Genomic DNA, 55,067 nt, shown 5'->3' on the forward strand with positions numbered 1-55,067 from the left:
CGGCCACGCCCGGCGGCCCGGTCACGGTGCGGGAGCACGGCACCGCCTGGCGGGTCCTCACCGTCGCCGTCACCACCGCCGGCGGCGCGAACGGAGGCGACGCCGGCACGGCGGGCTCCGGCCTGCTCCGGGTGGTCACCCCCACCGGGCCGGCGGACCGCGAGGCGGCCGTGGTGCGGCGGCGCGTCCTGCTGGTCGCGCTGCTGTCGGCGCCGGTCTCCGCGCTCATCGGCTTCGCGCTCGCCGAGCGGGCCACCGCCCCGCTGCGCCGCCTCAGCCGCCGCGCCGCCGTCCTGGACCCGGCGGGACCGGCCCCGTCGGGCGGCGCCGGTCCCGCAGGCGGTCCCGCAGGCCGTCCCGCAGGCGGGTCGGGGGACGGCCCCGGCGGTCACGGCTTCGTGGCCGAGCGGACCGGGACCGCCGAGGTGGACGAGCTCTCCGCGGCCCTCGCCCTGTTGCTGACCCGCTACGACGAACAGGCCCGGCGCACCGCCCAGGCCCTGGACACGGCCCGCTCGTTCTCCGCCGACGCCTCGCACGAGCTGCGCACCCCGCTGATGAGCCTGCGCACCAACCTCGACGTGCTGGCCGCCCACCCCGACCTGCCTGCCGCCGAACGGGCGGAGATCGTCGCCGAGCTGCGGGAGGACCACACCCGGCTGCTCGACCTGCTCACCGCGCTGAGCACCCTGGCCCGGGGCGACCTCGTCCAGCTGGACGCGTTCCAGCCGGTCGACCTCGCCGAACTCGTCGACGCCGCAGCCGAGGAGGCCCGGCGCCGCCACCCGGGTGCCGGGTTCACCGTGGAGGCCCCGGAGGAGATGCGGGTGTTCGGTTGGGAGTCCGGCCTGCGGATCATGCTCGCCAACCTGCTCGGCAACGCCGCCGTGCACGGACGCACGGCCCAGGCACCGGCGCGCGTCACCGTGCGGCTCGCCGCCGCGGGCGGCCAGGCGCGGCTCACCGTGGACGACACCGGCCCGGGCGTCCGGCCCGAGGACCGGGAGGCCGTCTTCCATCGGTTCCAGCGCCGTCGCGACAGCCCCGGCTCGGGCCTCGGGCTCACCCTCGTCGCCCAGCAGGCCGCCCTGCACCGCGGCACGGTGGGCATCACCGTACCGCCCGGTGGCGCCGGCTGCCGGGTCGAGGTGACGCTGCCGCTCCCGCGCCCGGACGCGCCGACCGTCGAGCTGCCCGCCCGGCGGGACTGGATCGCCGCCCGGGTCCGCTGAGCACCCGTCGGCTGCGAAGGGGGGCCGTCCCCGTTCCACAGGGATTCCACAAGAAGCATCCCTACGCTCCTGGTCACCACCTCCGGTCGGCCGGGCCCGCAACCGGCCGACCGGGGGCCCTCGACGGAGAAAGGACGATGCCTCATGCCCGCTGCCAACCTCCTCCCCGCCGGCCGCCGGATCGCCGCGCTCGGCGCCCTCGCCCTGGCCGGCTCGCTGCTCGTCGCCGCGCCCGCCCAGGCCGACGGCGGCAACGGCTCGCCGTCGGGCGCCCCGGCTGCCGCGACGACCCCGAAGGGCGACGGGGCCAAGGGCATCTGCAAGCGGCTGCCCAGGACCGAGGAGCGTGTCACCAAGGCGCTGAACCGCCTCAACGGCGACGCCACCGTGGTCGGCTCGGTCGCCCGGCTGGAGCAGCGGGTCGCGAACGCCAAGGCTGCCGGCCACACCGAGATCCAGACCTACCTCAGCGACCGTCTGACGGCCCGCAAGGCCATGGTCACCACGCTGCAGACCCGGCAGAAGGACCTCAAGTCCGTGGCGACCTGGTGCGCCGCCCAGGGCGAAGGGTCCGGCAAGTGAGCCGCCGCCCCGCTGCGGCACTCGCCGCCGTCCTCCTGGCCGGGGCCGCCCTGCTCACCGCCTGTGGTCCCGCCGGCGGCGACGGGGACGCCAAGTCCGGCCGGGCCGACAGCTCCCAGGTCGACGACATGCAGCAGAAGCTGGACGCCGCCGAGAGCGCCGCCGCCCAGGCCGACGCCGACGCCACAGCCGACAACGGCTGACGCGGGGGCGCCCCTCGACAGGACAGCCCGGCCGAGGGGGCCGGGCTGTCCTGTCGGCGCCTTCAGCGTGGGTGGTTCCTGCGCCAGAACCGCCAGCCCCGCAGGCCGCCCGACCCCGGTCCGCCCGACATCACGGTGGCGTCGACCAGACTGGCTGACAGATCCTGCCTGCCCAGCCCCTCCAGGACCCGCCCGATCTCGGCCAGGTCCTCCCGGCGGGAAACAGTGGTCGCCGTGACCGCCCACCCGAGGTGCCCGTCGAGGCCGAGAAGACCGAGGTGGTGAAGGAAGAAGGCGACCTCCTCCGGCCGCCGGCGCCAGCAGTAGGACTCGATCAGGCGGTCGCGGATCGTGGGCGTCACCCTCGCTTCGACCAGGCTCAGGACCAGCTGCGCCATCACCGCGCCAGTTCGGTCCCGGGTCACGAGTCCGTCGACCAGCAACTCGACGCTGCGCCGGTGCCCGGCCTGCAGTAGCCTGCCGATCAGATCGGCCGTCGTCCCCTGCGCCAGCGCAGCGTCGGCGATCAACGTCGCCGCGCGACGCGCGTCCTCCTCCGCCGGGGCCTTGAGCAGCTCGACAATCCTGGTGACCGGCTCGTCGGAGATGATGTGGCCGACGATCTGTTGCGCCTCCCGGACCCGCGTCCTCCTGATCAGCCCTCGAAGGATCACCACCAGTTCGGTGGACGGCCGGGCTGCGGCGATGATCCTCCGAAGTTCCGCCTGCTGCGACCCCTCGGGCAGCTCGCTCCGCCGGGCCAGGTCCTCCGACCGGCCGGTCGGTGGCGGTGCCTCGCGCGCGGGCCGCCGGCCGGCGAGCGCGACCAACAGGTCGACGACGTCCTGGGACGACCGGTACAGGACCGCTGCGCCCAGAGCCGCCCGGGCGGTGCCCACCAGGGAGGCAAGTTCATGTATCGGGCGATCCGCTCCGGTCGCGCGCAGCAGCGCGGCACGGACGGCCGCCGGGAGCCTTCCGTGCAAGCCCCGGTACCAGTCGCTGACCTCTGTCTCCGGTGGGGCGTTGTCGAGGAGCACGGCGGCGTACCCGTGCCAGCCGAGGTCGTTCAAACGTATCCAGGTGGCGGGGGCGTCGGCTGTCCGTGCAAGCGCCCAGAGGACGGGGAAGGCGGCCTCCGCCGCCTCGCGGCGGTGCAGGTAGGTGAGGAGCTCCATCGCCCGGGAGGACGACAAGTTCGAGGCCAGGACGCCGAGCACTGCCCAGCGGACTCCCGCACCCTGCCCGTCCAGAACGATGAACAGCCGTCCGAGCGCCTCGACGGACCCGGTCCACGGCGCGGTCTTCAACACGACTTCGGCCAGCGGCTCCTGCCGTCCTGTGAACAGTTCGGCCAGCAGCGCCAGGCACCGCTCCAGGGATTCCCTCCGTGTGAAGCACTCGGCGAACCGTAGGTCCGCGGGCCCCACCGCGCGGAGCGTCCGCAGCACCTCGGCGACCTCCGCCACCGGCCGCTCTGCTGCCGCCTCGCAGACGGCGGCGAAGAGTTTCGGCAGCGCCGGGGCCGCCATGAACTCCGTGATCAGCTCCGCCACCGCCTCCGGCGGCCGAGAACGCGCTGCCTCGTCGAGAACGGCTGCGGCCTCCTGCTCACCGCCGATCCGATGGACCTCCGTCAGCAGTTCCCTCAACTCCGAGATTCGGATGGGCGGTTCGGCCTGGATCGTGCTCAGCACGTACCGGCTGCTCTGCCCGACGCCGCTGGTCCGGGCTGCGCGGAATAGCGCGGGAGCATGGGCCCGGACGGCCTCGGTGAGGCGCTCGCCGGGCCGGCGCTCAGGGTTACCGGCGTGCAACTCCTTGAGCAGCGATCCGGCCTCCTCGTCCGGTCTGGCCCGGAGGAACGCGCCTACCAAGGTGGTGACGGAGACCGGCACACGGGTGTTCGTCGGTCGAGTGTCGAGCGCGAGCAGGAGCTCCGCCACCCTCGCAGGTGAGGAGCGCTCGACCAGCCCGACGAGGAGTTCGGTGCCGGCGGCGGCCGACTGCTGGTTGCCCGTCCGATAGCCGTCCCCGACCAGCTTCGTGGCCAGTGCGACCAGCTCCGCCACCGGCCGCTCCTCGTGCGCGTCGGCCAGCAGGTGTCGGCTGAGGTTCGGCTTCGACGAGGCCAGCAGGGCTTCGGCCACGGAGCCGAGGCCTTCGGTGTCCCGCTCCCTGGACGCCCATCTGAGGAGCAGGGCCGCCCGCTGCTGCTGGCCCCGGGACTCCAGCCAGTTCACGACGCCCGCCAGCCGATCCGTATCCGGACTCTTGGCGAGGTGCTGGAGCAGCAGCTCCTCACCGCAGTTCCAGTGCCGCAAGATGAGTTCGGCGAGCACATCGAGCAACGTCCCGTCGTCGCACGTGGCGAGGACAGCCAGCGCCAGAGGGGCACCGATGAGCCTACGCAGCTCCTTTCGCCCGGACAGCTCCAGCAGCTCGCCGAGTCGAGCCGGAGGCCGCGGAACCGCGATGATCCGCTTCAGGAGCACGGACCGCTCCGTGTCGCCTGTCTCCGCCAGCATGCTCAGCAGATCCGCCGCGGGCCGCACACGGATCAGGGATTCCTGGAGGCTGTCAACAACGGCGGGGAGTTGGCGATGGTCGAGTGCCTCGAAGAGCGACGCGAGCTGCTGCTGCGGATACCCGTCGGCCAGCGCCGAAACGGCGGCGTCGACAGGGCGGGTGCCGTCCCCGTCGTGCCCGTCGAGCTCCGCGACCCCTCCGAGGAATTCCGCCACCTGTGGTGCGGAGGCCTGGCACACCGCCGCGAATAGCGGCGGCAGCAGTTCGGCCGGTCCACGGTTGCAGAGTGCGGCTGCGAGTTCCGCCGCCGTGGCCGGGCTGAAGGGGGTGACTGCGCAAACCGTGATGGCCACGGCGTCCACCTCTGCGCCGCGGTCGACCAGACCCTCCAGCACTTCGTGGCGTTGTGGCGGGTCGAGCCGGGCGCACTCCTCATGAGCCGTGCGAAGGTGCTGGACCTGACCGGCTTGCCGCAGGGCGATCAGCAAGTGGTGCCGGTTGGAGCGGTGGGCGACTGCGGCCCGGAGCACGATCGCGGCTTGCTCGTCGAAGCCGGGCCGTGATTCCCCGGAGGCCAACCACGGGACGAGCCGGTCGAGCGGACTCGTCGCGAGTGCCGTCAACGCCTCCTCGTACATTGCTGTCTGATCCGACCGGACCAGTAGCTCGATGAGGTCCTCCGTCCCTTGAGGCCCGTACCGGGCGGATGCCTCCAGTACCAGCTCGTTCGCCTCCGTCCGCAGGCCTTCGGCGGTCAGTGACGCCAGCAGTGCGGGCAGGTCCTCCAGCGGTCGAGGCTCCCTGAGTACCTCCGCCGCCTCGGCGGCGAGCTCGGCCCGGTTGAGGCGCACCACGCAGGCGACGAGGCCGGCTGCCGGCAGCCCGCCGAGCGCGCGGATCACCGCCGTGCGCAGTTGCTCCCTCGTCTCGGGCGGCAGTTCGGCCGCGGCGAGCGCGAGCAGCAGGTCGTCGGCAGGGCGCGTGAGGGCAGCCGACTCCAGCAACCGGCACGCGACCGCGGCCCGCCCGGTCCTGCACAGGGCCCCGGCCACGTCCATCATCGCCTCGACGGGTCGCCGCTCGGCCGCCGCGGCCCACATGGCCGCGACCGCGTCCGGGCTCAGCGTGGAGTTCTCGGAGCTCAGGGCGAGCAGGTCGGCGGTGCGGCCGACGGCCGCGAACTCCGCCAGGAGTTCGGTCCTTCCGGAGGACAGCACCTGACGGAGGGCACGCCCCAGAAGCTGCCCGAGGTCCGTGCGGAGCGGTGGTGCGGCCAGCGGCTGGAGAACCGGTGCCGGCTCGCTCCCGGCGGGAACCGGCGGGCGGTCGAGCGGACCGGCGATGTTGCGTAGCGGCGGGCCCGCGACCAGGAACTCCGTGTGGTCGACGTCGGTGAGCACCCGGATGCGCTGGGGCCTGCCGTCCTTCCCGTACCGGTGATGGAACTCGTCGATCCGCGCCTGGGTGTCCAGTCTCAGCTGCTCCAGATTCAGTGCGCCGTCGTGCGCGAGCAGCGCATCCAGGACGGCGCGTGAGAACAGGCTGAACGAGCCGTCGCCCGATCGCCGCCCGGGCCGCCCGGAGCCGACGAAGAGCGCGCTCTAGGCGGGCGAACAGGCGTACAGGTGGGCGACCTTCCGGCCCGCGACGATGAGGGCCTTCCGGCTGGCCCAGCCGACCGTGCCACCCATCGAGTCCTGCTGCACGCCCTCCCGGCAGGCGTCGATCAGGAACAGCACCTGGGCGGCCGGGGTGTTCTCGACCTCGTTCCTCCAGTCGATGGCGACGCAGCCGGACCAGAACGGCTCCATGTTGGGGTGCGCGTCCTCGGGGATCAGGTAGTCCGTCCCCTTGGCGTGCAGTCCGTGCCCGCTCAGGCAGATCAGCAGCGTCTCGCCCCGCCGGGCCGCCCGCAGGAAGTGGCCGACCTCGCCGTTGACGAAGTTGGTACTGACCTGGCGGCGTGCTTTGGGCAGGACGACCCGGAACCCGCGCGCCCGCAGGGCCTCGCCCAGTCGTTGGAGGTCCCGTGGGACGAAGGACAGGGGCGGGAGGCCTGCGGGCTCGTAGTCGCTGGCCCCGATCAGCAGCGCGGCGAACCCACCCACCGGCGTCAGTTTCCGAAGACGAAGGTGATCCCCCGCGTGCCCTGGACCTGGGAACTGCCCACCAGCTGGACGCCCCCGCCGGCGGAGACCTGGAAGCTCAACTGCACCTCCTTGAGCGGCATCGGGCCGCCGCGCTCGGCGATCTGCGCGAACAGCGCCTGCAGCGCGTCCACGGTCTCCGTGAGGTTCTTGCGCAGCACGCCGAGCGGGACCCGGCGCAGGACGGCCTCGCGGTCGCGCCCGAAGACGCCCATCGTCCCGCCGTCCTCCTCCTCGTCCTCGGTCACCCAGAACTCCAGGGAGTCCAGCTCCGGGGAGTCCAGCTCGGTGGTCTCCGGATTGTCCGCCATTTCCCCCACCCCAGCGATCAGGCCGTCAGGCCGACGTCGATGCGGCGTCGCGCCGCAGGCAGAGAATAGCCCTCGGGTACCGCGGACCGAAGTCGATCTAGCGAACGATCAAGAAAGTTGACGATCAGTCACGCCACCTGTAGGGCGCCGGCTGCGCCTCGCGGTGCACGGCGTGTCCCGGGCCGGACGGGGCGGGCTGAGGGGCGGATCGGGGACGGCCTGGCTCCGCGAGCGCCGGTTCCCCCTGCCGGTTCGTCATGTGCCCGCGGGGGCCCCGGCGTCGGCTTGAGTTCTACCGGTCGTTGCAACACCCCAGTTCAAGGGGTGCAATGTTCGAGATCCGGGAGAACCGGACGGTAGGTCAAGGGCCGAGGGCCTTGGTGCGGGAGCGGGAGGAATACTTCCGGCTTGTGGATCAAGGAATGGGGTTCGCCGAGGCCTGCGCGGTAGTCGGCATCAACGTCCGCACCGGCAAGCGATGGCGCAACGGCCGCAACGCGTCGGGCCGGAAGAAGGCGGCACCACCGATCTACGAGGTGGTGCCGCCTCCTGTCGCACCGGCCGAGCCCGCGGCGCCCGAGACCTCCCGCTACCTCAGCGAGACCGAGCGCATCCACATAGCCGACCGGCTGCGGGAGAAGGCCACGATCCGGGCCATCGCGGCGGAGCTGGGCCGCAGCCCCTCGACCGTCAGCCGTGAGATCAGGCGCAACCGCACGGTGCTGCCGAAGGGCGGCTGGTACTACCGCCCGCACGCCGCCCAGCGCCGTGCCGACCAGCGCCGGCCCCGCCCCAAGCCGAGCAAGATAGGCCAGAGCCCTGAACTGCGGGACTTCATCCAGGACCGGCTGGCAATCCAGTGGAGCCCCGAGCAGATCTGTCGCGCGCTCCGCGAAGGCTTCCCCGAGCATCCCGGGATGCACGTCAGCCACGAGACGGTCTACCAGGCCCTCTACACCCAGGGCCGGGGAGACCTGCACCGCGACCTGACTCGCAACCTGAGAACCGGGCGACGGCTCCGCCGCCCGCGCCGTCAGACGGACAGGCGCAGGTCCCGCCCCGTCAAGAACATGCTGATGATCAGCGAGCGACCCGTCGAGGCCGCCGACCGAGCCGTCGCCGGCCACTGGGAGGGCGACCTCATCGTGGGCCCCAAGTCGCGCTCCGCGATCGCCACCCTGGTCGAACGCAGCAGCCGCTACCTGGTCCTCGTCCACCTGCCTACCGGCCACACCTCCAACGCCGTGCGCCGCGCGCTCACCGACGTCTTCAAGACGCTTCCGGAGCAGTTGCAGCAGTCCCTGACCTGGGACCAGGGTTGCGAGATGGCCGCCCACCGAGGCTTCACCCGCGACACCGGCGTCCCGGTCTACTTCTGCGAGCCCGCCAGCCCTTGGCAGCGGGGCTCCAACGAGAACACCAACGGCCTGCTCCGCCAGTACTTCCCCAAGGGCACCGATCTGTCCGTCCACACCCCCGAGCACCTGGCCGCCGTCGCCGACCGACTCAACAGCCGCCCACGCAAAACGCTCGGCTGGGAAACCCCAGCCGAGCGTCTGCTTACACTGCTCGCGGCTTGATCAACTCACCACGTGTTGCAACGACCCCTCGAATTCGCCTCGGTGCCGGGGCCCCCGCGGGAGCTGTGATCACTTGTCGACGGCGTCGGTCACGTGGTTCCAGGTGTCCAGGTCCGCGGTGCGGGCTTCGAGGGCGGTGCGCATGCCCGCGGCGCTGGAGGTGCCGAGGGCCAGGCGCAGCGGGGGGTTGGGACTGTCGATCGCGGTCCGGATGCCTTCGGCGATCCGGGCTGCGGAGGAGAACGCGGATGCGGGCAGCTCTCCGATGCCCTTCTGGACCTCGCGGACGGTCCCGTCGTAGTCGTCGAGGCCGGCGGCGACGTCGAGGTTGGACAGGAAGGGGGTGGCGGTCATCCCGGGCTGGATGATCGTGACCTTGATGCCCAGCGGTGCGACCTCGGCCGCCAGTGCGTCCGACAGTCCCTCGACCGCGTACTTGGTCGCCGCCAGCAGTCCCACGCCGGGGTGGGCGGACTGTCCGTAGACGGACGAGCCCTGGAGGACGTGCCCGGACCGCTGGGAGCGGAGTACCGGCAGCGTCGCGCGGAGCACGTTGAGCACTCCGAAGACGTTGGTGTCGAACACGGCGCGGGCCTGCGCGTCCGAGGCCTCCTCGACGGCTCCGAAGAGTCCGTAGCCGGCGTTGTTCGCCACCACGTCGATGCGGCCGAACCGCGCGAGCGTGCGCTCCACCGCCTCCTGGACGGCCTGCTCGTCACGCACGTCGGCGGGGACGAGGAGCAGGCGGTCGCCGTGAGCTCCGGTCAGCTCCTCCAGGGGAGCGGTGTCGCGGGCGATCGCCGAGACGGCGTCGCCGTTCTCCAGGGCCTGGAGGGTCAGTTCACGGCCGATGCCGGAGGTCGCGCCGGTGATGAGCCAGGTGCGGGGGCTGGCCCCCTGGGGGAAGGTTCCATTCATGTTGCGACCATAAGCCGTTAGCTCGTAACGAGTCAAGCGGGCTCCGGCGACGCGTTGCTTGTTACACGGCTTAGTGCCTCTTTCGGCTGCTGTAGGATGGGGCGATGAGCAGTGCTGCAGCCGGATCTGCGAAACCCAGCCCGCGTACCGTCGTGCCGATGGTGGAGACCGTGCTCGCGTTCGTGAACACGCGCGCGGACGGAGGCGGCCGGCAGGAGCTGTTCGGGGACGGGCACGCGTTCGCGGCGTGGCTCGCGGAGCGCGACGAGTTCGGTGGCGAGACGGTGGCGACCGACGCCGATGCGGCGGCCGCCCGCGAACTGCGGGACGCCCTGGTGACCCTGCTGCTGGCGCACTCCGGGGACGAGGAGAGCCAGGGCGAGCCGCTCCGGCACGCCGAGCAGCACCTGCGGCGCGCAGGTGCGCTCTACCCGCTGGCGACGGTGGTCACGGCCGGTGGTGTCGAGCTGGCGTCGCCGCAGACCGGGGTGCCGCGTGTGTTCGGGACCGTGCTGGCCGCGGTGACGACCTTCGCGCAGACCGGTGACTGGGGGCGCATCAAGGCGTGCCGCAACCCCCCGTGCCATTTCGGCTTCTTCGACCGCACCCGCAACGGGTCGGGGCTCTACTGCAGTACCGGCTGCGGTTCACAGGTGTCCATGCGCAACTACCGCCGGCGGCAGCGCCGCGAGAGCGACGCACCCTCGGAGGCGTGAGGCCGCGGCGCCACGGGTGGCCGCTTCGTCGTCAATGCCACCCGCGCCCGCCGCCCCGGTCCGAGGCCGGCGACCCGCCGGAAGGGCTGCGTCCGGGGGTGGCTCAGCTCGTCGGGACGACGACGACGGGGCACTCGGCGTGCTGGACGACGGCCTGGCTGGTGGAGCCGAGGCGGCCGAGCGGGCCGCGGGGGCTGCCGTGACGGCCGACGACGAGAAGGGTGCGGCCGGACGAGGCGGACACCAGCTCCCTGGCCGGGCTGGAGCGGGCGAGGGTCGTGCTCACGGAGACGTCCGGGAAGCGCTCCCGCCAGCCCGCCAGCACCTCGGCGAGCATCCGTTTGTGCTCGGCCTCGATGTGCGACTCCTCGTACACCACGGGGACTTCGTGGCCGGGGCCCATCAGGAGCGGATAGGCCCAGGCGTGGACGACGTACAGCGGGAGCGCCAGCCGCCGGGCCGCCAGGAAGGCGTACGCGAGCACCGGTTCCTCGTGCTCCTCGCCCTCGACGCCGACCACGACGGCGGGATCGGCCGCCGGCTCGGCGGTGCGGACCACGACGACCGGGCAGCGTGCCTGGGCGGCCAGATGGAGGGTGGTCGAGCCGAGGAGGAGCTTGGGGAATCCGCCCGAGCCGCGGGCGCCGACGACCAGCAGCGTCGCCTGCTCGGCCGCCGCGGCCAGGACTTCGCGCGGCTTGCCGTCCACGAGGTCGGCGGTGACCAGGAGCCTCGGGTGCAGGGCGGCGACCCGGGCGCGCTCGACGGCCAGCAGGGCTCCGTCCTCCTCCCGGCCGGAGGGCAGTTCGGGGGCGCGCACCAGGCGCAGCGTGAGCTGCCGGCGCACTGCCTCCTCGGCGGCCCAGTCGAGGGCGGCCTCGCTCGGCTCCGATGCGTCGATCCCCACGGTGACGGGTCCGTTCAAGGCGCATCCTCCAGTTCGCGGCGCAGCGCCGGTCGGCCGGTGGGTCCAGGCTATGCCCGCTCCCGGTACGCCGCCGGTCGGCGGGCACGGGCCGACCCGCCGGGCGCGGCCCGCACCGGCGCCCCGGCGGCGTCGCCGGTGCGGCCGACCGGCCCGGCGCGGAGAATCGGTGGGGTGACCGGCCCGGCGACCCAGGGAGCAGAGATGGACGCGAGCGACCCGGCGACGGGGGACCGGCCGGTGCGGGTGTTCCTGCTGGACGACCACGAGGTGGTCCGGCGCGGGGTGCGGGACCTGCTGGAGGCGGAGCCCGACATCGAGGTCGCGGGTGAGGCGGCCACCTGCGCGCAGGCACTGGCCCGCGTCCCGGCGCTGCGGCCGGACGTCGCGATCCTCGACGTGCGGCTGCCGGACGGCGACGGGGTCACCGTCTGCCGGGAGCTCCGGGACCGGCTGCCCGGGCTGGCCTGCCTGATGCTGACCTCGTTCGACGACGACGACGCCCTGCTCGACGCGATCATGGCCGGTGCGGCCGGGTACGTGCTGAAGCAGGTCAAGGGCGCCGACCTGGTGAGCGCGGTACGCACCGTGGCGTCCGGGCAGTCCATGCTCGACCCGGCGACCACCCGCAAGCTGATGGAGAGCCTGCGCCACCACGAGGAGAGCGAGACGGAGGCCGCGCTCGCCCAGCTGACCCCGCGCGAGCGGGAGATCCTGGCCCTGGTGGGGGAGGGCAAGACCAACCGGCAGATCGGCCAGGAGCTCTACCTCGCCGAGAAGACGGTCAAGAACCACGTCTCGCGGCTGCTCGCCAAGCTCGGCGTGGAGCGCCGTCTCCAGGCGGCCGTCCTCGCCGCGCACGCCGACCCGGAGCAGCACCGCCACCACCCGCACTGAGCGGTGGTGCCCGTACGGAGCCCCGGGTGGACGGCGGAGCGGCACGGTACCCATCGGGCCGGTGGATTGAGCCGAACGGCCCATGCGGTGCCCCCGGCCCCGGCCGCACGGTGGTGGTGGGGGACACGCCCCGCAAGCCCGGCCGAGGAGACCGAGACGCCGCAGACGCCGCGGACGCCGATCCGCAGATCAGGAGACGGTCATGTCCACCCTCGCCCTCGACGCCGCCGCGTTGGAGAAGCTGGTCTCCGCGGCGGTCGCCGCCCCCTCGATCCACAACAGCCAGCCCTGGCACTTCAGGCTCCGGCCGGAGACCTCGACCCTGGAGGTCCGCGCCGCCCGCGAGCGGGCCGTCCCGGCCGCCGACCCGCAGGGGCGGGCCATGCACATCTCGGTCGGTGCGGCCGTGCTGAACCTGTGTGTCGCCGCCCGCCACCTCGGCTGGGCACCGCAGGTGCGGCTGCTTCCCGACCCGGCCGAACCGGACCTCTTCGCCGCCGTCGAGCTGGACGCCTCCGCCCCGGCCCGAGCCCCCGGTACCGACGACCTGTACGAGGCGATCTGGCACCGCCACAGCATCCGCACCCCGTTCACCGGAGAACCCGTCCCGGCGGCGGTCCTGGACGAGCTGGTGACCGCCGCCCGTACGGAGGACGCGGCACTGGTCCTTCCCGACCAGGAGGAGACCGCCCGGCTGCTGGAGATCACCGCCGAGGCCGAGCGGCGCAACACCACCGACGCCGCCGCGCTGGACGAGAGCCGCCGCTGGGTCCACGGCGGTGACCTGCCGCCCTACGGCATCCCGTCCCGCGCGCTGGGCCCGCAGGACCGCACCGGGCAGGTGCCGATGCGCGACTTCGCCGCGATCCGGGCCACCGAGCACCGGGCCCCCGCCACCTTCGAGCGCGAGCCCCGGATCGCCGTCCTCTCCACCGCGCACGACGGGCCCGTGGACTGGCTGCGTGCCGGGACCGCCCTGGAACACGTCCTGCTCGCCGCCACCGTCCACGGCGTCCGGGCCTCGCTGCTGCACCAGGCGATGGAGTGGCCGTACCTGCGCTGGGCCACCCGAGAGCCGCACCAGCGGCCGGGCCACGTCCAGATGCTGATGCGTCTCGGCTACGGCCCGGAGGGCGCCGCCACGCCCCGCCTCGCGCCCCGGGACGTGCTGGATCCGGAGGGATAACGAGCGCCGAGGGGTAGCGAGCGCCGAGGGGTAGGGAGCGCCGAGGGCCGGCGCGGCCTCGGCCGGCTCAGCCGGCCGGCAGCGGGACCCGCCACAGGAGGTCGGTGCCGCCCTCGGGACGGCGGCGGGCGGTGAAGGTGCCGCCGAGGGCGGCGGCCCGGTCGGCCAGGTTGGCGAGGCCGCTGCGCCGGCCGCCGGCGGGGAGGCCGACGCCGTCGTCCGTCACGGTGAGCGACAGCTCCGACCCCGCGGCGATCGTCACCGCGACCGAGCGGGCACGGGCGTGCCGGGCGGCGTTGGAGAGCGCCTCCTCCAGCACGGCGATCGCGGCGTCGGCGGTCTCGGCGGGCACGGTGGCGTCGAGCAGGCCGGACATCCGGAGGGAGGGGGTGAAGCCGAGCGTCCGCGAGGCCCGCTCGACCACCTCGACCACCCGGGTGCGCAGCCCCGTGGCGGCCGGGCCGGTCTCCCGCAGGCGCAGGCCGAAGATGGTGGCGCGGATCGTCTTGGCCGTGTCGTCCAGGTCGTCGATGGCCCGCAGCACCCGGTCGGAGGCCTCCGGGTGCTCGATGAAGCGGGTGGCGCCCTGGAGGGTCATGCCGGTGGCGAAGAGCCGCTGGATCGCCAGGTCGTGGAGGTCGCGGGCGATCCGGTCGCGCTCCTGCAGCAGTGCCACCCGCTCGGAGTCGCGGCGTCGTTCGGCGAGCTCCATGGCCACCGCCGCCTGGCCGGCGAAGCCCAGCAGGGGAGCCGACTCGTCCTCGCCGAACAGTGCGGCGCCGGCCGCCCGGGCCAGCATCAGCACGCCGCGTACCCCGTGCTCGGGGGTGCCGATGGGCACCGCGACGGCCGGGCCGAGGCCCTCCCAGCGGGGTGGACCGGCGGTGATCCTGGGATCCTTGCGGACATCGGTGCTGACCACGAGCCCGCCGGCGCGCACGGCGGCGCCGACGAAGGACCCGTCCACGGGGACGACCAGGCCGCGGTGCTGCTGCTCGCCGAGACCGGAGGCGATCCGCACCTCCAGCTCCTCGGTCTCCGGGAGCGGGAGGGCGACCACCGCCAGATCCGCGCCAGCGACCTCGGCCGCCCGAGCCACCAGCAGGTCGAGGACGTCCTGCTCCGCCTGCCCCGACAGCAGTCCGTTGGTGACCTCCGCGCTGGCCTGCAGCCACCGCTCGCGCAGCCGCGCCCGCGCGTACAGGCGGGCGTTGTCGATGGCGACCCCGGCGGCGACGGCGAGGGTGGCGAGCACCGCCTCGTCCTCGGCGTCGAACTCGCCGCCGCCCCGCTTCTCGGTGAGGTAGAGATTGCCGAACACCCTCTCCCGGACGCGGATCGGCACCCCCAGGAAGGAGCGCATCGGCGGGTGGTGGGCCGGGAAGCCGTAGGAGGCGGGGTGGTCGGAGATCCGCGCCAGCCGCAGCGGCTCCGGGCGGCGGATCAGCTCGCCCAGCACCCCGTGCCCGGACGGCAGGGACCCGATCATCCGGACCTGGTCCGCGGAGACCCCGACCGGGATGAACTGGGAGAGCCGCTGGTCATCGCCGATCACGCCGAGCGCGCCGAACTGGGCGTCCACCAGGGCCACCGCCGCCTCGACGATGTGGCGCAGCGCCTGTTCGAGCTCCAGGTCGCGCCCGACCGCCAGCACCGCCTCCAACAGGCTGTGCACCCGGTCGCGGGTGCCCCGGGCCGCGTCCAGCCGGGCCTGGAGCTCGTCCAGCAGTTCGTCGAGCCGCAGCTTCGGGACGGGGGCGGGGCTCTCCGGACCTTCCGGCCGCTCCGGCCGCTCCGGCTGCTCCGGACGCTGCGCTGTGCTGTCCAAGGGAACCCTCCGCGGCTCGCCCGACGCCACTGGACGGACCGCCGCCGACGCGTCCGGCCGGTCGTGGACCGGCCCGCCGAAGGACGTGCCTGCCACCGGCGTGCCCGCCACTGACCAGCCTAGGGACCAGCGGCCCGCGGCGCCGGGCGGGCGTCGGCGCCACGATGGGCCGACCGGCGCAGGCCGGGGGCCGCGCGGCCCTGGTGGGGCCCGCCACCCGGCGGAACGCTGGAAGGGCAGGTCGAACCGGACCTCCAGCTTCCGGTATCGCCGCCCGCCGCCCGGGAGGCGCGTCCGGGAGGCGCTCGCCGGATGTCCGGGAGAGGCTTGCGGGGCGTCTGCGACGCGCCGGAGCGGCACCCGCGTGACCGCCCCGCACCACCCACGCGGCCGGTGCCCGCACCACCCACGCGGCCGGTGCCCCCGAGGTGCCCGAGAGGAGTGAGCAGGTCATGAAGGCACTGACGTACCACGGACCGGCCCGCCGCGCCTGGGGCGAGGTCCCCGACCCGGCCGTCCGTGACCCGCAGGACGCCGTCGTCCGGGTGGACGCGGTGACCGTCTGCGGCACCGACCTGCACATCCTCAAGGGCGACGTCCCCGAGGTCGCCGAGGGCCGGATCCTCGGCCACGAGGCCGTCGGCACGGTCACCGGGACCGGACCGGGCGTCCGCACCGTCCGTACCGGCGACCGCGTCCTGACTGGCCGGCCGGCGACCGCGGGCACCGGCCATCCGAGGAGCAGAGGATGAACACCCCAGACCCCCAAGCCGTCGAGCGGGCCGATCCGGCCGCCGTCGCCCGCCGCGTCCGCGAGCGCCGCGACCAACTCGGTCTGACGGACGAGATGCTGGCCTACCAGGCCGCCATGGCACCCCGCTACCTGCGGCACCTCCTGGACGTCGGTCCGGTGTTCGACCCCGCCGGGTTCGTCCGGATCGCCGCCGCGCTCCGGATGACCTGGTCCGACCTGATCGAAGGCCGCGCCGACGCCCCACCGGGGCAGGGCGACCCCGGCCCGCGACCGCTGCTCCTGCACCTGACCGAGCCCGAGTGCTGGGATCTGATCGGTACCCACGGCATCGGCCGGGTCGGCCTGCCCGTCCAGCCCGCGCCGGCCGTCTTCCCGGTCAACTACGCGGTGGACGCCGGGACGATCGTCTACCGCACGTCCGCCCGCGGAGCCGCGGCGCCGCCCGACGGTTCGCCGGTCTCCTTCCAGGTGGACCACATCGACGACCGGATGAGCCAGGGCTGGAGCGTGCTGGTCCTCGGCGAGGCCCACCACGTCGAGGACCCCGACGAGCAGGAGCGGCTCTCGCTGCTGCCCGGCACCACCCCGTGGGCGGGCGGCGGCCGCGCCCAGTGGGTGCGGATCCGCCCGGACGAGGTCACCGGCCGCCGCATCGGCAGCGGATGAACCGGCCCGCGCCCCGCGGTGGTTCGCGGACCCGGGCGTTCAGGCCCGGCTCCGGCGGGTGCGCAGGCTCTGTCGTGCGCGGGTGATGCCGTAGCCGAGCAGCCAGGGCAGGAGCGTGAGCGCGCCGACATAGAAGCCGAGGTAGCCGAGGAAGTCGCCCCACCAGGTCGGCTCGTCCCAGGTGTCCGGGGGCAGGATCGCGTTGGTGGCCGAGACCGCGACCGGTTCCGCGGGGAGCAGCAGCGACCAGAGCCGCGGCCGCCACCCCGGCCGGCGGGCGCACCACGCACCCGTGGCGGCCATCGCGAAGGGGCCGAGCGGCACCCACAGCAACACCGGGACGAAGAGCAGCACCAGCCATTCGTCCGAGTACCCGAACATCATCGGCGTTCCCCCCAGCCTTCCCGACCGTTTCCGGCGTCCTCCCCGCGGCACGGCCGGTGCAACCGCCCGCCGCCGCCCGCGAACACCCTCCCACGAGCCGTCGACACCCGACCCGGCGGCCGCCTGCCAGGCCCGGCCGCGGGTCCGCCGGCCGGTGGCCGGGGGCCTCTCGGCCGCACTCCCGCGCAGCCTCTTGACGTAATTAGTAACGATCCTTAACTTGATCCCGCGTCCTTCCTCTCCGGCCTGTCCCCCACCTCTGGAGCCACCCGTGTCCTCAGGCTTCGCCCGAAGAATCGGCCTCTTCCAGGCCACCGCGATCAACATGAGCCAGATGTGCGGGATCGGCCCGTTCGTCACCATCCCGCTGATGGTCGGCGCCTTCGGCGGTCCGCAGGCCGTCATCGGCTGGATCGCCGGTGCGGTGCTCGCGCTCGTCGACGGCCTGGTCTGGGCCGAGCTCGGCGCCTCGCTCCCCGGCGCCGGCGGGACGTACGTCTACCTGCGCGAGGCCTTCCAGTACCGCAGCGGACGGCTGATGCCGTTCCTCTTCGTCTGGACGGCGATGCTCTTCATCCCGCTGATCATGTCCACGGGCGTCCAGGGCCTGGTGCAGTACCTCGCCTACCTGTGGCCGGACATGACCACCGGTCAGGGCGACGCCGTCGGCGTGGCGGTCCTCGCGCTGGTCGTGCTCCTGCTGTGGCGCAAGGTCGAGAACGTCGGGAGGATCACCGTCGCGATGTGGGGCGTGATGATCGTCTCGGTCACCGCCGTGATTCTCGCCTCCTTCACCGACTTCCACCCCTCGCTGGCCTTCACCTGGCCCGACCACGCGATCGAGCCGACCCACGGCCAGTTCTGGACCGGCTTCGCCGCCGGCCTGACCATCGGCATCTACGACTACCTCGGCTACAACACCGCCGCCTATCTCGGCGCCGAGGTCAGGAACCCGGGCCGGGTGATGCCGCGCGCCGTCATCTTCTCGATCATCGCCATCATGGCCGTCTACCTGCTGATGCAGATCGGCGTCCTCGGCGTGATCCCCTGGCAGGACATGCTCGACCCCGACAACACCGCAGCCAAGTCGGTCGCCTCCGCGGTGCTGGAGCAGACCTGGGGCAAGGAGGCCGCCCGGACGGTGACGGTCCTCATCCTGATCACCGCCTTCGCCTCCGTCTACGCCGGTCTGCTCGGCGGCTCCCGCGTCCCCTACGACGCGGCCCGGGACGGCATGTTCTTCCGCTCCTTCGGCAGGCTGCATCGCGAGCACGGGTTCCCCGTGGTCGGCCTGATCGCCATGGGTGCGATCACCGCCGCCGGCTTCCTGTTCGCCCGGCACATCGGCAGCGCCGCCGAGCACCCGCCGCTGACCGTCCTGATCACCCTGCTCACCAGCGTGATGGTGATCGTCCAGGCGCTCGCCCAGATCGTGGCCGTCACCGTGCTCCGCAAGCGCCAGCCCGGCCTCGCGCGCCCCTACCGGATGTGGCTCTACCCGCTGCCCGGCATCGTCGCCGCCATCGGCTGGCTGGTCATCTACGGCTACGCGGACAAGGCCAACCCGGGTGTCCACCCGATCGAGTGGTCGCTGGCCTGGGTCGCCCTCGGCTGCGCCGCCTACCTGATCTGGTCCAAGATCGAGGGCGCCTGGCCGTTCGGGCCGAAGGAGATCCGCGAGGCCTTCCTGGACGCCCGGCCCGCCGACAGCGCGAGCACGCCCGCCTCCGGATGACCGGGCGCTCGGCCGGAGATGCCGCCCGGCGGCCGGTCAGAGGCCGCGGGCGATGCTCGCGAGGACGGTGTCGGTGGCCCCGCGGATCCCGGCGGGGGGCAGGTCGTGCAGGGGCCCGTCGGTGAGCAGGTGGGCGAGCCCGTGGACGGCTGACCATGCGGCGTACTCCGCGCCGGGTCGCCGCTCGGGCGGGAGGGCGCCGGCGTCGACGAGTTCGTCGAGTCGGGCGGAGAGGAGCAGGTACGGGTCGGAGCCGGGCTCGGGACGGGTCGGGGGGTGGCGCTCGGGATCGGGGGCGGCGCCGCAGAAGGCGGTGCGGAACCAGCCGTGCTCGGTGAGGGCGAAGTCGACGTAGGCGCGCCCGATCGCTTCCAGCCGGGCCCAGGCGCGGGCCTCGGCTCCGGCGTCGGGCTCGGCGGCGGTGGCCTCGGCCGTGCGTGCGAGCATGAGCCGGCCGAGCTGCTCCATGCAGCGGGCGGCGACGGCGGCGAGCAGGTCCTCGTGGTTGGCGAAGTGCCGGTAGGCGGCGTTGTGGGAGACGCCCGCCTCGCGGCTCGCGGCGCGCAGCACGACTGCATCCGGTCCGCCCGTCCGGGCGAGGGTGACGCCGGCGGTGACCAGGGCCTCGCGGAGGCTGCCGTGGTGGTATGTCCGTTTCTCCAAGGTTCCACCGCATTTCCTGCCGTTGTGTTGACAGTGTCCACTTCGGGTGGAAGCGTGTCAATCAGAGCATGTTCCCACTGTCAACATGCCTGGCGGATGGAGCCCTCATGCCCGCCCTCACCCCTCGCCGGCGCCTTCTCGTCCTGGCCACGGTCTGCCTGGCGGCGTTCGCGATCAACCTGGACACGACGATCGTCAACGTCGCACTGCCCGACCTGAGCCGGCAGCTGGACGCCACCACCCGTGACCTGCAGTGGGTCGTCGACGGCTACAACCTGGCCTTCGCCGCGCTGGTGCTGACGGCGGGCTCGCTGGGCGACCGCTTCGGCCGCCGGCCGGCCCTGCTGCTGGGGCTCGCCGGTTTCGCCGCGACCAGCGCGCTGGGCGCCGCGGCCGGTTCGCCCGCCGCACTGGTGGCGGTGCGGTTCGTGATGGGAGCGTGTGCGGCGGCCATCTTCCCGACCACCCTGTCGGTGATCACCAACACCTTCCCCGACCGCCGCTCCCGCGCGAAGGCGGTGGGGGTGTGGGGCGCGGTCACCGGCCTCGGTGTCGCGGTGGGCCCGGTGGCCGGCGGCCTGCTGCTGGCCCACTTCGGCTGGCCCTCGGTCTTCCTGGCCCTGGTGCCGGTGACCCTGGTCGCCCTGGTGGCGGCCTGGGCCTGGGTGCCCGAGTCCAGCAGCCCGGCCTCCGCACGCCTGGACCTCCCCGGACTGGTGACGTCCTCGGCAGCCGTCGGCGTCCTGGTCTACACGATCATCGAGGCACCCAGCCGCGGCTGGGGCGCCCCGGCGACCGTGGCCGGCTTCGCCGCCGCGGTCGCGCTCACCGTCGCGTTCGTCGTCATCGAGCGGGGCCGGGCCCATCCGATGATCGACGTGACGCTCTTCCGCACCCCGGCCTTCTCGGCCGCCAGCAGCTCGGTCACCCTCGCCTTCTTCGCCCTCTTCGGCTTCATCTTCCTGGTGACCCAGTACTTCCAGTTCATCCGCGGCTACGGCACGCTCTCGACCGGCGTCCGCGTGCTGCCGGTCGCGCTGACCATCGCGCTCGGCTCGCTCGGCGGCGTCGCCCTGGCGACCAGGGTGGGCACCCGCGCCGTCGTCACGGCCGGCCTCGCGCTGCTCGGTACCTCGTTCGCGTGGATCGCCGCCTCGTCGACCTTCGCCCCCTACCCGCAGGTCGTCGGACAGATGGTGCTGCTGGGTCTCGGCCTCGGGCTCACCACCGCTCCGGCCACCGAGTCGATCCTGAGCGTGCTGCCGCCGGCCAAGGCCGGGGTCGGCTCGGCGGTCAACGACGCCACCCGTGAGGCCGGCGGCACGCTCGGCGTCGCGGTGCTCGGGTCCGTCTTCACCTCCCTCTACGCGAGCCGCCTCGCCGACGGTCCCTTCGCCGGCCTGCCGTCCCGGACGGCCGACGCGGCGCGGAGCTCGGTGGCCTCCGCGCTGGGCACGGCCGCCTCCCTCGGGCGCGAGGACCTGCTGACCGCCGTCCGGACCTCCTTCATGGACGCCTTCCACCTCGCCTGCCTGGTCGGCGCGGGTGTCTGCCTCATCGGTGCGGTCGTCGCCCGCCTGGCGCTGCCCGGCCGAGCCCCGGCCCTCACCCCGGCGGTCGTCCCGGCCCGTCCGGCGGCGCCGGGGCCGGTTCCGACGGCGCCGGTGGCCGCCGTCGCGTCCCGCAGCCTGCCGACCCGCCCCGCACCGGACGCCGGACCCGGCCCGGGCCGCGGGCCCGCGCCCTGAGGCCGCGAGGAACCTCCGGGCCTCTGGACGCGCGAACCCGCCCGCCGGCCGTGTCGGCCGGCGGGCGGGGGTGAGCGGGTCAGTGCTTGGTCGCGTCCTTGACCTTCTCGCCGGCCTGCTTCAGATCGCTCTTGATCTGCTTGCCCTTGCCGGCCGCGGTCACGAGCGGGTCGCCGACGGCCCGGCCGGTGGTCTCCTGGGCCTTGCCCTTGGCCCGCTCACCCATGTTGCGCATCTTCTTGCCGGTGCTCACTGCAGACTCCTCCCGGTCCGATCGGAACTGCTTCCTTCCGTCTGGGCGTCTGCCCCGGTCCGAGCGATCCACACGTCCCGGCTCAGCCCGGTTCCTCCGGCGCCAGCAGCGGGCCCAGGGGACCCAGATCGAGGTTGAGGTCACCGGGCTCCAGGCCGAAGTGGTCACGAAGCTCGGCCATCCGCTCCTCCAGCGCCATCAGGGTGAGCCCGATCGCCTCGACCTGCTCCTCGTCGAGCCCGCCCTCCTCCACCCGGCGGATCGCCTGCCGCTCCATCAGCTCACGGAGCAGCTCGACGACGGTGAGCACCAGGCAGGCGAGGTCCCGGCCGACGCCTTCGGGATCGACCGCCACCCGGCGGGCCACCGAACGGTCGCCTGGGGTGGTCGACGGCTCGCGGCCCCGGCGGCGCGGCGCGGTCACCACGGCTCCCGGTCCGGCTCCGCGGGGCGGGCGGCCGCCCGGACGGAGGAGATCAGGGCGCGCAGGCTGATCCGCACCAGGTCGACATCGGCGATCGAGAGGGTGATCTCACCGGCGATCACCACGCCGCCGGCCAGGACGCGGTCGAGCAGGTCGACCAGGGCGACGTTCTCGTTGCGCACCACAGACCCGCCGGCCGGGGGCGGCGGCGGGATCACGGCCGGCTCCAGGCCCCGGGCGGGCCGGCGAAGGAGTACGGCGGCCACGGGCCGCTGAGCTCCAGGCGGAGTCCGGGGAAGCGCTCGGCACAGTCCTCGAGTGCGGCCTCGAACGCGGCCTGCCGTTCCCGGTCGACGAGATAGGCGCCGTTGAGCAGCGCCGGTCCGCGTCCGGCGGACGCCTCCGCGGGCTGCGGCGGGTGGGAGACCGCCCCGTCCGCGGACGCGGCCAGCACGCGGTGCACGACCTCGGCGTCCTCGTACCCGCGCTGCAGCTCCGCCTCCCGCGTGCGCCGCCGGTCGCGGCGTCGCAGGAGGTAGGCGGTTCCGGGGCGCTCCTGGTCCGCGCCGCCGACCGCGGGCTCCTCCGGGGCCTCTGTGGTCCCGAGGTGGGCCTTGACCCCCCACTCGGCGCGGCCGGCGATCCGCCGCAGGGCGCCGAGCAGCTCGTCCCGGTGCTCGCGCAGCACCGCGGCGGTGCGCCGGTCGTCCCGGTGGAGGGTGGCGAAGCGCGCGGGCAGGGCCGGCGACGTGCTGCTCAGCACCTCGACGACGTGGTGGTGGCGCAGGACGGCCGATTCGAGCCAGGAGGCGTCGCCCAGGCGCGCCCGGAGGGGCTCCTCGTCGAAATCCGCGCGGGGGACGGCCCCGACGACCGCGGCGAGGCCGGGAACGGTGACGGTGTGCGGCGGCTCGCCCGCGACGCCGGTGAGGCCGGTCGGCACGGCGACGTCACCGGGAGCCACCGCGTACAGCCAGGTGGCGTCGGTGCTGGGGGTCGGGATCATGGCGGGTCGGCTTTCCGGGTGCGTTCCTCCGCAGGTCTCGCGGATGTGCCACGGCTTCGCCGCGGAGCGTCCGAAGCCGCTCGACGGGGCGCCTTCGTGCGTTCCCGGCGCTCTTCCGCCGGGCGCTCCTCGGCCGGAACGTCGCCGTCCGGGCCGTCGTCGGCCGGCCGGTCGTCGAGCGCCTGGAGTTCGCCGATCCGGCGGCGCAGCCGGCGGTTCTCGGCGGCCAGGTCCCGGTCCCCGGAGGAGAGGCTCGGGTCGTGTTCCCACCAGTCGATGCCCATCTCCCGGGCCCGGTCCACCGACGCCACCAGCAGGCGGATCCGGATGGTGAGCAGTTCGATGTCCAGCAGGTCCACCCGGATGTCCCCGGCGATCACGATGCCCTTGTCCAGGACGCGCTCCAGCAGATCGGCGAGGTTCGCCGGCTGCGGGGCGGCGGGGGCACGGCGTGCGGGCGGGTACGGCCCGCCCCACGAGGGCTCGGTCATGACGGCTCCCTGGGAATGTGAGTCGGTCCGGGGGCGCGGGGTGCGGCGAAGCGCGACGGAGCTCGACCGGTCAGCATCCTTCCGCCTCCGCGACCAGGGCTGCTGCGAACTCGTACGGCGCGAGCGGGCCCAGCAGCCGCAGGGACACCCGATCCGACCAGGACCGGGCCAACGCCTCGGCGGTCGACTCGAAGTCGGCCCAGTCGTCCGGGTGGACCAGGAAGGAGGCGCTGAACCCCGGGTCGGCCGACCCGTCGGGCGCCGTGGCGACCGCGGTGGCCAGCGGGCCGAGCCGGTCGACGAGGCCGTCGCGGTCGGTACCGCTGCGCGCGGCGACCGCATCGGCGACCAGCTCGCCCAGACGGACGCGCTGGACGTGGCCGGGATCCTCCGACGCGGCCAGGCTCTGCGCGCGCAACCGGGCGATGTCCTCCCGGCCGCCGACGATCTCCCGGAGCAGGCGGTCCTCGTGGTAGCTCGCGCGGAGCGTGTACTGGGCACGACCGTCCAAGGCGCTGAGGGCCCTGCGGAAGATCGGCTCCTGCGGACGGAGCAGGGCTCGGACGACCTGTTCGGCGGTGTCCGCCACCGTGCCGAACCGCAACGGCAGGACTCCGGCGCCGGCGGCGGTGAAGCCGTTCAGCAACGCGACGTGGGCCCGCAGGTCGGCGGCCGTACCCAAGGGCCGGTCTTCCGGCACCGGGCTGACCGGCGCGGCGACCCGGCCGTGGCGCACCAGCGTGACCCGCCCGGGAGGATCACCGACGCCGGTCGCTCCGGTCGGTTCGGCGGCGTCGGCCGGGACCACGCCGTAGACGTAGCAGACCGGGCCGGCCCGCACCGAGGGTGTGGTGTTCACTGGTCCTGCTCCCTCCGCTCGGTCGTGCTCCGTGGCGGCCTGCGCCCGGCTCGCTCCTGCGGTTCCCGCACCGCCTCGTCGCGGCTGCGGCCGCGGCCCGGACCGACCGTCGCCTTCACCGCTCCGAGTGCACGGCGGCCCTCGGGGCGGACACCTGCGTCGGTCGTGCCGTCCGTAGCCGGCGGCCCGGCCGCTCCCGTGCCGCCGTCCTGGGTGAGGTCCAGCCGGTTGACGGCCTCGGCGAAGCGCAGGTAGGTGTCCACGCTCGCGACGACGATGCGGGCGTCGACGGTGAGCAGTTCGAGGCCGAGCAGGGAGACCCGGACGAAGACGTCGATGACGAGGCCCCTGTCCAGGATCACGTCGATCACGTCGACCAGGCCTCCCGAGGACGGCCGGTCCGGCGGGAGGCCGGTGGGGCGGGGTGCGACGGTCATCACGACCACCTGGTCCGGCTACCTGCTCCGTGCGAGTTGCCGGCGGCGGCGGGCGGGCCGCTCGTCGGCCTCGTCCGATTCGTCCGCGTCCTGGTCGTCGGGCTCTTCGTCCTCCTCGGGCTCTTCGTCCTCTTCGTCCTCTTCATCCGCATAGTCCTCGTCGTCGTACTCCGGCTCCTCCTCGTCGGCCTCGTCCTCGTCGTACTCGTCCTCCGCGCGGTCCTCGTCGTCCTCGTCCTCGTCCTGCGCGCGGTCCTCGTCGTCGTCGTCTTCTTCTTCGTCCTCGTCCTGCGCGCGGTCCTCGTCCGCGTCCGCGTTCTCCTCGTCGTAGCCGGCGTCCTGCTGCTCGTCGTCGTAGCCCTCTTCGTCCGCTTCGTCCCCGGCCTCGCGGTCTTGGTCCTGGCCCTCCTCGGACTCCGACGACTCTTCGTCGCGCTCCTCTTCCTCCTTCATGGCGTCCTCGTGCGACTTCACGACGTCGCCGTCGCGGATCTCGCCGCGCCAGCCCTCCACACCGTCCTGATCGAGGATCGTGCGGGTCATCACGTGCCGCCGGAAGTGCTTGAGTTCCAGCCGCGTCCGGCGGCCCTGGGCACGCCACAGGTTGCCGGTCCGCTCGAACAGGCCCTGCGGGTGGTACTCCAGGCACACGAGGATCTTGGTGAGGTTGGGGGCCAGCTCGTGGAAGGTGACCGAGCCGTCGACGTGACCCTTGGCGCCCTTGGAACGCCAGACGATCAACTCGTCCGGGACCTGCTCGATGATGGTCGACTCCCAGGTGCGGTGCGACAGGAAGATGCCGGCCTTCCAGGAGATCTTCTGGTCGGACTCCTGCTCCACCTTCTCCAGCCGCTTCGTGAACTTGGGGAAGTCCTGGAACTGCGTCCACTGGTTGTAGGCGACCCGGACGGGGACGCCGACCTCGATCTCCTCCACGATGTTGGTGACCTTGAGCTTCCCGCCCTTGCCGCCACCCTTGCCGCCACCCTTGCCACCGCCGCCGGTGAGGCTGTTGCCGATCAGGTGGCGGGCGCCGGCGAGTCCGGCGCCGAGCATCGTCCGCATCGGCGTCCCCCCGCCGTTCCCGCCTCCGAGGAGACCGGATCCGCCGTTCTCGACGTAGTCGAGCAGCCGGTCGGTGAGGTCGCCGACCTTGTCGGTGGCGACGGCCATGGCCCGCTCGCCCGCGGCAACGGCGAGTTCGCGGGTCTGGTCCAGCAGTTGTTCGGTGGGGAGCTGTTCCAGGACATTCACCAGCGCGTTGCCGCGGCCTTCGTCCTGCTTGGCCATCGTCCTCACCTCCGTCCGCGTGTGGTGCCACGCGCTGTCGTCTTCTTCGCCGTACCGGCGGCGGTCTTCCGTGCGGACGACGCGGAGGAGGCGGTCTTCCGTGCGGACGACGCGGAGGAGGCGGCCTTCCGGGCCGGGGCCTTGGCAGCCGCGGTCTTGCGAGCCGGGGTGGCCGCCTTACGGGCGGGAGCCTTGGTCGTGCGCTTGGCGGCGCCGGCCTTGGTGGAGGCGGCGCTCTTCGCGGGCGTGGCCTTCTTGTCGGCGCCCGCCCGGGCGGACCTGGTGCCCGTCGACTTGGGCTTGGCCGCCCTGCTGGAGGAGGACGACCGCGTTCGCTTCTTCGGCGTCTCCTGCGCTTCCTCCTCGGGCTCCTCCTCGGGCTCCTCCTCGGGCTCCTCGTCCGGCTCGTCGCGTTCCTCGTCGCGTTCCTCGTCAGGCTCTTCCTCGGGCTCCTCTTCGGACCTCTCCTCGGGCTCCTCGTCGACCTCGTCCTCGGGCTCCTCGGGCTCTTCGGGCTCTTCGCCGCGGCGCTGGGTGCCCGCGCGCAGGTCCTTCGTGCGCTGCTTCAACCGGTCGGTCAGCGCGCCCACCTGATGGCTCGCGGCGGTGACGGCGGCCTTCTTGCCCGCCTCGGCGAGCTCCCCCTGGACGCTCCCGGCCAGCTCACGGAGCTGTGGGGAGGACTCGACGAGCTGGCCGAGGAGGACCCCCGGATTGGTGCTGAGTCGTTTGCCTGCGGCCAGTCCGGCCAGGGCCAGTGCCCAACGGGCCTTGTGCAAGCGCCCGAGGAGGTAGCCCCCGCCGACGGCTGCGGCGAGTTTGGCGTTGTTCATGGTCTTCACCCGTGGGTCGTCCCGGCCCTCCATTGCGGCGGGCCCCTGTGTGGCCATGCCGCCTACCCGACCGTGCTCGCAGCAAACGACGCCGCGTGGCGAAGGACGGGAGAGGAGGAAGGGCGGGAACGGCCACCGCTCCCGGGTGTACCGGACCGGCGCCGCAGCGTGAGAACCGGCAGCTCCCACACGAGGTTTGAACGCCTGCCGTCCGGTCACACGCACGGCTGCCCGTCCCCGTGGCGAGCCCGACAAGGAAGAGGGAGGACGGGTCCGGGCGTTCGACCACCGCCCGGACTCCCCGCGGGCGGCGCCCGCAGGCGACCGGTCGTCACCGACCCCGCCGCCGGCCCCGTCCGTCCCCCGGAGGCCCGGATGAATCCCTTCGAACGCGCCCTGCGGTCCCTCGACCGCGCCCAGCAGCGCCGCACCGCCCCGGCCTTCGTCATCGGTGTGATCAAGAAGTACGGAGACGACCGGGGCGGCCTGCTGGCCGCCCTGGTCACGTACTACGCCTTTCTCGCGCTGATCCCGCTGCTGCTCCTGCTGAGCACCGTCCTCGGCTTCGTCCTGCACGGCAACCCGGGCGCCCAGCGGGCGGTGGTGGACTCCGCGCTGGCCGACTTCCCGATCATCGGCAGTCAGCTCAGGCAGAACGTCCACTCCGTCGAGGGCAGCGGGATCGCCCTGTTCGTCGCCCTGTTCGGGCTGCTCTACGGCGTCCTCGGCGTCGCCCAGGTCCTCCAGCACACCATGGCCGAGGTGTGGAACGTGCCGGGCGCCCGCCGTCCCGGCTACTGGGGGCGCCTGGCCCGCGCCCTGCTCCTGTTCGCGACCCTCGGCACCGGCCTCGTCCTCGCCACGGGCGCGGCGACCCTCACCGGTACCACGCTCGGGGGGACGGCAGCCCGCGTCGGCTCCCTGCTGCTGTCGGTGCTGATCAACACGGCGCTCTGCTTCGCATGCTTCCGCATCCTCACGCCGGCCGAGGTCCGCAGCCGTGCACTGTGGCCCGGCTGCCTCGCCGCCGGGCCGGTCTTCACCCTGCTCCAGGCCTTCGGCGCCCTCCTGGTCAGCCACCAGCTGCGCCACGCCTCGCAGATCTACGGCTTCTTCGCGACGGTGATCGGCCTGCTGTTCTGGCTCTACCTCACCGCGCAGGTGACGGTCTACGCGGCCGAGACCAACGTAGTCGCCGCCCGTCGGCTGTGGCCCCGGAGCCTGCTCCAGCCTCCGCTCACCGGCCCCGACGAGGAGGTCCTGGAGGCGATCGCCCAGCAGGAGCAGCGGCGCCCCGAACAGCGGGTCGAGGTCGACTTCGTCGACGAGGACGAGCCCGCGGGCGACTCCACCGGCGGAGGCGACGGCGGCGGGGCCGGCGACGGCGGCAGGACCGGCCGCAAGGGCGGCCGTTGACCGGGCCCGCCGGCCGCCGGCTCCGCCGCCGTCGCCTGCGCAAGTGCGTCAGGCCGGATGGCCGGGCTCGAGGCCGCGGACGTCGCGGTAGGTGAGCGCCCTCGCGTGCGCCGGGTCGTTGCGGGCGGTGATCGGGTCGAGCAGGAACCCGGTGTGGTCGCCCCAGTCGGCGCGGTCGAGGACCTGGCCGACGAACCAGGCCGGCACACCGGACAGCACCGGTACGCCGCCCGGCCCCGGGACCCACGCGGCGGCGGCGAACTTGTCCACCTCGTCGCCGGTCGCGGAACCGAAGAGTTCGGCGAGTCCCTGCCCGGGCGGCACCAGGTGGACCGCGACGAACCGGGCCCGGGAGGCGATCCGGTGCGTGTGGTTGGCCTTGGAGATCCAGACCACGAAGCGGGCGGGGTCGATCGAGCACTGGCCGGCGAACCCGACCAGGCAGCCGGCCCGCTCACCGTCGACGGCGGTGGTGACGATGTGCACCGGATAGTCCAGGGCCTCGACGAACGACTGGAACCCACCCGGGTTCTCGCTCTCCGCGGCGTTGCTCATGGCGCTCGCTCCTTCTCCTCGACGTCGGTTCCCGGACTGCGCCCTCACCGGTCGAGCCCGGCCAGCCGGCGGTGGGCCGCACCGAGCGAGCGGGGGCGGGGCGCCGGGTTCCACGGGTCGCGCTCGGCGAGCTCGTCGGCGTCGGCGAGCGTCCAGCGCCGGGCGGTGAACTCCGGCTGCTCGACCTCGGCCCAGGCCAGCGGTGCCGCGACGGGCGCTCCCGGCAGTGCACGCACCGAGTACGGGGCGACGGCCGTCTGGGCGTAGGCGTTGCGTTGGGTGTCGAGGTAGAGCCGGCCCTGCCGGGCCTGCCTGCGCGCGGCGGTGGTGAGGCGGTCGGGGTGCCGGGCGGCGAGCAGGTCGGCGAGCTCGCGCGCGAACGCGCGGACGTCGTCGAACGGCGCCCGGCGGTCCAGCGGCACGACGACGTGCAGGCCGCGCGAGCCGGTGGTCATCGCGAGCGTGGGCAGGCCGAGCTCGTCCTCCAGGGCGGTGCGCAGCAGCAGCGCGGCGTCGCGGACGGGGGCGAAGCCGGCACCGGACGGCGGGTCGAGGTCGAACACCAGCCGGTCGGGGTGGTCGGGGCGGTCGGCCCGGGACAGGAAGCGGTGGAGCGTGGTGCAGGCCTGGTCGGCGAGGTAGACCAGGGTGGCCGTGTCCTCGCACAGGACGTAGTCCACGGTGCCGCCCTCCTTGGGCAGTTCGGCGCGGTGGATCCAGGAGGGGAAGTACTCGGGGGTGTCCTTCTGGACGAAGCCGCGGTCGCCGACGCCGTCCGGGTGCCGCTCCAGCATGAGCGGGCGGCCTCGCAGGTGCGGGAGCGCGGCGGCGGCGACGGTGCGGTAGTAGGCGACCAGGTCGGCTTTGGTGAGGCCGTCGTCGGGGAAGAGCACCTTCTCCGGCCGCCGGACCGTGACGGTGCGGCGGCCGGCCCGGACCGTGGTGGTGGTCATGGCGTCCTCACTCGGGGCGGGCGCCGGCGGCGACCTGGCGCAGGGTGTGGCCGGACCGGGCCGAGCGGGCCCGGTACGGGTCGGGCGTGCCGCCGGCCGCCGCCCGGGCGTCGGCGTGCTTGACCAGCAGCCAGGCCTCGCGATCCCCGCCGTCGGCGCCGGTGCGGATCCGGGTGAGCGAGTAGCCGCCGTGCAGCTTGTGGCCGTCGAGGCGGAACGAGGCGTGCCCGCGGGCGAGCGCCTCGGTGAACGGTACGGGCCGGCCGTCCCGATCGGTGGTCAGATTGCGGTAGGTGCCCTCGTCCCAGACGATCACGGTGCCTGCGCCGTACTCGCCGTGCGGGATGACGCCCTCGAAGGTGCGGTACTCCAACGGATGGTCCTCGGTCGGGGTGGCCAGTCGCTTGTCGTGCGGATCGGTGGAGGGGCCCTTGGGGACGGCCCAGGACTTCAGCACGCCGTCGGCCTCCAGCCGGAAGTCGAAGTGCATGGTGCGCGCGTCGTGGATCTGCACCACGAACCTGGGCGCGTCCCCGGACGGGGAGCCCCGCTCGCCGCGTGGCTCGGCGGTCCGGGAGAAGTCGCGTCGGCGGTGGTAGTGCTCCAGGACGTCCTCGGTGGCCATCGTCTCCTCCCGGGGTCGGGCCGGGCTTCTTCGACGCCGGGCGCCTACCCCGGTTACGCGTTCTCAGCCACCCGGCGGCGCTCCGTACACCGGCTCCACGGGCCGCCGGTCGGCCCGGTCGACCGCCGGCCGTCACAGCTGTGCGGCGAGGGCCGCCAGCAGGACGGCCATGCCCACGGCCAGCCAGGCCACGTAGTCCCCCAGGAGCCCCGAGTGCAGCCGGCGCAGGGGCAGGACGGCTGCCCGGTACGGCCCGCCGGTGCCGCGCCGGGGGTCGCGGCGGAGTGCGGCGGTGGCGAAGCCGGCGGCCAGGAGGGCGGAGACCAGGCCGAGCACGACGCCGGCCGTCGTCCACCCGGCCTCCGGAGCCTCGCCGGCCGGCGAGGCGGGCCGGCCGAGGACGGCGGCGAGGTAGCCGGCGCGGTCGCTGAAGGCCGCCGCGGCGGCGCCGAGTGCCCGGCCCACGCCCGGCAGGACGCCGACGGCCAGGCAGCCGGCCAGCAGCAGGGCGGGCACGACGGTCATCGGAGCGGGCATCCGCCGGCCCGGCTCGCGGATCTCCGGCTCCTCGCCCTCGCCGGTGGTCGCGGCCACCTCCGGGTGCTCGGACGGCGGGGCGCCGAACCCGCCGAAGACCCGCAGCCCGGCGCGCAGCACCGCACCGCCGGTGAGCGCCGACACCAGGACGAACACGGCCGGCAGCCAGCCGAGTTCGTGCCCGGCGGCCTCCTCGGTGACGGCCTTGCCGAGGCCGGTGCCGAACGGGGGCAGCCCGGCCAGGGCCAGCGCGCCCAGCAGGAACAGCACGCCGGGCAGCCGGAGCCCGCGGGCCCGGCCGTGCAGGCCGTGCTCGTCCACCGAGCCGAAGCGGTCCAGCAGGACGCCGGTGAGGCCGAACAGAGCGGCCTTCGCGCCGGCGTGGCCGGCCACGTAGACCGCGGTGCCGGCTACGCCCGCGGGGGTGAGCAGCGCGGTGCCGGCCAGGAACAGGCCGACGTGCCCGACCGTGGAGAACGCCAGCATCCGCTTCAGGTGCCGTTGCTGCCAGCACATGGTGGCGCCGACCAGCGCCGTCAGCACGCCGAACGCGAGCAGGGTGTCGCGGACGGCGGCGCCGGGCAGGCCGCCGGGGCCGGCGAAGACCACCTGGTGGATCCGGGCGAAGCCGTACACGCCGAGCTCGACCATCACCCCGGACAGCAGCATGCACACCGGGCTGGGCGCCACCGCGTGGGCGTCCGGGAGCCAGAAGTGGAAGGGCGCCGTCGCGGCCTTCACCAGCGGGCCGGCCATGACCAGGACGAACGCCACGACGATCAGCGCGTCCCGGCCCCGTCCGGCCGCGGCCCGCTCGTCCAGGGCGGCACCGATCTGGGCCAGGCCGAGCTCCCCGGTCCGGGCGTAGAGCAGGCCGATGCCGAGCAGCGAGAGGTACGCGGCGGCCGAGTTGACCAGGCCGAAGGCGAGGGCGCCGTGGAGCGGGCGCGGGTCCTCGATCCGGTAGCCGGTGAGCGCGTAGGCGACGGCGCCCATCAGTTCGAAGAAGACGAAGGCGTCGAAGAGGTCGCCGGTGAGCACGAAGCCGCACATCCCCGCCTCGAAGAGGAGGAGCAGGGCCGGGAACATACCCCCGTGCTCGCCGGAGGGCTCGTCGAAGTACCGCCAGGCGTAGCAGAGCACGGCCAGCACCAGGACGGCGGCGAGCAGGGCCAGGCCGGTGCCGAGGCGGTCGGCGACCAGGACGATGCCGACGCTCTGCCCGTCCTGCGGCAGGTACCCCCCGAGCCAGGAGACGACCCGGCCCTCGGGGCTCGTGCGGGACCAGAGCAGCGCCAGGCAGCCGACGCCGGCGGCGGCCCAGAGGGTGGCGAGCGCGTCCCGTCCGATCCTCGGCAGCCGTCTCCCGGCCACCGCCAGGACGGCCGCGCCCAGCAGCGGGATCGCGACGGCCAGCGGGAGGAGGTCGGCGGTGGTCACCGGGCGCTCAGCCCCGCAGCCCGGTGAGTTCCTCCGGGTCGACCGTGCCGTGCCGCTTGCGGAGTTGGATCACCAGGGCGAGCAGCAGGGCCGTGACGGTGGCGCCGACCACGATGTCGGTCAGCACCAGCGCCTGGACCACCGGGTCCACGACCGGGGCGTCGGTCGGCAGGTCGGAGAAGACGGGGGCGGTCGCGTCGCGGCGGTAGCCGATCGCGAGCAGCAGGACGTACGTCGAGGCCTGTGCGACGGCCAGGCAGCCGACCGCCTGCACCAGGTTGCGGCTGGTGACCAGGCCGTACAGCCCGGCGAGCAGGATCCACCCGGCGACGAGGTAGGGGAGCAGGCTCACCGGCCCCTCCCGCCCGGGGCGACCTCGACGGCCTGGTCCAGGAAGTGCGCCAGCAGCACCACGACGCCGGAGCCGACCTCCACGCCGACGACCGCGTTGAGCACCGGGACGAGGCCGCCGGAGGAGAGCTGGTCGAACGTCCCGAGCGGCAGGGTGTTGGCGAGGTACCCCGCGCCTGCCGCGAGGCCGATCAGGCCGAGGGCGGCGAAGGCCCCGGCGGCGAGGGCGTCGGCCACGTCCAGCACGGCCAGCGGCCGGATCCGTTTGAGTACCAGGTAGTCGGCGGCGACGTAGGCCAGGTGCAGGGCGGTGGCCAGCACCACGCCGCCCTGGAAGCCGCCGCCGGGGCTCAGCTGGCCGTGGGCGACGATGTAGCCGCCGGTCAGGACCGTGACCGGCAGCAGGGTGGCGCCGAACAGCCGCGTGGTGGGCAGGACGGGTCCGGGGGCCGGTCGGCGCTTGCGCTCGTCGCGGGCGAGTCGCAGCAACATGCCCGCGCCGAGGACCGAACCGAACAGGATCGACTCCTCGCCCAGGGTGTCGAAGGCCCGCTGGTCGAAGTTGACCGAGGAGACGATGTTGGCCGTCCGGTGGGCCAGCCCGGCCGACACCGCGCGGTCGCCGTAGGGGTGCCGGGACCCGCCGAAGGCCGGGAGTCCGGTGGCGGCGGCGATCAGCGCGGCGGCGAGGACGGCGGCGGCGGTCAGGAAGAGCCCGAGCCGGGCGGTGCGGCTCACTCGGTGCGGTCCGGTCGGTCGTCGGACCGCTCCTCGCGCCGTACCCGGCGGACGGTGAGCAGGATCAGCAGCGGGGTGACCGCGCTGCCCACGCCGAGCTGGGAGAGCGCGACGTCGGGCGCCTGGAGCACGGTGAACAGCACCGCGAGGCAGAGCCCGAGCAGCGCGAGGACGGCGGCCTGGCGGCCCGGGTCGCGGGTGAGCGCGGCGGCGGTCGCGGTGAGTCCCGTGAGCAGCAGGGCGATGACGATCAGGGCGTCGCTCACCGGCGTGCCTCCCGCGCGGCCTCGGTGCGGACGGTCGTCCGGGCCACGGCCATCGTGGTGACGGTGCCGCCCGCCGCCGTCAACAGGCCGATCACCAGCAGCTTGAGGGCGGCCCGGCCCGGTCCGGTGTCGACGGCGAGGGCGAGCGCGACCAACGGCGCGCCGAGGGTGGACGCGGGGGAGAGGGCGTGCAGCCGGAGGTAGGGACCCGGGAGCACGGCGAGCGCGACGGCGGAGAGCAGCAGGACGGCCGTTCCCGCGCACAGCAGGACCAGGGCCGCAGTGTGCCGGCCCATTCAGCGGTCCTCCCCGGTCAGGAGGCGGGTGAAGACCAGCGTCCCGGCGGGGGCGAGCACGGCCAGGTCGAGCGCCAGGTCGGTGTAGGAGGTACGACCGAAGCCCTGGGCGAGCAGCAGCAGGACGACCGACGTCAGCGTCGCGGCGAGGTTCAACCCAGCGAGACGGTGCTGTGGTTCGCCGCGCAGGGCGAGCGGCAGGCAGGCGCCGAGCCCCCCGACGGCGAGCACGGCCGCCGCCAGCAGCCAGGCGTTCACCGGCGGCCGCCGGTCAGTGCGCGCTCCAGCGCGGAGGGGCGGTCGTCGAGCGCGTGCACCGTCAGGGTGCGGTCCTCGCTCTCCACGACGTAGGCGCCGGGTGTCGCGGAGAGCAGACCGCCGGCCCAGGCGGGCCCGGTACCGCGGGCGAGCCGGACGGTGCGGAAGCCGGCGTCCGCACGGCGGCCGGGCGACAGCACGAGGACGGCCAGCCGCCCGGTGTCGGCGAGCAGGGTCCACGGGAAGGACCAGAGCGCCTGCGCCAGGTGGGCGGCGCCCCCGGGAGTGGCGCCCGAGGTGCGCCGGACGGCGACGGCACCCGTCGCGCCGAGGAGCGCGATGCAGCCGCCGACGGCGAGCTCCAGCGGCGTGACCGAGCTGATCAGTACGATGTTCAGCAGCAGCAACAGCCCCCACCAGAGCAGGAATTCGATCGCCGTCCGCACCGCACCACCTGTCCGCACCGCACCACCCCGGGTCGTCACCCGCCGCCGGAACCGGCGCCGGGACCCGCCGCCGTGGCGAGCGGCCCAGGTGTACCGCCCGGTGGGCGGCCCGGTCCCGTAGGCGCCGCCGCCACGCGCGGGATCACCGTGCCGGACCACCCGTTCGCCGGACGGCGGCACCGGAACGTCCGATGATCGGTTCGTCGGGGTCGGTCATTTCCGGACCGGTTCTCCGTCGTGCGGCGGCGGCTGTCCGAGGGTGAGGTACGTCTCGCGAGGAGGCCGCGTGCAGTGGCCGTTGTGTCGTCGCAGTTTCTGGACCGGCAGGATCAGCCAGCAGGTCGCGAACCAGAGCACGACGCCTCCCGCGATCCAGCCCGCGAGCGCCGACCCGGTCGCCACACGCAACAGGAGCAGCACGGCGGAGCCGATCGTCACGGCCAGCAGGACCAGGCCGATGGCGACCAACCTTGCAGCGGAGTCGACGAGTTGGGGCTTCAGCAGGTGCCCGGCGAAGATCCGGTGGTAGGCCACCGGCGCGGTCAGCGCACCCGTGGCGAGTGCACCGAGGACGACGGTGCTCACGTACAGTCCGCGGTCGAAGGCGTTCAGCTCGGTGAAACGGGGCATGAAGACGACGCTCAGCAGGAATCCGAAGAGGACCTGGGATCCGGTCTGGGCCACGCGGACCTCCTGGAGCAGATCGCCCCAGCGCCGGTCGGCCCGCTCGTCCGGAGATTCCCGGCGGCCGGTCCGGGGCCGGCGGCCGGGGGCGGTCCGGCCGGTGTCGGATGTCGTCATGGTGATCGCCTCCTCCTCCTCGGTGTCCGTAACCCTCCCCGGTGCCGCAGCCCCCGGTGTCCGTGGTCGGCGTCCGGCCGTGACGGTGCGTGTAGCCGTGACGGGGTCGGGCAAACGTCGGGCATGGAGGGCGAGCACGCGTCGTGGCCGGTTGCCCCGGGGGCGGCCGCCGCCCCGACGGACGCCGGGGTTCGCGCGCCCGGCCGTGCCGCGCGGCATCATGGTCGGGAAGGCACGTCTTCGTACCGACCGGACCGGGAGCCCGCCATGCCACGGCCAGCCGAGGAGCCCATCGGGGGCGAGGAAGTCCATGCCAGGCTGCAGGTGGCGGTGGGCAAGGAAGGGCCGGTACGGATCGTCACCGCGGCGGGCGAACTGGACCACGACACGGCGGACGAACTGCGGAGGGCGCTCGCCCTGCCCGTCGACAACGGGATCAGGCGGATCCTGGTCGACTTCGGCGACCTGCAGTTCTGTGACTCCACCGGCCTGAACCTCCTCCTGCGGGCCCGGCTGGACGCCGAGGCGGCCGGGCTGAGCCTGGAGGTGGCGGACCTGCAGCCGGCCGTCGCCAGGCTGTTCGCGATCACCGGGGTCGACACCGTGATGCGGATCCACCCCGACCGCGGGGCGGCGCTGAAGGTCCCGGACGCCGGGCCCGGGGACGAACAAGGGCCGCCCCCCGCGACCGCCGATGAGGCATGAGGGGGCCGGGGCATGACGAGACCCGGGAAGGACGCCCGGACGGCCGGTACGGAGCAGACCAGGCGGCTGGTCCTCGCCGGGAGCGAGGGCGCGGTGCAGCGCTGCCGGGACTTCAGCCGGGCGGCACTGCTCCTCTGGCAGTGGCTGCCGGCGGCCGACGACGAGCAGCTCGCCGTCACGGACGACGTCCTGCTGATGGTCTCCGAGCTGGTCACCAACGCCTGTCTGCACGCCCCGGGCGGCCCGCGGGAGCTACGCCTGTCCTGGGACGGCGTCCGGCTGCGGGTGGAGGTCGCGGATGCCAGCCCGGTGCCGCCGCGCCTGCTCGTGCACAGCGACCCGGCCCGGCCCGGCGGGCACGGCCTGCGGGTGGTCGACCGGCTCGCCCGGGCCTGGGGCTCGCTGCCGGAGGGTGACGGGAAGCTGGTCTGGCTGGAGGTTCCCGCCCCGCTCGACCACCAGCGGCTCGACCACCAGCGGCTCGACCGCCGGCCCCGCACCGACTGAGAGCGCCGGAGTCACAGCGCCCGAGCGGGGGCACGCCAGAGCAGCGCACAGCGCCCGGGCGGCTGAGCAGGCCCTGAGCCGCCGGTCACCGCTGACCCGGGTGCGGCTCCGGTGGCGGTGCCGGGTCGGGATCGGGGAACGGGGGGATCGGCGGCGGAACCGGATCCGGCCCTTCGCCGGGCCGCGGCGCGGGGTAGGGGTGGGGGATCGGCTCCGTGTCCGGATCGGGGGGTGTCGGGACGGTCATGGTGTCCTCCCTCCAGAGAGCCGCCACTGCCGACCGCGCGTCTTCCCGGCGGCCGTCGCCGGAAACCGTCGGAGCCGCCCTCCGGGCCGGGCGCTCGCGCCGGCGCGGTTAGGAGCGGGGACGTTCGGGTAGGCGAGCCCGAGTGAGTGGCCGGGACCGGTCCGAAGGGGATCTTCGGGGCCGGGGAACGGACCAGGCCACGAGGAGCACGAGCACCACGACACCGGACGGTGCGAGGGAGGTGCGGTCCTATGGCCCGGGCCCGGACGCCCGCTGTGCCGCGCTCCCTCGCGGGGCCGCGCGCCCGCTGGCTACCGCTGTCCGACCGGACGGGCATGGTGGCCGACGCCCGGTCCGTCACCCTGGACTTCCTCGCCGACGTCGCCGACCCGTCCGTGGTGGCCGACGCCGTGCTCCTGGTGTCCGAACTCATCGGCAACGCCATCCGCCACGCCGGGGAGCCGGGGTGGCTCCTGCTCGTCCGTCGTCCCGGCCTGCTGCGGATCGAGGTGAGCGACTCCAGCCCCAGACCACCGACGCCCCGTCGTCCGCGCGGCGGCGAGGCGCCGGGCGGTCTCGGCCTCTTCCTGCTCGGCTGCCTCGCCCTGCGGTGGGGCTGGCGCCCGCTGGGCCCGGGGAAGGCCGTCTGGTGCGAGCTCCGGCTGCCCCCGGCTGACGCGCCGGACCAGCCCTGACGCACCCGGACGTCCCGGGAGCGGCCCCGCCCGGCTCCGTTCCGCCGCCCGGCGGTGCTCCGAACGCGGCGGTGCGCCGAACGGCCGGCGGGAGGTGTTCCCCCACTCCGGGCGGGTAGGCGCCCCGGAGAGCCACCGATTCGGGAGGCCGCCATGGACCTCAGCTTCCTCACCCCGTTGCTCGACCGTCCCGGCCCCTGGGCCTCGGTCTACCTCGACACGTCGCACGCCACGGAGGACGCCGCCCAGCGCCGGGCCCTGATCGATCGCGCGGCCGTGCACCGGCTGAGCGGCGCCGGCGCGGACGAGAGCGCCTGCGCGGCCGTCCGCGACAAGCTCGCCGCCGAACCGGCCGCGGACTCCCCGCCGGGGCGGGCGCTGTTCGTCGCGGACGGCGACGTGGCGCTCGACGTCCCGCTCGCGGTGTCGCCGCCCGACGTGGCGGCCACCTGGGCGCCGCTCCCGCACACCGCCCCGCTGCTCGGCCTGCTGGACGACGCGATGCCGCGGTGCCTGGTCGCGGCCGTCGACCGGACCGGCGCGGAGCTGGAGCGGTGCGACCTCGGCCGGATGCAGCCGGTCGGCGCCGTGGACGGGAAGCAGTGGCAGGGCCGGGGGCACCGCGCGCCACCCACGGACCGCTACGAGTGGCACTACCGGCACCGCGTCGAGGACGCCTGGGACCGGACGGCCGCGATCATCGCCGACCACCTGACCCGGGTCTGGCCCGAGAGCGGCGCCGACCTGCTGGTCCTGGCCGGCGGCGCCCGCGAGCGCCGGGCCGTCCACGACCGCCTGCCGCAGCAGCTCCGGGCGACCACCGTCGAGGTGGACGGCGGAGGCCGGGCCGCGGGGATCGACCGCGCCGTCTTCGACGAGAGGATCCGGCAGGCCTGGGCCGACCACCGGGCCGGTCACCTCGACGAGGTCCTCGGCGCCTTCCGGGCGGGTCTGGGCCGCCCCGGCGAGCACGCCACCGACGGCGCGGGCATCGAGACCGCGCCCGGCGCCGCGGCCCAGGGCGTCCCGGCAGTGGTGAGCGCCGCACGGCAGCACCAGCTCGCGGCGCTGCTCGTCCAGGAGGGCGGCGGGGATCCGGAGCGACCGGTGTGGGTCGGCCCGAGCCCCGAGCACATCGGGGTCCAACGCGCCGACGTGCGCGCCATGGGCGTCGACCACCCCGAACAGGCGCCCGCCGCCGACGCGCTCCTGCGCGCCGCCGCGGCTGCGGGCGCGGAGGCCCTGCTGGTGCCCGAGGCCTCCGCCGGGCCGCCCGGCGGTGTCGGCGCCGTCCTGCGCTGGGCGGGGTGAGCCCCGCTCCGCAGCGCCCCCACGAGTGGGCCGCCCCGACCGGTGCTGGTCCGGGGCGGCCCTGGCACGCGGCCACGGGCATCGGTCACCATCGGTACCAGCGTCGGCCGTGGCCGGAGCCGCCCGAGGCGAAGAAGAAGCCGAGGATCCAGACCACCAGGACGGCCAGCGCGACCCACCAGAGGACGTGCATGGCGAATCCGGCGCCGCCCAGGATCAGCGCGAGCAGGAGGACGAGCACGAGGATCAGCATCGTCATCGCCTTTCCGTGAGGGGGAGGGGGACGTTCGGACCCTGCGTGTGCCCGGTTCACCCGGATCCATGCAGGTGCCCGTCCCTACGGGCCCGCCTCGCCTTCACCCGCGACCGGTGGACCGAGGAGGTCCTTCGGACCCGGACGGAGCAGCCGGCCGAGCCCGGACCCGGCGGGCGGCCCCGTCCTCACGGCACCGCGACGGTGAGTTCGGCGAGGTGGTCGACCACCGCCGCGAGGCGGCCGCCGTGGCGCTGCAGGGCCCGCCGCTGACGGGCTGCGCCGGTGCCGAGCCTGCGCAGGCGGGCGAGGGCGGACTCCACGGTGGCCAGGTCGCCGGCGGCGGCCAGCCCGGGGGCGGCCCGCTCCACGAGCCGGTCGACGAGCGCGGTCATCGGGGCGTGCCGGCCGGTGCACGGATCCACCCCTTCCCCGGAGAGGCCGGTCCGCGCGGCCTGCCAGTGCGCGGCGCCCACCACGCCGCCGGGCAGGGCGGGCGCCGGCCGGCCTGCCTCGATCTCGCCGAGCAGGACGGTGGCGAGGCCGCGCAGCAGCGCGGCGAGCAGCACGACCGTGTCGAGGTCGGCGTTGACGTCGGCGATCCGCACCTCCAGCGTCGGGACGTGTTCGGAGGGCCGTGCGTACCAGTAGATCATCCGGCGGTCGAGCAGCACCCCGCACTCCACCAGGGCGTCGGCCAACGCCTCGTACTGCGCCTCGTCCAGGACCGGAGCAGGTCCGACGGTGGGCCAGCGCGACCACTGCACGGTTCGCCAGCTGGCGAAGCCGCTGTCGCGGCCCACGGAGAAGGGTGAGTTGACCGCGAGCGCCTGGACCACGGGCAGCCACGGCCGCAGGTGGTTGCAGAGCGCCAGCGCCTGCCCGCGCCCCGCGGTGCCCAGGTGCACGTGGCAGCCGCACAGCGCGCCGTCGTAGCCCTGCAGGACGCCGGCGTAGCGGGCCGCCATCCGCCGGTAGCGCGGGTTGTCGGTGACCGGGCCGGGGCCCGGCCCGGAGAGCACCGGCGTGCCGGAGGCCACCAGCAGGCAGCCGGCGTCCGCCGCGGCTCCGGCGACCACCGAGCGCAGGTGGGCGAGGTCGGCGCGCAGGTCGTCGATCCGTTCGGCCGGGCGGCTGCACACCTCGACCTGGACGGGGAAGAACTCGTTCTGGACCTGGTCGCCCAGCACCCCGGTGGCGGCCTCGATCACCTGGGGAGCGCGCTCGACGGGCAGCCTGGTGCGCCGGTCGACCAGCAGGAACTCCTCCTCCACACCGACCGTCGGCACGGCCGGCGGCGCGCCGGTCCCGGTCACCGCGATCACCGCCCCCGGGCCAGCGCGCCTGCAGCGGCGCCGAGCAGGACGGCCGCGCCGCCGGCGGCCAGCACGCCGTGGTGCTGGGAGGCCCAGAGCTGTGCGCTGCGGTCCCGGGCCTCGGCGTCGAAGCGGCCGTGTGCTCCGTGGTCCTCGGCGCCGTCGACCGGAGCCCAGAGGTTGTCCGGGGCCTGCCTGCGGTGCGGCTGCTCGTCCTGCTGGGCGCGGATGCCCGTGCGGGCGAGGTAGCGGTCGAGCAGCCCGGGGGCGATCGCGTTGGCGATCAGAGTGGCGGCGGTGCTGGTGCCGACCCAGTACTCCCGGCGACCGGGGTGGTCGGCGGCGTACCGGACCGCACGGGCGGCCAGTTCCGGCTGGTGGACCGGCGGGACGGGTCGGGCCCGGCCGCGCATCCGGTTGCGCACCCAGTCGAACTGCGGAGTGTTCACGGCGGGCAGCTGCACCATCGTCACCCTCACCCCCGACCCGCTCGCCAGCAGCTCGCAGCGCAGCGCCTCGTGCCAGCCCTGGATGGCGTGCTTGGCGCCGCTGTAGGCGGTCTGCAACGGGATGCCCCGGTAGGCGATCGCCGAGCCGACCTGCACGACCGTGCCGTGGTCGCGCGGCAGCATCCGGCGCAGCGCGGCCCGGGTGGCGTTGACGTAGCCGAGGTAGGTCACCTCGGTCACCCGGCGGAAGTCGTCAGGCCCGATCTCGGTGAAGGGGGCGAAGACCGAGACGAAGGCGTCGTTCACCCAGACGTCGATCGGTCCGAACTCGGCCTCGGCGCGGGCCGCGGCGGCCTCGCAGGCCTCCGGGTCGGCGACGTCCGCCACGACGGTGCGCACCGGCGAGCCGGCCGCCTCGGCCTCCGCCGCGGCGGCGCGCAGCCCGGCGGCCCCGCGGGCCACCAGTACCAGGCGGTCGCCCCCGGTGGCGAAGGCGCGGACGCAGGCCCTGCCGATCCCCGCCGTGGCGCCGGTGATGACCACGGTCCGGGGCTGCGAACGGTCGGGGATCGTCATGGCCCGCGTCTTGCCTGTCGGGCGCCGCCGAAACGTCGGCCGGCCCGCACCCGGCGGCGGCTGTTCGTGGGTGTGGCGGTGCGGGGGGCGGGTAGACGCGCCTCCGGGCGGCGGACACGCCCGGTGACCGGCCGGCCGCAGGCCGAAGCCCCGAGGTCCGGTGGCCCCCGCCGTCCGACGGCGCCGAGCCGAACCGCGGCCGGACACCCGACGCGACGAGACGTTTCCGACCCGGCATGAGGAGGTCCGGATGGACTGCCCCGGGACAGGTCCGCTGCCGGGCCCCGCCCAGGGGCCGGAGCGCACGGTCCGGCTGCGTCTGCGAGGTGGTTCGGCCGTGGTGCAGCGCAGCCGCGACTTCTGCCGGGCGGCCCTGCTCTGCTGGCACTGGCTGCCCGCCGCGGACGAGGAGCAGCAGGACGTCGCCGCGGATGTCCTGTTGATGGTCTCGGAGCTGGTCACCAACGCCTGTCTGCACGCGCCCGGTGGCCCGCGCGAGTTGCGGTTGCGCTGGAACGGCCTTCGGCTGCGGGCCGAGGTCTCCGACGCCAGCCCGGTGCCGCCGCGCTTCCGCCCGCGGTCCGACCAGGGGCGGCCGAGCGGCTACGGCCTCCAGGTGGTGGACCGGCTCGCGCGCGCCTGGGGTTCGGTGCCCGAGGGAGGCGGAAAGGCGGTCTGGATGGAGGTGGCGTCCCCGATCGACCACCATGTCCGTACCGTCGGAGCCGGGCCCCGGAGCTGACGCGGCGGTCCGAACGGCGTGGACCGGGCGCAGTGGCCGGGGGCGCGGTGGCCGGAGCGGTGGCCGGAGCGGTGGCCGGATCGGGGGCGTCGGGACACCGTTCCATCCTTCTTCATTCCTCTCACTACTCGCGGACGTCGCTGTGCGCGCGCGCCTACCCGAGCAAATCAACACAAACCATCTGAAACGTGAATCAAATGTCGCCTATGGGGGTAGAACAGTCTCACAGCGGCTGCGGAGAACCGCCGCCGCCCCGCACCCCACCGGGTGCCACCGGGACCTTCGCTTGAAGAAGCCGGGCACAGGTCCTGGGGGAAGAAGCCCGCGACGCGCGAGCGCCGGTTCGCGCGGCCTTGCGTGGCATTCACCCCGATGCCCTGGAGAACCAAGTGTCAGCCCCACTGGAAGCCCCCTCGCCCGCGCGCGCCCGCACCGCGGCTGCTCCGTCGCCGGAGCGCCCGCCGGGGCCCGCCTGCGAGTTGCCCTCCGACCTCCCCCCGCGCCCGACCGAGGCCGAGCTGCGCACGATGGGCAAGTCCGAGGCGCGCGAACTCAGCGACGCGCTGTTCGCGCGGCTCGCCGGTCTCGCTCGCGAGACGTACGCCTACAGCTACGTGCGCGGCACGATCATCGAGCTCAACATGCCGCTGGTGCGGTTCATCGCGGCCCGGTTCCGGCATCGTGCCGAGGACATGGACGACATCCTCCAGGTCGGCACGATCGGCCTCATCAAGGCCGTCGACGGCTACGACGCGGCACGCGGCGTCGAGTTCGTCACCTACGCCATCCCCACCATCGCCGGGGAGATCAAGCGCTTCTTCCGTGACACCTCCTGGCCGGTGCGGGTCCCGCGCAGCATGCAGGAGCTGTACCTCACCGTCGCCCGCGGCTCGGACCGGCTGGAGCAGCAGCTCGGCCGCCTCCCGCATCCGGGCGAGATCGCCGAGGACCTGCACATCACCGTCGACCAGGCCGTCGAGGGGCTGGTCGCGGGCCGGGTCTACCGCCCCAACTCCCTGGACGCGCTGCGCGACCCCGACAGCGACGAGGCCGGCAGCGCGCTCGTCGACCGCCTCGGCGCCTGCGACCCGGGCATCGAACTCGCCGTCTTCCGCACGGCGGTGCAACCGCTGCTCGCCCAACTGCCCCAGCGGGAGCAGCTCGTGCTCAAGCTGCGTTTCTGGGAGGGCCGGACCCAGTCCGAGATCGCCGAGCGGATCGGCGTCTCGCAGATGCACGTATCCCGGCTGCTCACCGCCACGCTGGCCCGGCTGCGCGAGCAGCTGGAGGACCGCGACGCTCCCGGATGGGCGGGCGACGGAGTGGAGCCGCCCGCCTGAGCCGTCCCGACCCACGCCGATCCTCGCGCCGATCCCCCGCCCGACCCGCGTTTCCGGCCCCCCGCAGCGGAAAGCCGCGCTGCGGGGGCCCCGTCTGCCGAAGGGGTCCCGTCCGCGAAGGAGGAGCGCCGTGACCCCGAAGGTTTCCGACCACATCCTGGAACGGCTGCGCGCCTGGGGCGTCGACCACGTCTTCGGCTACCCCGGCGACGGCATCAACGGCCTGCTCACGGCCTGGGGCCGGGCCGACACCCACCCGGTGTTCGTCCAGGCCCGGCACGAGGAGATGGCCGCGTTCGAGGCCGTCGGCTACGCCAAGTTCTCCGGCCGCACCGGGGTCTGCGTGGCGACCTCGGGGCCGGGGGCGATCCACCTGCTCAACGGGCTCTACGACGCCAAGCTCGACCACGTGCCGGTGGTCGCCCTGGTCGGGCAGACGGACCGCAGCGCGATGGGCGGTTCCTACCAGCAGGAGGTGGACCTGCTGAGCCTGTTCAAGGACGTCGCCGCCGAGTACTGCCAGATGGTGACCGTGCCCGAGCAACTGCCCAACGTCCTGGACCGGGCGATGCGCACCGCGGCGGCCCGGCGCACGGTGACGGCCGTCATCGTGCCCGCGGACGTCCAGGAACTCGACTACAGCCCGCCGGAGCACGCCTTCAAGATGGTGCCCTCCAGCCTGGGCAACCCGCGCTGGACCGTCGTCCCCGAGGACGGCGAGCTGCGGCGCGCTGCCGAGGTGCTCAACGCCGGCCGCAAGGTCGCCATGCTGGTCGGCCAGGGCGCCCGGCACGCCCGACCTCAGGTCGAGCGGACCGCCGAACTGCTCGGCGCAGGCGTCGCCAAGGCCCTGCTCGGCAAGGATGCGCTGCCCGACACCCTGCCCTACGTCACCGGCGCGATCGGCCTGCTCGGCACCCGGCCCTCCTACGAGCTCATGCGCGACTGCGACACCCTGCTGACCATCGGCTCCAGCTTCCCCTACACCCAGTTCCTGCCCGAATTCGAGCAGGCCAGGGGTGTGCAGATCGACCTCGACCCGTTCATGGTCGGGCTGCGCTACCCCTACGAGGTCAACCTCGTGGGCGACGCCGCCCGCACGCTCGACGCACTGTTGCCGCTGCTCGTCCGCAAGGAGGACCGCGACTGGCAGCGCACCGTCTGCGACAACACCGAACGCTGGTGGGAGGTGATGGCGCGGCGGGCCGAGGTCGACGCCGACCCGGTCAACCCCGAGTTCGCGGTCCACGCCCTGGACCACCTGCTGCCCGACGACGCCATGGTCACCGCGGACTCCGGCTCCGCCGCCAACTGGTACGCCCGCCACCTGCGCTTCCGCGGGCGGATGCGCGGCTCGCTCTCCGGCACCCTCGCCACCATGGGCCCCGGCGTGCCGTACGCGATCGGCGCCAAGTTCGCCCACCCGGACCGCCCCGCGATCGCCCTGGTCGGGGACGGCGCCATGCAGATGAACGGCCTCGCCGAGCTGATCACCATCGCCAAGTACTGGCAGGAGTGGCAGGACCCGCGCCTGGTGGTGGCGGTGCTCAACAACCGCGACCTCAACCAGGTCACCTGGGAGATGCGGGCCATGGAGGGCGCACCGAGCTTCCTGCCCTCGCAGGAACTGCCGGACGTCGACTACGCCGGCTTCGCACGGTCGCTCGGGCTCGCCGCCGAGCGGGCGGTCGAGCCCGGCCAGGTGCCCGACGGCTGGCAGCAGGCCCTCACCGCCGACCGGCCGTTCCTGCTGGAGCTGCGCACCGACCCGGCCGTGCCGCCGATTCCCCCGCACGCCACCTGGGACCAGATCCGGGCCGCCGCCGAGTCCGTGCTCCGCGGGGACAGCGACAGCACCGCGATGGTCCGCCAGGGCTTCCGGGCCAAGCTGCAGGAGCTGCTGCCCTCCTTCGGAGGCCGGCATGGGCATCATTGAGCTCGCCCTGCGCAACGTGCGCACCGGCCGCTTCCAGCGCGCGCTCGCCCTGGCCACGGCCGCGGGCTCGCTGGTCACCGCCGCCGAGATCTACCTGGAGCACGACCGGGCCGGCTTCGGCAACCGGGTGATGTGGTGGCCGGTGTGGCTCGGGCCGGTCGGGGCGGCCGCCGGCGTCGGCGGCGCGCTCAGCCCGCGCGCGGCCCGCACCCTGCTGCCCGTCGCCTCCGCCGCCATCACCGCCAACGGACTGCAGGGCACCTACCTGCACGTCCGCGGGATCGCCGAGAAGCCCGGCGGCTGGTCGATGGCCCGCTACAACGTCGAGATGGGGCCGCCGCTGTTCGCGCCGCTGCTGATGAGCATGGTCGGGGGGATGGGCCTGGTGGCCGCCGTCCTGCGCCGGGAGTCCCGCGATGCCTGAGGACCGGCCGCGGTTCCCCGGCTACGACGTGCTCGGGCAGGCGCGGCACTGGGACCACGAGACGGCCGCCGTCGTGTTCGCCCGGACCGGCGGCCCGCAGCCGCCGCTGCGCTTCTTCACGCCGGCCGAGGAGGCCACCGCCCACGCCCTGCTGGACCTGCTGCTGGACCACCCGGACCCACCGTTGCTGGCGATGATCGACGCCCGGCTCGCCGAGCGGCAGACCGACGGCTGGCACTACGCCGACCTGCCGGAGGACGACGAGGCCTGGCGGCGCACCCTGCGGGCCCTGGACGAGGACGCGGACGGTCCGTTCGCCGCGCTCGGCGAAGTCCAGCAGCGCGCGCTGGTGGGGCGCGTGCAGGAGCTGTCCGGCGAACGCTGGCACGGCATGCCCGCCCGGCACGTCTGGAGCCTGTGGACCCGCTACGCCTGCACCGCCTACTACAGCCACCCCACCGCCTGGAACGAGATCGGCTTCGGCGGCCCCGCCCATCCGCGCGGCTACCTGCGTCTCGGCGCCGGCCAGCGCGAACCCTGGGAGGTCGCCGACGCCCGTTCCCACCCGCCCAGGCCGCCCGACCCCCGGCCGCCGCGAACGCCGCCCCCCGCCACCGACCCGGGCCGGCACTCCCGGGTGCGCGCAGCCGCCGAGACCGTGCGCGCCAACGCCGCCGCCGAGCGCGAGGTCCGCCGCACCAACGCCTCCGCCTGGCTGCTGCCCCGCGACGGCCACGGCTTCGACCACGCCCTGCTCCGCGACATGCGCCGCCACCGCGACTCCGACGAGGTCGACCTGCTGATCGTCGGCTGCGGCGCCGGCGGCGCCACCCTGGCCCAGCGGATGGCCCGCCGCGGCTGGAGCGTCGTCGTCCTGGAGGCCGGGCCGTTCTGGGACCCGCTCACCGACTGGGTCAGCGACGAAGCCGGCTCCCACCACCTCTACTGGACCGAGCCCAGGGTCATCTCCGGCAGCGATCCCGTCCCGCTCGGCTCCAACAACTCCGGTCGCGGCGTGGGCGGTTCGATGGTCCACTTCGCCGGGTACGCGCCCCGCTTCCACCCCTCCGACTTCCGCACCCGCACGCTCGACGGCGTCGGCGCCGACTGGCCGCTCGACTACGCCGACCTGCGCGACTCCTACCGGCGCCTGGAGTACGAACTCCCCGTCGCCGGCCAGTACTGGCCCTGGGGGGAGCCGCACCCCTACCCGCACCCGCCGCACCCCGTCGGCGGCAACGGCGAGGTCTTCCTGCGCGGCGCCGCCGCGCTCGGGATCGAGGCCCGGGTCGGCCCGGTCGCCATCACCAACGGCCGCTTCGGCCGCCGCCCGCACTGCATCTACCGGGGCTTCTGCCTCCAGGGCTGCAAGGTCAACGCCAAGGCCTCGCCGCTGATCACCCACGTCCCGGACGCCCTCGCGCACGGCGCCGAGATCCGTCCCGACTGCATGGCCGCCGCCGTCGAACTCGACCCCGACGGCCTGGCCCGCGGCGTCCGCTACTTCTTCCACGGTCGCGAGCACCTCCAGCGGGCCCGCACGGTGGCCGTCGCCGGCTACGCCATCGAGACCCCGCGCCTGCTCCTCAACTCCGCCTGTCCGCGCTTCCCCGAAGGGCTCTGCAACGACCACGACCTGGTCGGACGCTACGTCATGGTGCAGGGCGCGCCGCAGACCTCCGGCCGCTTCGAGGAGGAGATCCGCGCCTACAAGGCCCCGCCGCCCGAAGCCTCCACCGAGCAGTACTACGAGACCGGCGCGGACCGGCCCTACCGGCGGGGCTTCACCATCCAGAACATCTCGCCGATGCCCATCACCTGGGCCGAGCACGTCGTGGCCCAGGGCCACTGGGGCGCCGACCTGCGCGCCTACCTCTCCGACTACGTGCACTGGGCCACCCTCGGCGCGATCGCCGAGCTGCTGCCCCAGCCCGACAACCGGGTCACCCTCGCCGCCGAAACCGACCGGCGCGGGCTGCCCGTCGCCGAGTTCAGCTTCTCCCAGTGCGAGAACGACCGGCTGCTGATCCGGGCCGCCCGCACGGTCATGGAGGACATCCTGCGCGCGGCGGGGGCGAGCGAGGTCATCACCATCGACCGCTACGCCCACCTCGTCGGTGGCTGCCGGATGGCCGCGGACCACCTCGGCGGGGTCGTCGACCACCGCTTGCGCACCTTCGCCGTGCCCAACCTGCTGATCACCGACGGCAGCGTGCTTCCCACCCAGGGCAGCGCCAACCCCGCCCTCACCATCATGGCGCTGGTCGACCGGGCCGCCAGCCTGCTCGCCGCCGGTGCCCGCTCCGGGCTGCGAGCACCGCCGTGAACGCCGTCGTGAGCACCGCCGGGGGCGCCGTCGAGCGGATCGCCGTGCGCGTCTACACCGTCCCCACCGACACCCCGGAGGCGGACGGCACGCTCGCCTGGGACCGCACCACGCTGGTCCTCGCCGAGGCCGTCAGCGGCCCCCACACCGGCCTCGGCTGGACGTACGGCGCACCCGCCACCGCCGCCGTGATCGGCCAGGAGCTCGCCCCGGTGGTCACCGGCCGCGACCCGCACGACACCAGCGGTGCCCAGGAGGCGATGAGCCGGGCGGTGCGCAACACCGGCCGCCCCGGCCTGGTCGCGGGCGCCATCTCGGCCGTCGACCTGGCCCTCTGGGACCTCCGCGGCCACCTGCTCGGCCTGCCGCTCGCCCGGCTGCTCGGCGGCGCGGCCCGGCCGGTCCGGGTCTACGGCAGCGGCGGCTTCACCACCTACTCCGCCGGCCGGCAGGAGTCCCAGCTGCGTCACTGGACGGAGGAGCAGGGCATCCCCCGGGTCAAGATCAAGATCGGCGAGGACCGCGGCACCCGCGAGCGGCGGGACCTGCGGCGGGTCAGCGCCGCCCGGGCCGCCGTCGGAGACCGCGTCGAGCTGTACACCGACGCCAACGGCGCCTACCGGCGCAAACAGGCCGTCCGGATCGCCGCCGCGCTCACCGGCGCGGGCGTCACCTGGTTCGAGGAGCCGGTCTCCTCCGACGACCTCGCCGGCCTGCGGTCCGTCCGCGACGCCGTCGCCCCTGACGTCACCGCGGGGGAGTACGGCTACGACCTCGCCTACTTCGCCCGCATGGCGCCCTGCGTCGACTGCCTCCAGGCCGACGCCACCCGCTGTGGCGGGCTCACCGGCTGGCTGCGCACCGCCGCCCTCGCCGAGGCCCACGGCCTGGACGTCTCCGCGCACTGCGCCCCCCACCTGCACGCCCACGCCGCCGCGGCCGTCCCCAACTGCCGTCACCTGGAGTGGTTCCACGACCACGTCCGGGTCGAACGGCTGCTCTTCGACGGCACCCTCGACCCCGCCGGCGGCACCGTCACCCCCGGTGCCGACGGCACCCCCGGCCACGGGCTCCGGCTGGCCCCGGTACGGGCCGCCGAGTACCGCGTCGCTTGAAAGGACGAGCCATGACGACCACCGCAGCAGCCCTGTTCGACGTCGACGGCACCCTGCTCGACACCACCTACCTGCACACCCTGGCCTGGTGGGAGGCGCTGCGGCAGTACGACCGGGCGGTGCCGGCCGCCCGCGTCCACCGGGCCGTCGGCATGGGTGCCGACCAGCTGCTCGACCACCTGCTCGGCGAACAGCGCGACCGCGACGCCGACGAGGCCATCACCGCCGCCCACGACGCCCTCTACGCCCGTCACTGGCCGGTGGTCAGGCCGCTGCCCGGTGCCCCCGAGCTGCTGCGCGCCTGCGCCGGGCGCGGCTGGCGGATCGTCCTGGCCAGCTCCGCCTCGGAGCGGGAGCTCACCGTGCTGCGGCACGCGCTCGGCGCCGACGAGGTGATCGCGGCCGTCACCACCGCCGACGACGTGGCCGCCACCAAGCCCGCCCCGGACCTGGTCGTGGCCGCGCTGGAGCGGGCGGAGAGCGGGCCCCGGCACGCCGTCTTCGTCGGGGACACGGTCTGGGACGTCGCCGCCGCCGGCCGGGCCGAGGTACCGTGCGTCGCCGTGGAGACCGGTGGCTTCGCCGCCGCGGAACTCCTCGGCTCCGGCGCCGCCGAGGTCCACCGCGACACCGCCGAGCTGCTGGCCGAACTCGACGGGAGCCTGCTCGGCAGGCCCGGCTGACCGTGCCGCCGGCCACGGCCGCCCGTCGGGGACCGTCCGCGGTCCCGGGACCGGCAGCCGGTCCGGGAGCGGCCGCCGGTCCGGGAGCGGAACGGGCCGAGGGGTCCGGACGCCGCGTGAACCCCGGTCGCCCGGGTACCCGCCGGAGCGTTCCAGCGGACGCTCCACCGAGGAGGGAGCCATGGGCCCGAAGGCCGCGATGGACCGGCGTGCCGAGCACGCCGAACCGCCCCTGCTGTTCGACGAGGCGGACGACTGGTCGCCCGGGGTGTCCGTCGACCGGCTGCCGCCCGACCGGGCGCAGGCGATCCTGGAGGCGGCCAAGCGGATCGGCTCGTTGCTGAAGGCCAAGGACCACCCGTTCGCCCTGGCCGGCGGGGTCGCCGCGTACGCGCACGGCGCCGTCGTCCGGCTCCAGCACGACGCCGACTTCTGCATCCGCCGGGAGGACGCCGACGCCGTCACCCGGACCCTGCGGGAGGCCGGGCTCCAGGTGTTCCTCCCGCCCGAGGACTGGCTGATCAAGGCCCGCTGTCTGGGCCAGGACGTCGACCTCATCCTCGAACTCGCCAAGCGGCCGGTCACCTCCGAGCTCCTGGAGCGCGCCGAGGTGCTACCGGTGGACTCGGTGCACATGCCGGTGCTCGCCGCCACCGACCTGGTCAGCAGCCTGCTCGCGGCCTTCTCCGAGCACCACTGCGACTTCGGGGCGGTGCTCCCGGTGGCGCGGCCGCTGCGGGAGAAGATCGACTGGCGGCGGGTCCGCGCGGAGCGGGGCGACGCGCCGATGGCCGCCGCCTTCCTCTACCTCCTGGAACGGCTCCAGGTGATCGAACCCGAGGAGGCCGGCCCATGACCGCCGTCGACGACGCCGAATACCGGCTCGCCCACCTGCGCGAGCGCCTCGCCGACGACGAGGTCGGCGAGCTCGGCCTGCGGATCGAACTCCACGGCTCCCACGCCACCGTGTCCGGCACCGTGCCGAGCGAGCAGCGCCGGGCGGCCGTCGAGCGCATCGTAGCCGAGGAGTTGGCGGGCCTGGTGGTCCACACCGATATCGCCCTGGCCGACGGCCGGCCCCCGTCCGGGGCCGAGGATCTGCCGTGATCCGGGCGGCCGCGGTCGGGGACATCCATCTGGGCCCGGACAGCCGGGGGCTGCTCCGGCCCGCCTTCGCCACCCTGGCGGACCGGGCCGACCTGCTGCTGCTGGCCGGCGACCTCACCCGGCACGGCACTCCCGAGGAGGCCGCCGTGGTGGGGGAGGAGGTGCGCGGCCTGTCCGTCCCGGTGATCGCCGTCCTCGGCAACCACGACTACGACGCCGGCCGCCCGGAGGAGGTCGCCCGGATCCTGTCCGCCCACGGGGTGCGGGTGCTGGAGGGCACCTCGACCACCGTGCGTGCCGACGGGCTCCTGGTCGGGGTCGCCGGCACCAAGGGCTTCGGCGGCGGGTTCGCCGGCCGCAGCGGCGGCGAGTTCGGCGAGCCCGAGATGAAGGCCTTCGTCCGGCACACCCGCAGCTGCGCGGAGGGCCTGCGGGCCGCGCTGGTCCAGCTGGCGGCGGACGCCTGCGACCTGCGGATCGCCCTGACCCACTACGCACCGGTACCGGACACGCTGGGCGGCGAGCCCGCCGAGATCTACCCCTTCCTGGGCAGCTACCTGCTCGCCGAGTCGATCGACGGGGCGGGCGCCGACCTCGCCGTCCACGGCCACGCGCACCTCGGCACCGAACGCGGTCTCACCGCCCGCGGCGTCCGGGTGCGCAACGTGGCCCAGCCGGTGATCGGCCGCGCGTTCGCGGTCTACCTGCTGCACGGGCCCGGGGACCGCGCCGGCCGGAGTTAGCGGTCACGCGCCCGGTGGGCGGGCCAGGCGGGCGGCGCACTCCAGCATCATGGCGTGCGCGAACGCCTGCGGCAGATTGCCCCGTTGCTCGCGCTGCGCGACGTCGTACTCCTCGGAGAAGAGCCCCGCCGTCCCGCAGAGCCCGCGGGTGGTCTCGAACCAGCGGGCCGCCTCGACGGCCTCGCCCTGCCGGTGCTCCGCGAGGGCCATCAGGAAGCCGCAGAGCACGAACGCGCCCTCGGCCTCGGCGAGCGGGCGCTCGTCGTGGCGGAACCGGTAGGCGAAGTGCCCTTCCGTCAGCTCGCGACGGCAGGCGCGCAGGGTGGCGACCGTGCGCGGGTCGTCGGCGGGCGGACAGCCGCGGAGCGACGGCAGCAGCAGGGCCACGTCGGGCGCGGGGTCGGACGTGGACCGCTGCCACCGGCCGGACGGGTGCAGGGCGTGGCGGGAGGTCCGGGCCACCAGCCGGTCCGCCAGCGTGCTCCAGGCCCCCGCGAGCCCGTCCGGGACGCCCGCCCGTCGGGCCGCCTCCGGGTGCGCGACCGCGCGCAGGCCGGCGGCGCAGGCCAGTCGGCTGTGCGTCCACACCTGGTCGTCGAGCTCCCAGATCCCGGCGTCCGGCTCGCGCCACCGCCGGGCGACGGCGTCGGCGGCGGTCCGCACCGCCGCCCGTGCCTCCGGCGCCAGCCGGTCCTGCCGGGCGGCCGCCGCGAACAGCAGCAGGGCCTCGCCGAACACGTCCAGCTGGCGCTGCCGCGCGACCCGGTTGCCGACCCGGTCGTGCCCGCCGGGGTAGCCGGGCAGATCGACGGAGTGCTGGTCGGGCAGCGGCCCGCCGCTCACCGTGTAGGCGGGTGCGAGCCCCGGCCCGTCCTCGTCGAGCCGGGCGGCGGTGAACCGCACCGCGTCGTCGAGGAGTCCGGGCTCGCCGCAGGCGGCGGCGGCCTGGCCCGCCAGGCACTGGTCGCGGATCCAGACGTAGCGGTAGTCGTAGTTGCGGCCGGCCTCGGCCCGCTCGGGCAGGCTGGTGGTCGCCGCGGCGACCATGCCGCCGCTCCCCGCGGTGGTGAGTCCGCGCAGCACGGCGTAGGAGAACCGGGAATCGCGCCGGTCCAGGGTGTGTCCGAGGTCCGGTACGGCATCGCGCCAGGCGCGCTCGGTGGCCCGCCAGGAGCGCTCCGGCTCCGGCGGCGGTCCGTCGAAGCGGCGGTCCGAGACCTCCAGAACGAGGTCCAGCCGCTCGCCGGGGCCGAGGACGGCCTCGGCCGTGAGCCGCCCGCCGGGGCCCGGCCCGGCAACCTCCGCCCCCGGTCCGGACCAGCGCAGCCGCAGCCGGCCCGAGCGGAGCGTCCAGCCGCCGTCCGTCCGGTGCGGTGTGCCGGGCCGGCCAGGCCCGAAGCCCGTGCCGGGCTCCAGCAGGAGGCGCAGCCGGGCAGGGCCGTGCTCGGCGGTGAGCCGGCGCAGCAGGACCAGCCGGTGCGGATCGGCCGGCAGGGCCAGCGCCTCGCGGCACTCCACCGCGCTGTCGCCGGTGATCCACCGGCTGCGGCGGATCAGTCCGCCGTCCTCGTAGTAGCCGCCGGGCACGAACCGGCCCGCGGGCGTCACCGCGTACACCCCCGAGCCGCCGATCAGGCCGGCGAACACCGGGTCGGAGTCCCAGCGCGGCGCACAGAGCCAGGCGACCTCGCCCCACGGGCCCACCAGGGCGCCGCGCTCGCCGTCGGCGAGGAGCGCGTACTCACGCAGGCTCCACGGCGGGTAGCGCTCCACGGCACCTCCGATCGTCGGGCCGGCGGCGGACCGCTCACACCAGCTGCGGCAGGACCTGCTCCCGGTAGAAGTGGAAGAACCCCTCCTGCTCCGGGCCGATCTGGCCCACGTAGACCTCCTTGAAACCGACGTCGACGTAGCCGCGCAGCCGGTCGGCGTGCTCCTGCGGGTCGTTGCCGCAGGTGACCGACCGGGAGACCTGCTCCTCGGTGACCAGCTCGGTGGCCTGCTCGAAGTGCTGCGGAGTGGGCAGGACCTGGGCGAGCTCCCCGGGCAGCAGCTCGCTCGGCCAGAGCCGGTGGACGGTCTTGACCGCCCGTTCCCGGTCCTCCGACCAGCACACCTTCACTCCGCCGAGCACGGGCCCGGTGCCGCCCGCCGCGCGGTAGCGGCTGATCAGCTCGGTGTCCGGCTTCATGGTGACCATTCCGTCCGCGAACTCCCCCGCCAGCTCGGCCGCCCTCGGACCGAACGCCGACACGTACACGGGCAGCCGGCCGGCCTCCGGCGGGGTGTACAGGCGGGCGTTCTCGACGGTGTAGTGCACGCCGTGGTGGGAGACGACTCCACCGGTGAACAGCTCGCGCATCACCGCGACGGCCTCCTCCAGCATCTGCGCCCGCAGCTCGAACGGCGGCCACCGGTCGCCCAGGACGTGCTCGTTGAGGGCCTCCCCGGTGCCGACCCCGAGCCGCAGGCCGCCCGCCAGCTGGACGTCGGCGGTCGCGGCGGCCTGCGCCGTCACCGCGGGGTGGAGCCGGACCGTCGGGCAGGTGAGCCGGGTGACCTGGGACAACGCCCCGATCACCCCCCAGACGAAGGGGCTGTTGCCCTGGGCGTCGTTCCACGGGTGGAAGTGGTCGGAGATCGCCAGCCGGGTGAAGCCGGCCCGCTCCGCGAGGCGGGCCTGCTCGACCAGCTCGGCGGGGGTGAACTCCTCGCAGGACAGGAAGTAGCCGAACGCGGTCATGGCGGCCTCGGTTCGTCGGGTGCATCGTCGGTTCTCCGCGGGGCGGCTAACCGGCTGGGCCACGGTGAAACCTGCGTGCTGCGCCCTCCCCCTCACGCCCCCCGTCGTTTCCCCGCCCCGCCGCCGGGTAGCCGGGTGGGTCCCAGGCGCCCGGCCGGGCGCCCCCAACCCCTCGGAGGTGGCCACCATGGACGCGCGCGACGGGGCCGGTCCGACCGGGTGCGCCCGCACCCACGAGCGGTCGGAGGCCGGCACACCCGCCCGCCCCCGTCCGGCGGACGCACCGGACGACGAGAGCAGGGAGCAGGGCGATGCGGAGACCTACGCCGTCCTCGGCGAGGACTGAACCGGCGGGCTCCGCCTGCCCCGACCCGTCCCCCCGGGCCCCGCGCGCCGGGCGGCGCGCGGTCCACCACCGGCCCGGCCGCCGCTGGCCCGGCGTCGGCCACGGCGCCCGCTACCCGGCCCAGGTCCGGGCCTGGGCCGGCTTGTGAGGAGGCACCCGATGGACGACACGCCCCAGGGCGGCGCCGGCGGCGTCCCGCACCGGCCCGACGAACCGCCCGAGCA

General features: G+C 74.6%; 60 protein-coding genes and 1 pseudogene (2 of these 61 running past the window's edge). 28 read left to right on the top strand and 33 right to left on the bottom strand.

Annotated elements, in window-relative coordinates; genetic code table 11:
- From MCM47_RS07405 to MCM47_RS07415, 3 genes are all read left to right on the top strand, one after another.
- Positions 1-1,232 carry the 3' portion of a HAMP domain-containing sensor histidine kinase gene (locus MCM47_RS07405; RefSeq protein WP_238859659.1) on the top strand. Its footprint begins 322 nt before the window's first position, so 1,232 of the gene's 1,554 nt are visible here — the last part of the coding sequence; the start codon falls outside the window, past its left edge; its stop codon occupies positions 1,230-1,232.
- Between the two features lie 144 nt (positions 1,233-1,376).
- Complete coding sequence (locus MCM47_RS07410) at positions 1,377-1,814, top strand: hypothetical protein (protein WP_238859660.1); 438 nt, start codon at positions 1,377-1,379, stop codon at positions 1,812-1,814.
- Positions 1,811-2,017: a hypothetical protein gene (locus MCM47_RS07415; RefSeq protein ID WP_238859661.1), complete on the top strand. Its 207-nt coding sequence runs from the start codon at positions 1,811-1,813 to the stop codon at positions 2,015-2,017. Before MCM47_RS07410 ends, MCM47_RS07415 begins: the two co-directional genes overlap by 4 nt.
- Before the next feature lie 62 nt (positions 2,018-2,079).
- Here MCM47_RS07415 and MCM47_RS07420 read toward each other — a convergent pair whose 3' ends face one another.
- The 3 genes from MCM47_RS07420 to MCM47_RS07430 form a co-directional block, all read right to left on the bottom strand.
- On the bottom strand, positions 2,080-5,946 hold the full coding sequence (locus MCM47_RS07420; RefSeq protein WP_238859662.1) for a hypothetical protein: 3,867 nt from the start codon (positions 5,944-5,946) through the stop codon (positions 2,080-2,082).
- Between the two features lie 201 nt (positions 5,947-6,147).
- Positions 6,148-6,654 carry a caspase family protein gene (locus MCM47_RS07425; protein WP_238859663.1) on the bottom strand — a complete coding sequence of 169 codons (507 nt, stop codon included), beginning with the start codon at positions 6,652-6,654 and terminating at the stop codon, positions 6,148-6,150.
- 5 nt (positions 6,655-6,659) lie between these two features.
- Complete coding sequence (locus MCM47_RS07430) at positions 6,660-7,004, bottom strand: hypothetical protein (protein WP_238859664.1); 345 nt, start codon at positions 7,002-7,004, stop codon at positions 6,660-6,662.
- 422 nt (positions 7,005-7,426) lie between these two features.
- Here MCM47_RS07430 and MCM47_RS07435 point away from each other — a divergent pair, with 422 nt between their 5' ends.
- On the top strand, positions 7,427-8,584 hold the full coding sequence (locus MCM47_RS07435; protein ID WP_238740475.1) for an IS30 family transposase: 1,158 nt from the start codon (positions 7,427-7,429) through the stop codon (positions 8,582-8,584).
- 69 nt (positions 8,585-8,653) lie between these two features.
- Here the strand turns inward: MCM47_RS07435 and MCM47_RS07440 are convergent, their stop codons facing one another.
- On the bottom strand, positions 8,654-9,502 hold the full coding sequence (locus tag MCM47_RS07440; protein WP_238859665.1) for an SDR family NAD(P)-dependent oxidoreductase: 849 nt from the start codon (positions 9,500-9,502) through the stop codon (positions 8,654-8,656).
- Between the two features lie 158 nt (positions 9,503-9,660).
- On the opposite strand from MCM47_RS07440, the gene MCM47_RS07445 reads away from it, so the two are divergent.
- Positions 9,661-10,218, top strand: a complete 558-nt coding sequence (locus tag MCM47_RS07445) for a CGNR zinc finger domain-containing protein (RefSeq protein WP_238859667.1) — start codon at positions 9,661-9,663, stop codon at positions 10,216-10,218.
- Positions 10,219-10,321: 103 nt separating this feature from the next.
- Here the strand turns inward: MCM47_RS07445 and MCM47_RS07450 are convergent, their stop codons facing one another.
- Positions 10,322-11,143: a universal stress protein gene (locus MCM47_RS07450; RefSeq protein ID WP_238859669.1), complete on the bottom strand. Its 822-nt coding sequence runs from the start codon at positions 11,141-11,143 to the stop codon at positions 10,322-10,324.
- A gap of 204 nt (positions 11,144-11,347) precedes the next feature.
- Here MCM47_RS07450 and MCM47_RS07455 point away from each other — a divergent pair, with 204 nt between their 5' ends.
- Both MCM47_RS07455 and MCM47_RS07460 read left to right on the top strand, forming a co-directional pair.
- On the top strand, positions 11,348-12,040 hold the full coding sequence (locus MCM47_RS07455; protein WP_238859671.1) for a response regulator transcription factor: 693 nt from the start codon (positions 11,348-11,350) through the stop codon (positions 12,038-12,040).
- Positions 12,041-12,242: 202 nt separating this feature from the next.
- Positions 12,243-13,226, top strand: a complete 984-nt coding sequence (locus MCM47_RS07460; RefSeq protein WP_238859672.1) for a nitroreductase family protein — start codon at positions 12,243-12,245, stop codon at positions 13,224-13,226.
- Positions 13,227-13,293: 67 nt separating this feature from the next.
- Here MCM47_RS07460 and MCM47_RS07465 read toward each other — a convergent pair whose 3' ends face one another.
- On the bottom strand, positions 13,294-15,054 hold the full coding sequence (locus MCM47_RS07465) for a GAF domain-containing protein (RefSeq protein WP_374209085.1): 1,761 nt from the start codon (positions 15,052-15,054) through the stop codon (positions 13,294-13,296).
- 452 nt (positions 15,055-15,506) lie between these two features.
- Here MCM47_RS07465 and MCM47_RS07470 point away from each other — a divergent pair.
- A pseudogene (locus MCM47_RS07470) lies at positions 15,507-15,779 on the top strand (alcohol dehydrogenase catalytic domain-containing protein); the annotation flags it as partial.
- A 23-nt stretch (positions 15,780-15,802) separates the two neighbouring features.
- Positions 15,803-16,474 (top strand): pyridoxamine 5'-phosphate oxidase family protein, encoded by a 672-nt coding sequence (locus MCM47_RS07475; protein WP_238859673.1) that lies wholly within the window; start codon positions 15,803-15,805, stop codon positions 16,472-16,474.
- Between the two features lie 39 nt (positions 16,475-16,513).
- Here MCM47_RS07475 and MCM47_RS07480 read toward each other — a convergent pair whose 3' ends face one another.
- The gene (locus tag MCM47_RS07480; protein WP_238859674.1) at positions 16,514-16,858 is read right to left on the bottom strand and encodes a hypothetical protein; all 345 of its coding nucleotides are present in this window, start codon (positions 16,856-16,858) and stop codon (positions 16,514-16,516) included.
- 271 nt (positions 16,859-17,129) lie between these two features.
- Here MCM47_RS07480 and MCM47_RS07485 point away from each other — a divergent pair, with 271 nt between their 5' ends.
- Positions 17,130-18,593 (top strand): APC family permease, encoded by a 1,464-nt coding sequence (locus MCM47_RS07485; protein WP_308222297.1) that lies wholly within the window; start codon positions 17,130-17,132, stop codon positions 18,591-18,593.
- Positions 18,594-18,629: 36 nt separating this feature from the next.
- Here MCM47_RS07485 and MCM47_RS07490 read toward each other — a convergent pair whose 3' ends face one another.
- Entirely contained in the window at positions 18,630-19,256 is a 627-nt protein-coding gene (locus MCM47_RS07490; protein WP_238859675.1) for a TetR/AcrR family transcriptional regulator, read from the bottom strand.
- Between the two features lie 107 nt (positions 19,257-19,363).
- Between MCM47_RS07490 and MCM47_RS07495 the strand changes: the two genes are divergently transcribed.
- Positions 19,364-21,004, top strand: coding sequence for an MFS transporter (locus tag MCM47_RS07495; protein ID WP_238859676.1), 1,641 nt, complete (start codon positions 19,364-19,366; stop codon positions 21,002-21,004).
- A gap of 79 nt (positions 21,005-21,083) precedes the next feature.
- On the opposite strand, the gene MCM47_RS07500 is transcribed toward MCM47_RS07495, so the two are convergent.
- From MCM47_RS07500 to MCM47_RS07540, 9 genes are all read right to left on the bottom strand, one after another.
- Positions 21,084-21,257 carry a CsbD family protein gene (locus MCM47_RS07500; RefSeq protein WP_238859678.1) on the bottom strand — a complete coding sequence of 58 codons (174 nt, stop codon included), beginning with the start codon at positions 21,255-21,257 and terminating at the stop codon, positions 21,084-21,086.
- A gap of 82 nt (positions 21,258-21,339) precedes the next feature.
- On the bottom strand, positions 21,340-21,624 hold the full coding sequence (locus tag MCM47_RS07505) for a gas vesicle protein K (protein ID WP_238860053.1): 285 nt from the start codon (positions 21,622-21,624) through the stop codon (positions 21,340-21,342).
- Positions 21,625-21,677: 53 nt separating this feature from the next.
- Entirely contained in the window at positions 21,678-21,899 is a 222-nt protein-coding gene (locus MCM47_RS07510; RefSeq protein WP_238859679.1) for a gas vesicle protein, read from the bottom strand.
- On the bottom strand, positions 21,896-22,687 hold the full coding sequence (locus MCM47_RS07515; RefSeq protein WP_238859681.1) for a GvpL/GvpF family gas vesicle protein: 792 nt from the start codon (positions 22,685-22,687) through the stop codon (positions 21,896-21,898). Before MCM47_RS07515 ends, MCM47_RS07510 begins: the two co-directional genes overlap by 4 nt.
- On the bottom strand, positions 22,684-23,178 hold the full coding sequence (locus tag MCM47_RS07520; RefSeq protein ID WP_238859682.1) for a gas vesicle protein: 495 nt from the start codon (positions 23,176-23,178) through the stop codon (positions 22,684-22,686). The genes MCM47_RS07515 and MCM47_RS07520 overlap by 4 nt, the downstream gene beginning before the upstream one ends.
- A gap of 70 nt (positions 23,179-23,248) precedes the next feature.
- Positions 23,249-24,037, bottom strand: coding sequence for a GvpL/GvpF family gas vesicle protein (locus MCM47_RS07525; protein WP_238859683.1), 789 nt, complete (start codon positions 24,035-24,037; stop codon positions 23,249-23,251).
- Positions 24,034-24,474: a gas vesicle protein GvpJ gene (gene gvpJ, locus MCM47_RS07530; protein WP_238859684.1), complete on the bottom strand. Its 441-nt coding sequence runs from the start codon at positions 24,472-24,474 to the stop codon at positions 24,034-24,036. Before gvpJ ends, MCM47_RS07525 begins: the two co-directional genes overlap by 4 nt.
- Before the next feature lie 18 nt (positions 24,475-24,492).
- Positions 24,493-25,764 (bottom strand): SRPBCC family protein, encoded by a 1,272-nt coding sequence (locus MCM47_RS07535; RefSeq protein WP_238859685.1) that lies wholly within the window; start codon positions 25,762-25,764, stop codon positions 24,493-24,495.
- Between the two features lie 5 nt (positions 25,765-25,769).
- Positions 25,770-26,654, bottom strand: a complete 885-nt coding sequence (locus MCM47_RS07540) for a histone protein (protein WP_238859686.1) — start codon at positions 26,652-26,654, stop codon at positions 25,770-25,772.
- A 318-nt stretch (positions 26,655-26,972) separates the two neighbouring features.
- On the opposite strand from MCM47_RS07540, the gene MCM47_RS07545 reads away from it, so the two are divergent.
- Positions 26,973-28,013 carry a YihY/virulence factor BrkB family protein gene (locus MCM47_RS07545; protein WP_238859687.1) on the top strand — a complete coding sequence of 347 codons (1,041 nt, stop codon included), beginning with the start codon at positions 26,973-26,975 and terminating at the stop codon, positions 28,011-28,013.
- Positions 28,014-28,061: 48 nt separating this feature from the next.
- On the opposite strand, the gene MCM47_RS07550 is transcribed toward MCM47_RS07545, so the two are convergent.
- The 11 genes from MCM47_RS07550 to MCM47_RS07600 all read right to left on the bottom strand — a co-directional run bounded on the left by MCM47_RS07550 (position 28,062) and on the right by MCM47_RS07600 (position 35,279).
- Positions 28,062-28,568, bottom strand: a complete 507-nt coding sequence (locus tag MCM47_RS07550) for a flavin reductase family protein (protein WP_238859688.1) — start codon at positions 28,566-28,568, stop codon at positions 28,062-28,064.
- A gap of 44 nt (positions 28,569-28,612) precedes the next feature.
- Complete coding sequence (ligD, locus tag MCM47_RS07555; protein ID WP_238859693.1) at positions 28,613-29,521, bottom strand: non-homologous end-joining DNA ligase; 909 nt, start codon at positions 29,519-29,521, stop codon at positions 28,613-28,615.
- 7 nt (positions 29,522-29,528) lie between these two features.
- On the bottom strand, positions 29,529-30,146 hold the full coding sequence (locus MCM47_RS07560; RefSeq protein ID WP_238859695.1) for a DNA polymerase ligase N-terminal domain-containing protein: 618 nt from the start codon (positions 30,144-30,146) through the stop codon (positions 29,529-29,531).
- Positions 30,147-30,278: 132 nt separating this feature from the next.
- Entirely contained in the window at positions 30,279-32,123 is a 1,845-nt protein-coding gene (locus MCM47_RS07565) for a complex I subunit 5 family protein (RefSeq protein WP_238859697.1), read from the bottom strand.
- A 7-nt stretch (positions 32,124-32,130) separates the two neighbouring features.
- Positions 32,131-32,475, bottom strand: coding sequence for a sodium:proton antiporter (locus MCM47_RS07570; RefSeq protein ID WP_238859699.1), 345 nt, complete (start codon positions 32,473-32,475; stop codon positions 32,131-32,133).
- Entirely contained in the window at positions 32,472-33,212 is a 741-nt protein-coding gene (locus MCM47_RS07575; RefSeq protein WP_238859701.1) for an MnhB domain-containing protein, read from the bottom strand. The genes MCM47_RS07570 and MCM47_RS07575 overlap by 4 nt, the downstream gene beginning before the upstream one ends.
- A complete protein-coding gene (locus MCM47_RS07580; RefSeq protein WP_238859704.1) occupies positions 33,209-33,478 on the bottom strand; it encodes a DUF4040 domain-containing protein in 270 nt (89 codons plus the stop codon). Before MCM47_RS07580 ends, MCM47_RS07575 begins: the two co-directional genes overlap by 4 nt.
- Complete coding sequence (locus tag MCM47_RS07585) at positions 33,475-33,774, bottom strand: monovalent cation/H(+) antiporter subunit G (protein ID WP_238859705.1); 300 nt, start codon at positions 33,772-33,774, stop codon at positions 33,475-33,477. The genes MCM47_RS07580 and MCM47_RS07585 overlap by 4 nt, the downstream gene beginning before the upstream one ends.
- Complete coding sequence (locus MCM47_RS43200; RefSeq protein ID WP_238859706.1) at positions 33,775-34,032, bottom strand: monovalent cation/H+ antiporter complex subunit F; 258 nt, start codon at positions 34,030-34,032, stop codon at positions 33,775-33,777.
- A complete protein-coding gene (locus tag MCM47_RS07595; RefSeq protein WP_238859707.1) occupies positions 34,029-34,478 on the bottom strand; it encodes a Na+/H+ antiporter subunit E in 450 nt (149 codons plus the stop codon). The genes MCM47_RS43200 and MCM47_RS07595 overlap by 4 nt, the downstream gene beginning before the upstream one ends.
- Positions 34,479-34,691: 213 nt before the next feature.
- Complete coding sequence (locus tag MCM47_RS07600) at positions 34,692-35,279, bottom strand: DUF6328 family protein (RefSeq protein ID WP_238859708.1); 588 nt, start codon at positions 35,277-35,279, stop codon at positions 34,692-34,694.
- Between the two features lie 267 nt (positions 35,280-35,546).
- Between MCM47_RS07600 and MCM47_RS07605 the strand changes: the two genes are divergently transcribed.
- The 4 genes from MCM47_RS07605 (at position 35,547) to MCM47_RS07620 (ending at position 38,744) form a co-directional block, all read left to right on the top strand.
- Positions 35,547-35,984 carry an STAS domain-containing protein gene (locus MCM47_RS07605; protein ID WP_238859709.1) on the top strand — a complete coding sequence of 146 codons (438 nt, stop codon included), beginning with the start codon at positions 35,547-35,549 and terminating at the stop codon, positions 35,982-35,984.
- A 12-nt stretch (positions 35,985-35,996) separates the two neighbouring features.
- On the top strand, positions 35,997-36,491 hold the full coding sequence (locus MCM47_RS07610; protein WP_238859710.1) for an ATP-binding protein: 495 nt from the start codon (positions 35,997-35,999) through the stop codon (positions 36,489-36,491).
- A 498-nt stretch (positions 36,492-36,989) separates the two neighbouring features.
- The gene (locus tag MCM47_RS07615) at positions 36,990-37,433 is read left to right on the top strand and encodes an ATP-binding protein (protein WP_238859711.1); all 444 of its coding nucleotides are present in this window, start codon (positions 36,990-36,992) and stop codon (positions 37,431-37,433) included.
- 153 nt (positions 37,434-37,586) lie between these two features.
- Complete coding sequence (locus tag MCM47_RS07620; protein ID WP_238859712.1) at positions 37,587-38,744, top strand: hypothetical protein; 1,158 nt, start codon at positions 37,587-37,589, stop codon at positions 38,742-38,744.
- A gap of 85 nt (positions 38,745-38,829) precedes the next feature.
- Here MCM47_RS07620 and MCM47_RS07625 read toward each other — a convergent pair whose 3' ends face one another.
- From MCM47_RS07625 to MCM47_RS07635, 3 genes are all read right to left on the bottom strand, one after another.
- Positions 38,830-38,997 carry a hydrophobic protein gene (locus tag MCM47_RS07625; RefSeq protein WP_238860054.1) on the bottom strand — a complete coding sequence of 56 codons (168 nt, stop codon included), beginning with the start codon at positions 38,995-38,997 and terminating at the stop codon, positions 38,830-38,832.
- A 188-nt stretch (positions 38,998-39,185) separates the two neighbouring features.
- Positions 39,186-40,313 carry a glutamate--cysteine ligase gene (locus MCM47_RS07630; protein ID WP_238859713.1) on the bottom strand — a complete coding sequence of 376 codons (1,128 nt, stop codon included), beginning with the start codon at positions 40,311-40,313 and terminating at the stop codon, positions 39,186-39,188.
- 5 nt (positions 40,314-40,318) lie between these two features.
- Complete coding sequence (locus MCM47_RS07635) at positions 40,319-41,338, bottom strand: SDR family oxidoreductase (protein WP_238859714.1); 1,020 nt, start codon at positions 41,336-41,338, stop codon at positions 40,319-40,321.
- Positions 41,339-41,675: 337 nt separating this feature from the next.
- Between MCM47_RS07635 and MCM47_RS07640 the strand changes: the two genes are divergently transcribed.
- The 10 genes from MCM47_RS07640 to MCM47_RS07685 all read left to right on the top strand — a co-directional run bounded on the left by MCM47_RS07640 (position 41,676) and on the right by MCM47_RS07685 (position 51,754).
- A complete protein-coding gene (locus MCM47_RS07640; protein ID WP_238859715.1) occupies positions 41,676-42,080 on the top strand; it encodes an ATP-binding protein in 405 nt (134 codons plus the stop codon).
- 389 nt (positions 42,081-42,469) lie between these two features.
- Positions 42,470-43,420 (top strand): SigB/SigF/SigG family RNA polymerase sigma factor, encoded by a 951-nt coding sequence (locus MCM47_RS07645; RefSeq protein WP_238859716.1) that lies wholly within the window; start codon positions 42,470-42,472, stop codon positions 43,418-43,420.
- A 130-nt stretch (positions 43,421-43,550) separates the two neighbouring features.
- Positions 43,551-45,356: a thiamine pyrophosphate-requiring protein gene (locus MCM47_RS07650; RefSeq protein WP_238859717.1), complete on the top strand. Its 1,806-nt coding sequence runs from the start codon at positions 43,551-43,553 to the stop codon at positions 45,354-45,356.
- The gene (locus tag MCM47_RS07655) at positions 45,343-45,780 is read left to right on the top strand and encodes a hypothetical protein (protein WP_238859719.1); all 438 of its coding nucleotides are present in this window, start codon (positions 45,343-45,345) and stop codon (positions 45,778-45,780) included. The genes MCM47_RS07650 and MCM47_RS07655 overlap by 14 nt, the downstream gene beginning before the upstream one ends.
- Positions 45,773-48,106: a GMC family oxidoreductase gene (locus MCM47_RS07660; protein ID WP_238859721.1), complete on the top strand. Its 2,334-nt coding sequence runs from the start codon at positions 45,773-45,775 to the stop codon at positions 48,104-48,106. Before MCM47_RS07655 ends, MCM47_RS07660 begins: the two co-directional genes overlap by 8 nt.
- A complete protein-coding gene (locus MCM47_RS07665; protein ID WP_238859723.1) occupies positions 48,103-49,221 on the top strand; it encodes an enolase C-terminal domain-like protein in 1,119 nt (372 codons plus the stop codon). The genes MCM47_RS07660 and MCM47_RS07665 overlap by 4 nt, the downstream gene beginning before the upstream one ends.
- Before the next feature lie 11 nt (positions 49,222-49,232).
- Complete coding sequence (locus MCM47_RS07670) at positions 49,233-49,904, top strand: HAD family hydrolase (RefSeq protein ID WP_238859724.1); 672 nt, start codon at positions 49,233-49,235, stop codon at positions 49,902-49,904.
- Positions 49,905-50,085: 181 nt separating this feature from the next.
- Positions 50,086-50,760, top strand: coding sequence for a nucleotidyltransferase family protein (locus MCM47_RS07675; protein ID WP_238859725.1), 675 nt, complete (start codon positions 50,086-50,088; stop codon positions 50,758-50,760).
- Entirely contained in the window at positions 50,757-51,011 is a 255-nt protein-coding gene (locus MCM47_RS07680; RefSeq protein ID WP_238859726.1) for a hypothetical protein, read from the top strand. Before MCM47_RS07675 ends, MCM47_RS07680 begins: the two co-directional genes overlap by 4 nt.
- On the top strand, positions 51,008-51,754 hold the full coding sequence (locus MCM47_RS07685; protein ID WP_238859727.1) for a metallophosphoesterase: 747 nt from the start codon (positions 51,008-51,010) through the stop codon (positions 51,752-51,754). The genes MCM47_RS07680 and MCM47_RS07685 overlap by 4 nt, the downstream gene beginning before the upstream one ends.
- Positions 51,755-51,757: 3 nt before the next feature.
- Here MCM47_RS07685 and MCM47_RS07690 read toward each other — a convergent pair whose 3' ends face one another.
- Entirely contained in the window at positions 51,758-53,527 is a 1,770-nt protein-coding gene (locus MCM47_RS07690; protein WP_238859728.1) for a glycoside hydrolase family 15 protein, read from the bottom strand.
- Positions 53,528-53,561: 34 nt separating this feature from the next.
- Positions 53,562-54,497, bottom strand: coding sequence for a TIGR03557 family F420-dependent LLM class oxidoreductase (locus MCM47_RS07695; RefSeq protein ID WP_238859729.1), 936 nt, complete (start codon positions 54,495-54,497; stop codon positions 53,562-53,564).
- A 187-nt stretch (positions 54,498-54,684) separates the two neighbouring features.
- On the opposite strand from MCM47_RS07695, the gene MCM47_RS07700 reads away from it, so the two are divergent.
- Together MCM47_RS07700 and MCM47_RS07705 are read left to right on the top strand one after the other, a co-directional pair.
- Positions 54,685-54,843: a hypothetical protein gene (locus MCM47_RS07700; RefSeq protein ID WP_238859730.1), complete on the top strand. Its 159-nt coding sequence runs from the start codon at positions 54,685-54,687 to the stop codon at positions 54,841-54,843.
- A gap of 159 nt (positions 54,844-55,002) precedes the next feature.
- A protein-coding gene (locus MCM47_RS07705; protein WP_238859732.1) for a hypothetical protein crosses the window boundary here: on the top strand, positions 55,003-55,067 show its beginning. 154 nt of this gene lie beyond the right edge of the window; the window shows 65 of its 219 coding nt (coding positions 1-65); the start codon lies at positions 55,003-55,005; its stop codon lies beyond the right edge, outside the window.

The sequence above is a fragment of the Kitasatospora sp. A2-31 genome, assembly GCF_022288725.1.
Taxonomy (GTDB): domain Bacteria; phylum Actinomycetota; class Actinomycetes; order Streptomycetales; family Streptomycetaceae; genus Kitasatospora.

Excerpts from the sequence above, each read along its gene's own strand:
- MCM47_RS07480 (WP_238859674.1), bottom strand. The coding sequence starts at position 16,858 with ATGATGTTCGGGTACTCGGACGAATGGCTGGTGCTGCTCTTCGTCCCG.
- MCM47_RS07455 (WP_238859671.1), top strand. The coding sequence starts at position 11,348 with ATGGACGCGAGCGACCCGGCGACGGGGGACCGGCCGGTGCGGGTGTTC.
- MCM47_RS07605 (WP_238859709.1), top strand. The coding sequence starts at position 35,547 with ATGCCACGGCCAGCCGAGGAGCCCATCGGGGGCGAGGAAGTCCATGCC.
- MCM47_RS07495 (WP_238859676.1), top strand. The coding sequence starts at position 19,364 with ATGCCCGCCCTCACCCCTCGCCGGCGCCTTCTCGTCCTGGCCACGGTC.
- MCM47_RS07430 (WP_238859664.1), bottom strand. The coding sequence starts at position 7,004 with ATGGCGGACAATCCGGAGACCACCGAGCTGGACTCCCCGGAGCTGGAC.
- MCM47_RS07515 (WP_238859681.1), bottom strand. The coding sequence starts at position 22,687 with ATGATCCCGACCCCCAGCACCGACGCCACCTGGCTGTACGCGGTGGCT.
- MCM47_RS07695 (WP_238859729.1), bottom strand. The coding sequence starts at position 54,497 with ATGACCGCGTTCGGCTACTTCCTGTCCTGCGAGGAGTTCACCCCCGCC.
- MCM47_RS07635 (WP_238859714.1), bottom strand. The coding sequence starts at position 41,338 with ATGACGATCCCCGACCGTTCGCAGCCCCGGACCGTGGTCATCACCGGC.
- MCM47_RS07620 (WP_238859712.1), top strand. The coding sequence starts at position 37,587 with ATGGACCTCAGCTTCCTCACCCCGTTGCTCGACCGTCCCGGCCCCTGG.
- MCM47_RS07610 (WP_238859710.1), top strand. The coding sequence starts at position 35,997 with ATGACGAGACCCGGGAAGGACGCCCGGACGGCCGGTACGGAGCAGACC.
- MCM47_RS07675 (WP_238859725.1), top strand. The coding sequence starts at position 50,086 with ATGGGCCCGAAGGCCGCGATGGACCGGCGTGCCGAGCACGCCGAACCG.
- gvpJ (WP_238859684.1), bottom strand. The coding sequence starts at position 24,474 with ATGACCGTCGCACCCCGCCCCACCGGCCTCCCGCCGGACCGGCCGTCC.
- MCM47_RS07660 (WP_238859721.1), top strand. The coding sequence starts at position 45,773 with ATGCCTGAGGACCGGCCGCGGTTCCCCGGCTACGACGTGCTCGGGCAG.
- MCM47_RS07550 (WP_238859688.1), bottom strand. The coding sequence starts at position 28,568 with ATGAGCAACGCCGCGGAGAGCGAGAACCCGGGTGGGTTCCAGTCGTTC.
- MCM47_RS07410 (WP_238859660.1), top strand. The coding sequence starts at position 1,377 with ATGCCCGCTGCCAACCTCCTCCCCGCCGGCCGCCGGATCGCCGCGCTC.
- MCM47_RS07535 (WP_238859685.1), bottom strand. The coding sequence starts at position 25,764 with ATGGCCAAGCAGGACGAAGGCCGCGGCAACGCGCTGGTGAATGTCCTG.
- MCM47_RS07625 (WP_238860054.1), bottom strand. The coding sequence starts at position 38,997 with ATGCTGATCCTCGTGCTCGTCCTCCTGCTCGCGCTGATCCTGGGCGGC.
- MCM47_RS07585 (WP_238859705.1), bottom strand. The coding sequence starts at position 33,774 with ATGGGCCGGCACACTGCGGCCCTGGTCCTGCTGTGCGCGGGAACGGCC.
- MCM47_RS07435 (WP_238740475.1), top strand. The coding sequence starts at position 7,427 with ATGGGGTTCGCCGAGGCCTGCGCGGTAGTCGGCATCAACGTCCGCACC.
- MCM47_RS07615 (WP_238859711.1), top strand. The coding sequence starts at position 36,990 with ATGGCCCGGGCCCGGACGCCCGCTGTGCCGCGCTCCCTCGCGGGGCCG.
- MCM47_RS07670 (WP_238859724.1), top strand. The coding sequence starts at position 49,233 with ATGACGACCACCGCAGCAGCCCTGTTCGACGTCGACGGCACCCTGCTC.
- MCM47_RS07540 (WP_238859686.1), bottom strand. The coding sequence starts at position 26,654 with ATGGCCACACAGGGGCCCGCCGCAATGGAGGGCCGGGACGACCCACGG.
- MCM47_RS07460 (WP_238859672.1), top strand. The coding sequence starts at position 12,243 with ATGTCCACCCTCGCCCTCGACGCCGCCGCGTTGGAGAAGCTGGTCTCC.
- ligD (WP_238859693.1), bottom strand. The coding sequence starts at position 29,521 with ATGACCACCACCACGGTCCGGGCCGGCCGCCGCACCGTCACGGTCCGG.
- MCM47_RS07560 (WP_238859695.1), bottom strand. The coding sequence starts at position 30,146 with ATGGCCACCGAGGACGTCCTGGAGCACTACCACCGCCGACGCGACTTC.
- MCM47_RS07545 (WP_238859687.1), top strand. The coding sequence starts at position 26,973 with ATGAATCCCTTCGAACGCGCCCTGCGGTCCCTCGACCGCGCCCAGCAG.
- MCM47_RS07445 (WP_238859667.1), top strand. The coding sequence starts at position 9,661 with ATGGTGGAGACCGTGCTCGCGTTCGTGAACACGCGCGCGGACGGAGGC.
- MCM47_RS07655 (WP_238859719.1), top strand. The coding sequence starts at position 45,343 with ATGGGCATCATTGAGCTCGCCCTGCGCAACGTGCGCACCGGCCGCTTC.
- MCM47_RS07600 (WP_238859708.1), bottom strand. The coding sequence starts at position 35,279 with ATGACGACATCCGACACCGGCCGGACCGCCCCCGGCCGCCGGCCCCGG.
- MCM47_RS07680 (WP_238859726.1), top strand. The coding sequence starts at position 50,757 with ATGACCGCCGTCGACGACGCCGAATACCGGCTCGCCCACCTGCGCGAG.
- MCM47_RS07700 (WP_238859730.1), top strand. The coding sequence starts at position 54,685 with ATGGACGCGCGCGACGGGGCCGGTCCGACCGGGTGCGCCCGCACCCAC.
- MCM47_RS07440 (WP_238859665.1), bottom strand. The coding sequence starts at position 9,502 with ATGAATGGAACCTTCCCCCAGGGGGCCAGCCCCCGCACCTGGCTCATC.
- MCM47_RS07520 (WP_238859682.1), bottom strand. The coding sequence starts at position 23,178 with ATGACCGAGCCCTCGTGGGGCGGGCCGTACCCGCCCGCACGCCGTGCC.
- MCM47_RS07475 (WP_238859673.1), top strand. The coding sequence starts at position 15,803 with ATGAACACCCCAGACCCCCAAGCCGTCGAGCGGGCCGATCCGGCCGCC.